We start from the raw sequence: 57,671 nt of genomic DNA, 5'->3' as shown, positions 1-57,671 counted from the left end.
TCTCGGCCATGATCGGGTGCGTGGACGGCAGCTGGTCCTGCCGGTACGCCCAGGTCTTCATCGAGTTCGCGAAGGTCGTCCAGGCGTGCGGCCACCTGGAGCCCGGAGCGTACGCCTGGCAGGCGATCGAGGTGAAGGTCGCGAACGACTCGTTCAGCCAGAGGTCGTTCCACCACTCCATGGTGACCAGATCGCCGAACCACATATGGGCCAGCTCGTGCAGGATGGTCTCCGCGCGCACCTCGTACGCCGCGTCCGTCACCTTCGAGCGGAAGACATACTGGTCGCGGATGGTCACCGCGCCCGCGTTCTCCATCGCGCCCGCGTTGAACTCCGGCACGAAGAGCTGGTCGTACTTGGCGAACGGGTACGGATAGTCGAACTTCTCCTGGAACCAGTCGAAGCCCTGCCGGGTGACCTCGAAGATCGCGTCCGCGTCCAGGAACTCCGCCAGCGACGGCCGGCAGTACACCCCGAGCGGCACGACCTGGCCGTCCTTCTCATAGGTGCTGTGCACCGAGTGGTACGGACCCACGATCAGCGCCGTGACATACGTGGACATCCGGGGCGTCGGCTCAAACCGCCAGATGGCGTCCTCGGGCTTGGGCGTCGGGGAGTTCGAGATCACCGTCCAGCCCTCCGGGGCCTTCACGGTGAACTGGAACGTCGCCTTCAGATCCGGCTGCTCAAAGCTGGCGAACACCCGACGCGCGTCCGGCACCTCGAACTGCGTATACAGATACGCCTGCCCGTCCACCGGATCGACAAAGCGGTGCAGCCCCTCACCGGTGTTGGTGTACGCGCAGTCGGCGACGACCTTCAGCTCATTGCGGCCCGCGCGCAGGTGCTTCAGCGAGATCCGGGAGTCCCGGAAGACGGCGGCCACATCCAGCGCCTTGCCGTTCAGCTCCACCTGGTGCACCGCCGGGGCCACCAGATCGATGAAGGTCTCCGCGCCGTCCTCGGCGGAGTCAAAGCGCACCCAGGTCACGGACCGGTAGGTGCCTTCCCCTCGCTCCGCTGGGGAGACCCCACTCTCCTGCGCGCCGCTGAGATCCAGGTCGATCTCGTACGAGTCGACGGTGAGCAGCTCCGCCCGCCGCTGCGCCTCTTCACGGGTCAGATTTGTGCCAGGCACCCGGTCATCTCCTCGTTCTGTGACGTTTGGGTCATCCTTCCATGGCACGCCCGTGCTCGGTTCGCCCCGGAGGCGAACCGAGCCACAGAAAACTCAGCCCAGCTCCTGGGCGACCAGTTCCGCGATCTGGACCGCGTTCAGCGCCGCGCCCTTGCGGAGGTTGTCGCTGGAGACGAACAGCGCCAGGCCGTTCTCCACCGTCTCGTCCACCCGGACGCGGCCCACGTACGAGGCGTCCTTGCCGGCCGCCTGCAGCGGGGTCGGGATCTCCGAGAGCTCCACGCCGTCGGCGGCCTTCAGCAGCTCATAGGCGCGCTCGACGCTGATCGGACGCTCGAAGCGGGCGTTGACCTGGAGCGAGTGGCCGGAGAAGACCGGGACGCGGACACAGGTGCCGGAGACCTTGAGGTCCGGGATCTCCAGGATCTTGCGGGACTCGTGGCGGAGCTTCTGCTCCTCGTCCGTCTCGAAGGAGCCGTCGTCGACGATGCTGCCCGCGAGCGGCAGCACATTGAAGGCGATCGGACGCTTGTAGACGGCTGGCTCCGGGAAGGAGACCGCCTCGCCGTCGAACGTGAGCCGGTCCGCCTCGGCGATGACCTCCGACGCCTGCTTGTGCAGCTCGGCGACGCCCGCAAGACCGGAGCCGGACACGGCCTGGTAGGTGGTGGCGACCAGGGCGGTCAGCCCGGCTTCGGCGTGCAGCGGCCGCAGCACGGGCATCGCGGCCATCGTGGTGCAGTTCGGGTTGGCGATGATCCCCTTGGGGCGCTCCTTCACCGCGTGCGGGTTGACCTCGGAGACCACGAGGGGGACCTCGGGGTGCCGCCGCCAGGCGGAGGAGTTGTCGATCACGACCGCGCCCTGGGCGGCGACCTTCTCTGCGAGCGCACGGGAGGTCGCGCCGCCGGCCGAGAACAGCACGATGTCCAGGCCCGAGTAGTCGGCCGCGGCCGCGTCCTCGATGGTGATCTGCCGCCCCTGCCAGTCGAGGGCGGCGCCGGCCGACCGGGCCGAGGCGAACAGCCGCAGCTCCTCGACCGGGAACTTCCGCTCGGCGAGGATGCTCCGCATGACTCCGCCCACCTGACCGGTGGCTCCGACGATTCCGACCCTCACGGACGACTCCTTAGTGCTGGTTCCGGCGCTGGATCACTGCCGCTGCGCCTGCCCGGACGTTGTTCCATGATGCGTATGTCCGGGTCGGGCTTGTCCAATCCATTGTCCGAGGGGCGGGACGTGTGACACATCCCATGCGGTTCCGGCGCGGAAGGGCCGGGCGCTGCCCGCAGCGCCCGGCCCCTTGTGCGACACCTCGGTGTGAGGTGTGTCACTTCTATGAGGTGATGACCTTCTCGATCACCACGCTGCCCGCGCCCGCGACCGTGCCGCGGCCGTTCAGCAGCTTCACCTCACCGAAGAACTGCCGTCCCTCGGGCGCCTCGCCAACCACCAGCACCTCGGCGCTGACCTGCGCCGACTCACCGTTGGCGAGCTTCACGGGGACGCTGGAGTCGACCAGTACGTCGCCGAGGGCCGAGGAGAAGAACACATCGCGGTAGTCGTACTCGGTGGTCCCGGCCGGAACCGAGTAACCGTCGATCACGATCGTGTACGTGCCGGCGGCGGGGTTGGTCAGGCTGACCGACTCCTCCGAGTCTCCGTCGGCGGACTGGCCGACGCGCACGCCGTCCTTGTAGACCGTGAGGTCCAGGTCCGCGCCGTTGTCGGAGGGCGAGCCGATGGCCACGTCCAGGCGCTCCACGCCCTCGCCGATGGTGACCGTGGATTCCTTGGACTCTCCGTCCGCGATCGTGGGCCGCGCCACCTTCGCAGAGCCGAGCGAGCCGCCCGCCAGCCTCCCGTCGATCGCCGCGAAGCCGTTGGTCACCTCCCACTCGACGGCGGCCGGGGTGCCGAGCCGCGCCTCGGGCAGCGTCTTGACCGCCGGGTCGAAGTCCGCGCCGAGCACCGTGACGTCCAGCTCGTACGGGTTGTTCAGCAGCGGGGACGTACGGCGCGACTCGACCTCGATCTCCCAGACGCCCGGCAGCGGCTCGCTGTAGGAGCGCAGGTCGGGGCGGCACTCATTGGCCGGGTTCGGGTAGTTCGGGTAGCAGAAGATCGTCGAGGTGCGGTCGACCGGCACACCGTAGGGGTGGATGCCGATGAACCGGGTCTGGCTGCCCTCGGCGAGTCCGCCCAGCGCGACCTCCAGGTTCTTCGCGCCCTCGGGCACGGTCACAAAGTACGACTCGGTGCTGTTGCGCTGCACGGAGCCGGAGGCGGAGAAGGAGTGGTCCGGCTTCGCCAGGTCGTGTGCGACGACGACCGTGGCCAGGATCTGCTTGTCCACGCCCTGGGTGCGGCGGTCGTCGACCTCCAGGATGGCGCTGTGCACGCCGGCGGTCTTGGGCCGCGCCTCCACGGTCACGGTCACCGGCTGGTTCAGCGGCAGCGTGACCTTGCCGCCGCCCGTCAGCCGGAAAACGCCGTCGTTGTTCTTCCACTTCAGCCGGTGCGCCACGGCCGTGTCGGGGCCGGTGGTGCGGGTGACGGCAATGTCGTACGTACGGCTCTGACCTGCCTGCAGCCCGCCCTCGCGGTCGTACAGCCCGGTGCCGAAGCCCGGGGTCTCCAGCGCGAAGTCGATCGAGGTGTCCACCGGGGCCTTGACGGTGTACGCGTGGGCGTCCGCGTTCTTCTTGGCGGTCTTCTGGATGACCTTCCAGGCGCCCACGACATTGATCAGGCCCGCGCCCTGCTCATGCGCCTGCACCCCGCGGATGTGCTTGGCGGTGCTGGTCAGCGCGGTGCGCAGCCGGGCGGGTGACAGATCGATGTGCTTCTGCTTCGCGGCCGACAGCAGCAGCGCGCTTGCGCCCGCGGCCTGCGGCGAGGCCATCGAGGTGCCCTGGAGCATCGAGTAGCCGGGCGGGAGGTCATAGCCCGCCTCCTTGACCGGGCCGCCGGGGGTCCAGGTCTGGGTGGTGTTGATCGCCGCGCCGGGCGCGCTCAGCGTCGGGGTGAAGCCGCCGTCCTCGCGCGGTCCGCGGGAGGAGAAGGGCAGCATGGCGTACTTCTTCTGCACCCCGGAGCCGTAGTTGGCGGCCCAGGTCTCCTTGGAGATGGACGCGCCGACCGAGATCACCTTGTCGGCTACCGCCGGGTCGCCGATGGTGTTGACGCCCGGCCCGGAGTTGCCCGCGGAGATCACGATCTGGACGCCGTAGAGCTCGATCAGCCGGTTGTAGAGCTCGGCGCGGGCGTTGTTGCCGTCGTTCAGCGCGGGCAGCCCGCCGATGGACATATTGACGATGTCCACGCCGCGGTCGATGACCAGATCGGCCATGCCCTCGGTGAGGGCGACATTGGTGCAGCCGCCGCTCCAGGTGCAGGCGCGCGAGGAGACGATCTTCGCGCCGGGGGCCGCGCCGTTCATCCTGCCGCCGAAGAGGCCGTTGGCGGCGGCGATTCCGGCCACATGCGTGCCGTGTGAGCCCTCGATGACGCCGATGTTGACATAGTCGGCCGTCGCGCCCGCCGCGTTGTAGACGACGTCCTTGCGGACCTCGATGACGAACGGGATGCGCTCGGCGATCTCGGTGGCCGGGTCGTCCTCGCCGAAGTAGCCGATCTGGAAGCCGTTCTTGTACGGCTTCATCACGGCGTCGTCGGTGAAGTCCGCGTTGTCGTTGAGGTCCACGCGGACGGTGCGGGTGCCCGGGTCGTACAGCATGCCCCACACATCCGTGGTGTCGCCGTCGCGGTTGAGGTCGCCCGCCATGTCGCCGCCCTTGGTGGCGGCCTCGGCGAAGAGGTTGAACTTGTACTGCCCCGCCGGGGCTTTGTACGTGCGCCCGTTGACGCTGAACGCCGGCCCGCTGACGTCCTGGCGCATCTGCCGCCAGGTGCCGTCCCCGTCGGTCACGGGGTCGGTCGCGGTCACCCAGTCGACGATCTTCCGCTCGCCCGTCGTCGTCTTCTGCAGCGCCGGGTGACCCAGGTCCACGCCCGAGTCCAGGATGCCGATGGTCACGCCGCGGCCGTCGGCCTTCGGGTTCTTCTTGACGAAGTCCACCGCGCCGGTCTCGAAGGACGGGTTGTACGGGTTCTTCGCGGGGGTCTTCTCGTCCGGCGCCGGGTACTTCCCGCCCTGCGCCCCGGCCGTGCCCGCGCCGTGGGCCGTGTCCGCCGCGGGCGTCGGGTCGTCCAGCCTGATCTCGTGCTTGAGGTCGATGCCATGGACGCTGGAGAGCTTGGCGGCCGCCTTGAGCGCCGCGTCCGCCTTCCCGGTCGGCAGCGTGGCCCGCACATAGCCGAGCCTGTCGTACGTCCTGCCGACCGAGGCTCCCTCGACGGCGTCGAGCTGCTCGGCGACCTGCTCCGTCTGCCCGGGCGCGGTGGCCACCATCACGGTGACGCTCTTCTCGCCCTTGGCCTCGGCCTGCGCCAGCAGCTCCTCATCGGCCGCGCCGAGCTTCTCCGCGGCCGACGCGGCCGGTTTGGCGGCCTTCGCGCCGCCGTTCCCCACGGGATCGTCCGCGACCCCTGCGGCGTACACGGGCCCGCCGCCCGCGGCGACCAGAGCGGTCACCACCGCCGCGGCGCCCGCGATCCGGGCCGCACGTCTGCGGCCGCGGCGTCTCTGGCCTGGTATGGAACGCTCCGAAGAGGAGCTCTGGGATTGGGGGGTGGTCATCTGCATCCCTGTTTTGTGAGGTTTGACAGAGCTGGAGTCCGGATTCCGGTGCCGGACGACCGCTCACCCTTTCGCAAGTGACAGGGGTTTGTGGAGGGTTGACGGAGATGCCAGTGCGTCATTGGCGTACATCCGCCACCGTGGGCGATGCGCCACACGGAACAAAACGGAATGACCGGAGCCGGGTTGTCGGTCCGTGCTTCTAACCTCTGCGCATGAGGGTCACCAGAAGGAGGCTGCGCATCGCCGCCTATGCCGTGTGTGTGCGCGACGGGGAGATGCTGCTCGCCCGCTGGGTGGCGCGGGACGGGAGCAGGCGGTGGACGCTGCCCGGCGGCGGGATGGACGCGGGGGAGGATCCGCTGGACACGGTCGTGCGCGAGGTGGGGGAGGAGACCGGCTACCGGGTTGAGATGACCGCGCTGCTGGGGGTGCACACGAATCTCGTCCGCCATCGCCGCCGCTTCGGGCGGTACCGGGACTTCCAGGCGCTGCGCCTGGTGTACGAGGGAAGGATCGCCGGCGGCGAGCTGCGTCCGGAGACGGGCGGGTCCACGGATCTCGCCGCCTGGCATCCGCTGGACCGGGTGCCGGAGCTGGCACGGGTCGAGGTGGTGGACGTCGGACTGGAGCTGTGGCGCTCCCGGCCGCCGACGGGCCGGATCTGAGGCGCGGTCAGCGGGGGAGCACCACCACATAGGAGGCCGGGTCGCGGTCGGAGGAGGCCATCAGCGCCGTACGCACCACGGTCGCCTGCTGCTCCAGCGACTCGCGCAGCTTCCTGGGGGTGATATGGACGACGGTGATGCCGAGCCGCTCCAGATGTTCCCGCTTGCGGGCGTACTCCGACCACATCGTGTCCTCGTCGAGCCGGGGCGCACGGGTGTCCAGTTCGACGGCGACCGCGTGTTCGGGCCAGTAAGCGTCCACACCGCCCAGATGAGGGCCGCCCGGCAGCCGGAGGTCCACGTTCCACACCGGGTCGGGAAGGCGGAAGGAGCGGACCATCTCATACAGCCTGTCCTCCGCCAGCGCCCGCCCCTCGGCGAGCAGCGAGTCGACGGCGTCCACCACATGCGGCCGGGTGAGCAGCCGGGCGCGGGTCAGCTCCTTGACGACGGCGGCCGGTTCGCAGTGGCCGCCGCGCACCGCCTCGGTGAGCAGTCGGCGCACCGAGTCGCCGTCGGCGAGCTGCGCCACCGCGTCCGCCAGCGCCCGCGGCACCGGCGCCACCGGCACGCCGGTGATCTCCTGTGGTCTGGGCAGCGCATGCGCCCGCACCAGCCGGGCGCATCCGGCCGACCGCAGCCGCCGCGTCCGCGGCACCAGCACATCGATCCGGTCCAGCGACAGCAGCGGCGGCGCGGCCGAGAACCGGTGCAGCGCCAGCGCGGCCAGCCCCGTGATCATCACCTCGCGGTAGGGGCCCGCGCCCTCCTGCGGACGCGCCGCGTACAACAGCGCCCCGTGCAGCCGCTCTTCACTGGTCGGGGGGCCGGGGTGCAGCAGATACACACCGGGCAGCAGCTGCTGCCACGGCCCGCCGTCGCGGCACTGGGCGGCGGCCCGGGCGGCGGAGACACCATGCTCCCGCAACTGCACGGCCGACAGCACGCGCCGCTGTACGTCGGAGAGATGGCTCAGGGGGAGGGGGGAGAGAGGGGTGTTGTGGTTCATGCGTCGGGGATTCCCGCGTGGGGCCACGGGGCTAACCGCTGTTACACGCCCGTCGACATTTAGGGACAACCCTGCCCTAAAGTACGCACGTTCGACGTCCGATCACCCACCCTGCCGAACGGGTGACCGTCCTCCCTGACCAGCGCCGCCGCGCCCGTCCCTCCCCACGGCGCGTCGCCCGGCACGCCGTGCGTGCGGGCCGCCGGGCGCATGGGCCCGCGGCACGGGACTGGCTGTGGCGCCTGTCGGGGGGCGTGGCGGCGGGCTCCGCCGCCGCCCGGCGGTCCGCCGGCCAAGCCCCTCAGGCGGCCTGCGCAAGCGAGGGGCCCCGCTGCCGGGCCCGCAGGTGCGGTCGTTCCGGGTCCGGTCGTCTCGCTCGGGTCGCGCCGGGTTCCTGCGGTGGCCGCAGCTCTCTCCCGGGCGCGGCCGCACGGCGGCCGCGGCCCGGCGGCCGCCTGGTCGCTTGCCACGCCCGCCGGTGGCCCGGTGTGCGGGGTGGCGGGCCGTCGGCCGAACCCCATGTGCGCCGACCCCGAGCGTGGTCGGCGGTCATCCCCGCCGGGCCGGGTGCGACGGCGGGCCGCCGGTCCATTACGGCGGCGGGCCGCAGGTCCGTTCCGGCGGCGGGGGAGAACGCCGGATCAGGCCACCGCGCCGGCGCCGACTCGCTTCGCCGCCTGGCGCTTCGGCGCTTCCCTCTCGCCAGGCCGCGGCCCCCCCGCGGGGCGTCCCGCCGCATACGACGCGACTGTCCAAGCCCGCCCGCAGGGCGTCAGGCAGCCGCCCGGGACGCCGCCTCGTCGCACGCCTGCGCCAGCCGCGCGCGGGCCAGGTCGTCGCGTGCCTCCAGGACCAGGCGGCGCAGGGCCGGCGGGGCGGAGGCATGGGCCGTCAGCCAGGCGTCCGTCGCCGTGAGCGTCGGCTCGTCGTCCTGCAGGCCCGGATACAGCCCCCGGACCACATCCATCCCGATCTGGATGGACCGCTCCGCCCACACCCGTTCGATCGCCTCGAAGTACTTCGGCGCGAAGGGCGCGAGAAGCTCCCGCTGCCCGGTCTGCACAAAGCCCGAAATCGTCGCCTCGACCAGGGCGTTGGAGAGCTTTTCGGACTCCACGACCTGCGCCCAGGCCTGCTCCTTGACGGCCGCGGACGGGCGGGCGGCCAGACAGCGGACCTGGTGCCGCTTGCCCGAGGCCGTGTCGTCACGGGCCAGCTCCGCGGCGATGGCCTGCTCGTCGGCGACGCCGTGCGCGGCCAGCGGCTCCAGGAACGCCCACCGCAGCTCCTGGTCCACATCCAGTCCGTCGATCTTCGCCATGCCCTCCAGAAGCCCCTGGAGCAGCTGCAGATCCGCCGCCGACCCGGCCGCCGAGGCGAAGAACCGCGCCCAGGTGAGCTGGTGCTGGCTGCCCGGCTCGGCGTCCCGCAGCTCCCGCAGCGCGCCCTCGGCGAGCAGCCGCCCGCCCTCCTCGCGCCAGCCGGGCGCGGCATAGTGGTGCAGCGCGGTCCGCGCCCATGCGTGCAGCATCTGCAGGACGCCGATGTCGGATTCCCGCCCCGCGAACCGCAGCACCATCTCGATGAAGTCCCGCGCCGGCATCAGCGCGTCACGGGTCATATTCCACAGCGCCGACCAGCACAGCGCCCGCGCCAGCGGGTCCGTGAGGTCGCCCAGATGCTGCCGCAGCGCCGCCAGCGACCCCTCATCGAAGCGGATCTTGCAGTAGGTCAGATCGTCGTCGTTGACGAGGATCAGCGCGGGCCGTTCGACCCCCGTCAACTCGCTGATCATCGTGCGCGCACCGGTGATGTCCGCCTCGGCGCGCGCGTACCGCACCAGCTCTGTGCCCTGCGTCCGGTACAGCCCGACGGCCACCCGGTGCGGCCGCAGCTCTTCGCCGTCCTGGCCGACGGCCAGCTCGGCGATCCGGCCGTCCTCGTCGTAGGTGACGAAAGGCGTCAGGGAGTTGACGCCTGAGGTCTCCAGCCAGGACCGGGACCAGGCCTTCATATCGCGCCCGGAGGTCTCCTCCAGCACGGAGAGCAGATCGCCGAGCCGGGTGTTGCCGTAGGCGTGCCGCTTGAAGTAGCGCCGTGCGCCCTCCAGGAAGGCGTCCCGCCCCGCGTACGCCACAAGCTGCTTGAGCACGGACGCGCCCTTGGCGTAGGTGATCCCGTCGAAGTTCAGCTTGGCGTCCTCCAGATCGCGGATGTCGGCCGTGATCGGGTGTGTGGACGGCAGCTGGTCGGCGCGGTACGCCCACGCCTTGCGGTTGTTGGCGAAGGTCACCCACGCATTGCCGAAGCGGGTCGCTTCCGCCTGTGAGAACGACCCCATGAAGTCCGCGAACGACTCCTTCAGCCACAGGTCGTCCCACCACTGCATGGTGACCAGATCGCCGAACCACATATGGGCCATCTCATGCAGGATGACGTTGGCCCGCCGCTCGTACGACGCCTGCGTCACTTTGCCCCGGAAGACGAACTCCTCCCGGAAGGTCACACAGCCCGGGTTCTCCATCGCGCCGAGGTTGTACTCGGGCACGAACGCCTGGTCGTACTTGCCGAAGGGGTACGGATAGTCGAAGTGGTCGTGGAAGAAGTCCAGGCCCTGCTTGGTGACCAGGAAGATGTCGGCCGCGTCGAAGTGCCGGGCCAGTCCCTTGCGGCACATCGCGCCCAGCGGGATCTCCAGCGTGGAGCCGTCGCCCAGCTCACGCCGGTAGACATCCGTCTCATAGTGATAGGGACCGGCCACCACCGCGGTGATGTAGGTGGAGATCGGCGCTGTCTCGGCGAACCGCCAGGTCAGGCCGTCCCGCCCTTCCTCCGCACCATTGCTCCACACCGTCCATCCGTCCGGCGCCGTCACCCGGAAGCGGAAGGGGGCCTTCAGGTCCGGCTGCTCGAAGTTGGCGAACACCCGGCGGGCGTCGGCCGGCTCGTACTGCGTATAGAGGTAGACCTCGCCGTCCTCCGGGTCCACAAAGCGGTGCAGCCCCTCGCCCGTCCTGCTGTATGCGCACTGGGCGTCCACGACCAGCACATTCTCCTCGGCGAGGCCCTCCAGGGCGATCCGCGCGCCGTCGAAGACCTTGGCCGGGTCCAGCGCGCGGCCGTTCAGCGTCACGGAGGTGACGGATGGGGCGACGAGGTCCGCGAAGGCGGCCGCACCCGGCCGGGCGGCCCGGAAGCGGATCGTGGTCACCGAGCGGAACGTACGCGGCCCCGTGTCCTGAGGCGACGCCTCCCCGACCGCCGACCGCACGTCGAGGGCCACCTCATACCCCTCGACGGACAGCAGCTCAGCCCGCTCGCGGGCTTCGTCGCGGGACAGATTCTCACCGGGCACGGGCACTCCTTCGTGGCTCGTCGTGAACAGCACCGATCCTCCCATGCGGTCCTGGCAGCCGGTATCGGGGAATCCCCTGGCGTCCCCCTGACGTTCCCCTGCACGACGACGCCCGAAGAGGCCCCGAAGAGACCGCGAAGAGACCCCGAAGGCCCCTACGGGGTTCCGAAGAGGAGAGACATGTCCGACAACGCCACACCCGGCACGACGCCCGTCGACTTCTGGTTCGACCCTCTGTGCCCCTGGGCCTGGATGACCTCGCGCTGGATGCTGGAGGTGGAGAAGGTCCGGGACGTCGAGGTCCGCTGGCATGTGATGAGCCTGGCGGTGCTGAACGAGAACAAGCTCGACGAGCTCCCCGAGGAGTACCGCGAGATGCTCGCCACCCAGGCGTGGGGCCCGGTGCGCGTGGTGACGGCCGCCTGGCAGAAGTACGGCGACGAAGTGCTCGGCCGCCTCTACACGGCGATGGGCGTCCGCTTCCACAACCGCGGCGAGGGCGCGACCCGCGAGGCGATCGTCGCCGCCCTCGGGGACGCGGGCCTGCCGGCCGAGCTGATCGACTACGCGGACTCCGACGCGTACGACGCCGAACTGCGCGCCTCCCACAAGGAGGGCATCGACAAGGTCGGCCAGGACGTCGGCACCCCGGTCATCGCGGTGCCCGGCCCGGACGGCGAGCAGATCGCGTTCTTCGGGCCCGTCGTCACCCCCGCCCCTAAGGGCGAGGAGGCGGCCAGGCTCTGGGACGGCACGCTGATGGTCGCCTCCATCCCCGGCTTCTACGAGATCAAGCGGACCCGGACGGCTCCGCCGAACTTCGACTGAACCCCCGCCGGCGCGGGAAACGCCGGCGCAAACGAGGTCGCCGCAACGAGAACGGCCCCCTGCGAGTCACGTCCTCGCGGGGGGCCGTTCTTCTTTCCGCCTGCCGCGTGAAGGGTGAGAAGACGATCACGAGCAGGACGACTGAGCCGCGCCCCCGTTCCGGGGCGCGCCGGTCACGGGGCGATCAGCGGGGTGCGCTCCTTGGCCTGGGCGTAGCGCTTGGCGACGTCCTGCCAGTTGACGACCTGCCACATGGCCTCGATGAAGTCCACCTTCTGGTTCTTGTACTGCAGATAGAAGGCGTGCTCCCAGGCGTCGAAGACCAGGATCGGCACCGAGCCCTGGCCGACGTTGCCCTGGTGGTCATAGACCTGCTCGACGATCAGGCGGCCGCTGACCGGCTCATAGGCCAGTACGCCCCAGCCCGAGCCCTGCGTGGTGGCCGACGCCTTGGTCAGCTGGGCCTTGAACTTGGCGAAGGAGCCGAACGACTCGGCGATGGCGTCGGCCAGCTCGCCCACGCCGTCCTTCTCCAGCGGCTCGCCGCCGCCGTCGCCTGTCATGTTGTTCCAGTAGATGGAGTGGAGGATGTGGCCGGAGAGGTGGAACGCAAGATTCTTCTCCAGTCCGTTGATCGCCCCCCATGCCTCCTTGTCGCGGGCTTCCGCAAGCTGTTCGAGCGTGTCGTTGGCGCCTTTGACATAGGCGGCGTGGTGCTTGTCGTGGTGCAGCTCGACGATCTGGGGGTCGATGACCGGCTCCAGCGCCGTGTAGTCGTACGGAAGTTCAGGAAGCGTGTAAACAGCCATGTCGTCGGTCCCTCCGGCTCATGCGCGCCACTGCTTATTGCAAGCTATGTGCAGATGCACCGTAGCAGCAGAAAGAGGGAGATGTTGATCAGGCATTGGTCCTAGGTCCGGCGTCCTGCGAGGCGCATACATGCGAAACCCCCGGGCCGCTCGGCCCGGGGGTTTCGTCACGGTGTGTGCCGTCGTCGGCTCAGTCCGCCGGTGTGCCGGCCGCGACGGACTCCCGCTCCGGCTGCCGGGACTCACGCGCCTTCTGCCAGGCATAGCCCGCGATCGCCAGCGCCAGCGTCAGCACGCCGGTCCCCAGCAGCTGCGTCCGGGTGTCGGCCTCGCGCGCCATCAGAACGAACACCACGCCCATGCCGATCAGCGCCAGCACGGTGAGATAGGGGTACGCCCACATCTTCACGACCAGCTTCTCCGGGGCCTCCCGCTCCATCCGGCGGCGCAGCAGCAGCTGCGAGACGGCGATGAAGATCCAGACGACCAGGATCACCGCGCCGATCATGTTGAGCAGCCAGCGGAAGACGTCGTCGGGACGCCAGTAGCTCAGCAGCACACAGCCGAAGCCGAAGACGGACGAGAACAGCACCGCGGTACGGGGCACACCGCCCGAGACCCTGCCCAGCGCCTGCGGCCCCTGGCCGCGGGCGACCAGCGAGCAGGCCATCCGGGACGCGCCGTAGATATTGGCGTTCATCGCCGACAGCAGCGCGATCAGCACGACCACATTCATGATCTGGCCGGCCGCGGGGATGCCCAGATGGTCGAGCGTGGCGACATAGGGGCCCTTGTTGACGATCGCGGGGTCGTTCCACGGCACGAGCGCGACGATCACCGCCATGGAGCCGATGTAGAAGACGGCGATGCGCCACATCGCCGTACGCACAGCCTTGGCCACGCCCTGGACCGGGTGCTCGGACTCCGCCGCGGCGATGGTGACCGTCTCCAGGCCGCCGTAGGCGAAGATGGAGGCGAGCAGACCGACGATCAGGCCCTCCGAGCCGTTCGGGAGGAAGCCGCCCGCACCGCTGAGGTTGGCCGCGCCGGGGGCGTCCGTGCCCGGCAGCACGCCGGCGATCGCCAGCGCGCCGATGCCGAGGAACAGGGTGATCGCGCCGACCTTGAGGGCCGCGAACCAGAACTCGAACTCGCCGAAGTTCTTCACCGCGGCCAGGTTCGTGCCGCAGAACGCCAGCATGAACAGCGCCACCCAGGCCCACTCAGGGGTTCCCGGCAGCCAGCCCGTCATGATCTTGGCGGCGCCGATGCCCTCCAGGCCCACGGCCACACAGAGCAGAAACCAGAACGCCCAGCCGGAGGTGAACCCCGCCCATGGGCCGATCGCCCGCTCGGCGTGCACCGAGAAGGAGCCGGAGGCCGGGTTTGCCGCGGACATCTCGCCGAGCATGCGCATCACCAGCATGACCAGCAGGCCGGAGAGCGCATAGGCGATGACGATGGACGGCCCGGCGGCGGCGATGCCCGCGCCGGAGCCGACGAAGAGGCCCGCGCCGATGACGCCGCCCAGGGCGATCATCGACAGATGGCGTTGTTTGAGTCCATGCGAGAGCGTGGCGTCGGCCTGCGGCTTCTTCTGCTGCTGGTCGACGGACGCGGGCGCAGGGGTCGGAGACATGGACGTGCCCTGTTCAGTCGCTGAGACGGGGGAGCGGACCAGTCTGAGCATGCGCCCCGCTTATGGGGAACACATGTCCGCTATGCGGGCAAGATGCTTACACAAGGTGAAGCGATCCGTACAGGGCTTACTTTCGGCCACGGTCGCGTACGTCCCTGACCACCGCGACCAGCAGCACCAGCGCCGTCGCCGCGCCCGACCACAGCAGCTGCGGCCGCGCCCCGTCGTCGTTGAGCATCAGCACCACCACCGCGCCGATGGCCGCCAGGGTCGCCCGGGTCAGCCACGGGAAGGCCCACATCTTCAACGGGAGCCCGCCCTGTGGTGCGGAACGCTCCAGCCGGCGCCGCAGCCTCAGCTGCGACAGCGCGATCAGCGCCCATACGAAGAGCAGCACCGCGCCCACCGAGTTGAGGAGATACGCGAACACCGTCTCCGGCCACCTCAGGTTCAGCAGCACAGAGACGAACCCGAACGCGACGGAGGCGAGCACCGCACGCCGCGGCACCCCGCCCGGAGCGACCCGGAGCAGCCCCCGCGGGGCCTCGCCTCGCTCCGCGAGCGAGAAGACCATGCGCGAGGAGCCGTACAGATTGGCGTTCAGGGCGGACAGCAGCGCCACAAAGACCACGACGTTCATGATCTGCCCGGCGCTGGGCACGCCGAGCGAGTCCAGCACGGTGACATACGGGCTCAGACCGGCCCGCTGCGCCGTCCACGGCAGCAGCGTCACGATCACCAGCATCGAGCCGACATAGAAGAAGAGGATGCGGAAGAGCGCGCTGCGCACGGCGCGGCCCACCGCGCGCGCCGGGTCGTCCGTCTCCGCCGCGGCGATGGTCACCACCTCCAGGCCGCCGAAGGCGAAGACGACCGCGAGGACCCCGGAGACGACGCCCGCCCAGCCGTTCGGCAGAAAGCCGCCGTCGCCGGTGAGATGGCTGAGACCGACGGGGTCCGTGTCGGGCAGCAGCCCGAAGACCGCCAGCGTGCCCAGGAGCAGAAAGAGCACGATCGCGCCGACCTTGAGGGCCGCGAACCAGAACTCGAACTCTCCGAAGTTCTTCACGGCCGCGAGATTGGCGGCGGTGAAGACCACCATGAAGGTCAGCACCCAGCCCCACTGCGGCACCGCGCCCACCCAGCCGTGCGCGATCTGCGCGGCGGCCGTCGCCTCCACGGCGAGCACGACCACGAGCAGCAGCCAGTACAGCCAGCCCGCGCTGAAGCCCGCCCAGCGGCCCAGCGCCCGCTCGGCGTGCACCGAGAAGGAGCCGGAGGCGGGCAGGGCGGCGGACATCTCGCCGAGCATCCGCATCACCAGCATGGCGATCGCGCCCGCGATCAGATACGAGAGCACGATGCCGGGCCCCGCGACGGCGATGCCCGCGCCCGAGCCGACGAAGAGCCCCGCGCCGATCACCCCGCCCAGACCGAGCATCGTCAGATGGCGCTGCTTGAGTCCGGGGGACAGGGGCTCGCCCCCGGCGGTTTGAGGCCCCCCGGCCTGAGTCTCGTCGGCGCGGGGCCCATCGGCCAGGGGCGTGCGCGGCGCAGGGTGCATGGTGCTCACAAGTCTTTGATCATTGGGGAGAATCTACAGTTTCCCCGAGCCGGGCGAGATCCGCCAAAACGGCCGAGGCACGCCCTCACCTCAGTGACGAGCATCACCCGGAGGCCGTGCTGTGGCGACGGCTTTGTGTGAAGTCAACCAAGTGCCCAACAGGCCCTTTGTCGGCGGCTGATGGTGTCCGCGCGAATCCCGGTGGGCTACGGTCGCCGTGTTCCACCCCCATCCCTGCCACCCTCACCCCCTGCGGAGTCTTCCCGATGAGCACTGCTGCCGCCGCCGTCCCCGTCCGCCCCGGAGCCGTCCTCGCCGACCTGCTGCCGGCCTCCCGCGTCCGGGACGCCGCCCTCGTCGTCGGCGGCGCGGCGCTGACCGGCCTCGCGGCCCAGCTCGCCGTCCAGCCTCCCGGCTTCGCGGTGCCGATCACCGGGCAGACGTTCGCGGCCCTGCTGGTCGGCACGGCGCTCGGCGCCCGGCGCGGCTTCCTCTCCCTCGGGCTGTATCTGCTGGCCGGCATCGCCGGAGCGCCGTGGTTCGCCGGCGGGGCGTCCGGGTTCGCCGTCCCGTCGCTCGGCTATGTCATCGGCATGGTCCTCGCCGCCGCGGCCGTCGGCGCGCTGGCCCGCCGCGGCGCGGACCGCTCGGTGCTGCGCATGGCGGGCGCGATGGCGCTCGGCTCCGCGCTCATCTACGCGGTCGGCGTCCCCTATCTGGCGCTGGCCACCGGCATGTCCCTGACCGAGGCGGTCGCCGCGGGCATGGTCCCCTTCCTTATCGGCGACGCGGTCAAGGCGGGGCTTGCGATGGGGGCGGTGCCGGCGGCCTGGAAGCTTCTGAACCGCCGCGGCTGATCCCCGGGGGCTTAAGCCCCCGAACCCCCGCGCCTCAAGCGCCGCCGGGGCTGGAAAATCAAGCCCGTCCGGCGCTTGAGGACACGGCCTTCAGGCCGTACGGGGGTCTGGGGGCGGAGCCCCCGGTTACGGGAAGGGGCGGGGTGGGGGAAGCGCGCCGCAGGCCCCCGTCAGCCGCGCCGCCGCCCCCAGACCTCCCGCCCCACCGCGACCGCCACCACCAGCGCCGCCACCAGCAGGGACAGCAGCACCTGCGTGCGCCCCGTCTCGTCGTAGACCATGTACACCAGCACAAACAAGATCATGCCGATGGTCGCCCAGGTCAGCCCTGGGAACAGCCACATCCGCACGACCAGCTTCTCGGGCGACTCGCGCAGGATGATGCCCCGCATCCGCAGCTGCGTGCAGCAGATCACCAGCCAGACGAACAGCGCCACCGCCCCCGACGAGTTGAGCAGGAACGCGAACACCGTGTCCGGCCACTTGTAGTTGAAGAAGACGGCGACGAAGCCGAAGAGGACGGAGGCGAGGACCGCCACCCTCGGCACGCCCCGCGCGCTCGTCCGCGCGAACGAGGCCGGCGCGTCCCCGCGCTGCCCCAGTGAGAACGCCATCCGCGAGGCCGTGTAGAGCCCGGAGTTCAGACAGGACAGCACCGCGGTGAGCACGATGACCTTCATGACCTCCCCGGCGTGCGGGATGCCGATGGACTTCAGCGCCGCGACATATGAGCCGTCGTGGACGATGGACGGGTCGTTCCATGGCAGCAGCGTCAGCACCACGAAGATCGAGCCGAGGTAGAAGACGGCGATGCGCCAGATCACGCTGTTGACCGCCTTGGTGACGGCACGCTGCGGATCGGCGGACTCGCCCGCCGCCAGCGTCACGATCTCGCTGCCCATGAAGGAGAAGACGACCATCAGCACACCGGTGAGGACCGCGCCGTACCCGTTGGGGAAGAAGCCCCCGGCGTCGGTGAGATGGGCGAGGCCCGCGCCGGGGTTGTCGGAGCCGGGCAGCAGCCCGAAGACCGCGAGCAGGCCCACGCCGACGAACGCCGCGATCGCCACGACCTTGATCCCGGCGAACCAGAACTCGAACTCCCCGTACGACGACACGGACGCGAGGTTCGTCGCCGTCAGCACGATCATCACCAGCAGCGCCCACGCCCACTGCGGCACCGCCGGAACCCAGCTCTCAAGGATCTCCGCGCCCGCCGTCGCCTCCACCGCGAGCACCACGACCCAGAAGAACCAGTACAGCCAGCCGATCGAGAACCCGGCCCAGCGGCCCAGCGCCCGGTCCGCATAGGCCGAGAAGGAGCCGGAGGCGGGATTGGCGGCGGCCATCTCGCCGAGCATCCGCATCACGAAGACGACCATCGTGCCGACGAGGGCGTACGAGACGAGGATGGCCGGACCGGCGGCGGCGATGCCGGAGCCGGAGCCGACGAAGAGCCCGGCGCCGATCACTCCGGCAATGGCGATCATGGACAGATGCCGGTTTTTGAGACCGGCCTGAAGACCGTTGGAGGGCTGCGGCTTCCCGGGATCGCCGGTCGATCCGCCTTCCTTCGCAAGGGTCTGCTGGGTGGTCATGCGCAAATCCTTAGGTTTGATGATGCTCGGGTCACGAGCCCGAGCATTCAAACCCCGGGGGACTCCGGGAGGGAAGATCTCTCCATGGATTGTTGCCTATTACACCTTTAATGGCCGGATGTCGTCGGGATTGGTCCGGACCTTGCCGGAGGGGGCGGTCCGCGCTTCGGCCGAACCCCGTGCCACACTCGGACCATGCGCGTGTACCTCGGCTCGGACCATGCCGGCTTTGAACTCAAGAACCATCTCGTCGAGTGGCTCAGGGCCCATGGCCACGAGCCCGTCGACTGCGGCCCCCATATCTACGACGCCCAGGACGACTACCCGCCGTTCTGCCTGCGCGCCGCGGAGAAGACCGCCGCGGACCCGGAGAGCCTCGGCATCGTGATCGGCGGCTCCGGCAACGGCGAGCAGATCGCCGCGAACAAGGTCAAGGGGGTGCGTGCGGCGCTCGCCTGGAGCGAGCAGACCGCCGCGCTCGGCCGGGAGCACAACAACGCCAACGTCATCGCCGTCGGCGCCCGGATGCACTCGCTCGACGAGTCCACGAAGTTCGTGGAGACCTTCCTCAACACCCCGTACTCGGGCGAGGAACGCCACACCCGGCGCATCGAGATGCTCTCCGCGTACGAGACGAAGGGCGAACTGCCCCCGATCCCCGCGCACCACCCGCAGCAGCCCTGATGCCCGAAGGGCACACCATCCACCGGCTGGCCGCCGACTACCGGGAACGGTTCGGCGGCCGCCCTGTGCGGGCGAGCAGCCCACAGGGGAAGTTCGCCGACGCCGCGGCCCTGCTCGACGGGGCGGTCCTGGAGGGCGCCGAAGCCCACGGCAAGCATCTGTTCCTCGGCTTCGGCGGCGAATGGGTCCATATCCATCTGGGCCTCTTCGGCAAGGTGAACTTCGGCGACGCGCCCGCCCCGCCGCCCGCCGACACGGTGCGGCTCCGGCTGGCCAACCCGCGGTCGTACGTCGACCTGCGCGGGCCCACCTCCTGCGCGCTGCTCACCGACGGCGAGAAGCAGGCGATACACGACCGCCTCGGCCCCGACCCGCTGCGCCCCGGCGACGACCCGGACCGCGCCTGGAAACGGATCTCCCGCTCCCGTACGACGATCGCCGCCCTGCTGCTGGACCAGAAGATCATCGCGGGCGTCGGCAACGTCTACCGCGCCGAAGTCCTCTTCCGGCACGGCGTCGACCCCTACCGCGCGGGCAAGGACCTCACCCGCGCCGAGTGGACGGCGATCTGGACGGACCTCGCGGCGCTGATGCGCGAGGGCGTACGCGACAACCGCATCGACACGGTGCGCCCCGAGCACACCCCGGAGGCGATGGGCCGCCCGCCCCGCGTCGACGACCACGGCGGCGAGGTCTACGTCTACCGCCGGGCGAACCTCCCCTGCCATATCTGCACCACCCCGGTGCGCACGGCCGAACTGGCCGCCCGCAACCTCTTCTGGTGCCCGTCCTGCCAACGCCGCTGACGCGTACGGCGCCGGGCCCGCCGCCGGACCCGTCCCGGTGCGGGACGAGCCCCGAACCACCCCTGCGCCGCCGACGGTCACCCGCCGACCCGCTGTCACGGGCAGCCCCTGTCGCCGCGGGCGGCAGGCCGGGCAGGGCACGTCCCCGGCCCGGTTGCCCGGGCAGAGGACACGCAGGCGGCCGGGCACACCGCCCGGCCGGCCGGCGGCGGTCCGGTCGTCAGAAGCCGTGCGGCAGCCAGGGAGCCACGTCGCTGCCGAACGCCGACGACGCCTCCGCAAGCGCCCCCTCCCGCAGCTCCCGCACCCGGCCCGCGGCCGCCAGCGACGTCAGCGGAACCCCGCCCAGATACGCCGCACCCAGCTCACGAACCGTCAGGGACAACTCCGCGGGATCCTCCGTGCGTTCGCACGACGCGCCCTTCGCATCGCCCGTCAGCCGCCAGCGCCCCGCGTTCCACGGGCAGAAGTCGTCCGCCACCTCGAACACCACATCCACCGGCGTCCGGTAGGTCCGCGCGCTCAGCGCCGCGCCCACCTCCACCAGCCGCAGATGCAGCGAGTCCTGCAGCCGCACCCGGCAGCGCCGGATGTCCGACACCAGATGCTGCCAGGCGTCGTCCACAGGGCGGTTGCGGACATGGACCGTCGATGTGAGGTCGACGCCGCACAGGAACCGCCACAGAGCGGCGTACGCGGCCGGGTCCAGCGCCCCCAGATGCTCCAGTGCCACCGTGCCGTCGGGGCCCGCCTCATCCGACGACGGCTTGATGCGGAACAGCGCGTACCCGGCCGTCCGCCCGTCGCGGCCGGCCAGCACACACTGCAGCGGAGACGCCCCGCCGCGGTCCTCCGGAGGGTCCAGGAACGGCAGCCGCTCCCAGCCCGGCCGGCGGGCCAGCATGCCAGGACGCCCGGCGACCTCCGCCGCGTACACCGCCTCGCACTCCGCCCGCACCGCCGGGTCCGCCGGCTGCGCCAGCCGCAGCCGCAGCTCCCCGGCCCCCGGGACCTCGGCCAGCCGCACCCGGTCCGTGTCGATGTCCGCGGACAGCTGCCAGGTCGCGATCCCGTACCCGAACCGTCCGTAGATCGCAGGCTCGGAGGCCGTCAGCACGGCCAGCGGCTCGCCCCACGCCCGTACGTCGTCGAGCTGCCGCCGCATCATCGAGGTCAGCACCCCGCGTCGGCGGTGGGTCGACGCCACGCTCACCATCGTCACGCCCGCGGCGGGGACCAGCGCCCCGCCGGGCGTCGACAGCCGGAACGAGAACGCCCCCGCCGTCCCGACGCAGTCGTCCCCCTCCCACACTCCCAGCGATCGCTCGTGCTCCGTGAGCGCCTGCCACAGCTCGCGTTCCGCGGGCGCCGCGGGCACCCCGCCGAACGCCAGCTCCAGTACGCCGAACCACCGGTCCCACTCGGCCGGGCGCAGTACCCGAAGGTCTCCAGTCATATGCCATGGCTATCAGTCCGCCCGTCCCGACGCGACCCGATTTCGAACGCATTGTCATAGGGGTCCCCCTGCACGTGAGCGGGGCGGGTGGATAGGGTCCACGTCAATGGCACGTGGCCCCGCAGCAGACTCGTACACGGCCCGGACGCGCAGAGCAGTGCACCGGGCCCGCATCGCGCTGCGCAAATCCGGAGTCGACTACTTCAGGGGAGACGGCTCGGACTGGATAGCCCTGGCCGGGCTGCTCCTGACCATCCCCGTCCTCACCTGGGCGACCGTCGAGGCGCCGGTGTGGTGGTCCCCGGCGGCGCTGGTCCTGCCCATCGTGGCGGGCGGACTGCTGCTGCGCCCGGCGAGCCTGCTGAGCCTGTACGCGGCCGCCGCCGGCGCGCTGATCGTGGAGTCCGCGATCCTCGGGCCGTACACGGAAGGCCCGGCGCGGGTCACCCCCGGCACCGTCCTGGTGGTCGCGGCCTGTGGCTTCTTCGGACTGCTCATCGCGCAGTTCCGGGCCAGGGTCGGAGTGCCCTGGCGGCGCGGCGGCACCATGCTCTTCGACCTGCGCGAACGCATCCGGGTGCAGAGCGCGCTGCCCCGGCTGCCCAAGGGCTGGCACCGAGAGATGGCCCTGCGCCCGGCCGGCGGGCAGTCCTTCTCCGGCGACTTCGTGGTCGCCGCCCGCACCAACGGCGGCCGCACCCTGGAGGTCGTCCTCACCGACGTCTCCGGAAAGGGCATGGACGCCGCCTCCCGCGCCCTGCTGCTGTCCGGCGCGTTCGGCGGACTGCTCGGCTCGCTGCCGCCGCACGGCTTTCTGCCCGCCGCCAACGGCTACCTCCTGCGGCAGGACTGGGACGAGGGGTTCGCGACCTCTGTCCATCTCGTCCTCGACCTCGACTCCGGCGACTACGAGCTGCTCTCGGCCGGCCACCTGCCCGCGCTCCAGCTGCACGCCGGCAGCGGGCGCTGGGAGGAGAAGACCGCGGAGGGCCCGTTGCTCGGCGTCTACGACGGCGCGCAGTTCGACCCGGTCAAGGGCTCCCTGCGCCCGGGCGATGTGCTGATGCTCTTCACGGACGGCCTGGTGGAGGCGAACGACCGGGACATCAGCGAGGGCATGGACCGTCTCACCGGAGAGGCGGACCGCTATGTCGCCGCCAGCTTCCAGGGCGCGGCCTGGCATCTGATCGAGGCGGTCGCCAAGGACGTCAACGACGACCGCGCGCTGCTGCTGATCTGCCGCGAGGGGTGACCGGCGGGGGAGCCCCGTTGCGTGAACTCCCCGACGGGAGCGGCCGCTGGGAGCGGCTGTCAGCAGCGGCGTGGACAGCGGTGTGGGCAGGAGCGGGGCGGGCAGGAGTGGCGTGGACCACGCGTCGACGGCATGTCAGCGGGCAGCATGTACGGGGCCGTTGATGGCACGATGGTCCCGGCGGGGGCGTGCTGGGCCGAATGCCCCCAGGCCGGCAAGGCGGACCGACCGAGGGTGTGATCAGTTGTGGCCATTTCGTTCTCTGTGGTGCTGCTGTTGGCGATCGTCCTCGTGGTGTTGATCCGCGGCGGCTCACTCAAGGCCGGTCCGGCCATCGTCGCGGCCCTCTTCGGCTTCTTCCTCGCCTCGACGGGCATGGCCCCGTCCATCCAGCGGTTTCTCGACTCGATAGCGGCCACGATCAACGGGATCAGCTTCTGAGAAGCCGCTGATCTGAGAGGCACGCTGATCTGTGAGGCCTCCGAAACGACTCCGCCCGGGCCCGCGAGCTGCGGACCCGGGCCGGAAGCCTCGGCAGAGCGGGCGACGGGAATCGAACCCGCGTAGCTAGTTTGGAAGACTAGGGCTCTACCATTGAGCTACGCCCGCACACGCCACACCACGGCGCACGTCGCGTGAGGTCACGCGGGCCGCGGCGAGCAAGAGCATCGTAGCGGGTCCCGGGCCGTGGGTGCACACCCCGTTAAACGAGCAGGACAACCGCCGTCGGGCATGTACCCTACGTTCGCACCAACGGGGTGTGGCGCAGCTTGGCAGCGCGTCCGCTTTGGGAGCGGAAGGCCGTGGGTTCAAATCCCGCCACCCCGACCACTCGCCTCAGGCGCTGACAAGATCACGTTGTGGGGGCCGTCCTGCTTGCGGTTACTATGCAAGCTGCGTGCCCGTGTGTCTCATAAGGTCTCTCAGACCGGGTGTACCGGGCCGACCGGCTGGACCGCCGACCAAGCGGGACCAGCGGAATCTCAGAGAATCAGCCACCAAGGAGACCGAACCGTGAAGAGCGCCGTGGAGACCCTGAACCCGACTCGGGTTCGGCTCACTGTCGAGGTGCCCTTCGAGGAGCTCAAGGCCAGCCTCGACGCGGCGTACAAGAAGATCAACCAGCAGGTCACGGTCAAGGGCTTCCGCAAGGGCAAGGTCCCGGCCCGTGTGATCGACCAGCGGTTCGGACGCGGCGCCGTCCTGGAAGAGGCCGTCAACGACGCGCTGCCGAAGTTCTACACCGAGGCCGTCAACGAGGCCGAGGTGAACCCGCTCGGCCAGCCCGAGGTCGACATCACCGAGCTGAAGGACGGCGAGCTGCTGGCCTTCACCGCCGAGGTCGACATCCGCCCGGCCATCGAGATCCCGGACTACTCCGGCATCGAGGTCACCGTGGACGCCGTCGAGGTCACCGACGAGGACGTCGAGAAGTCCGTGGAGCAGCTGCGCGAGCGCTTCGCCTCCACCACCCCGGTCGAGCGCGCCGCCGCCGAGGGCGACGTCGTCACCCTTGACCTGGAGGCCAAGGTCGACGGCGAGGTGCTCGCCGACGGCAAGGCCGACGGCGTGCAGTACACCATCGGCTCCGGCGAGCTGCTCGACGGCATCGACGAGGCCGTGACCGGTCTGGAGGCCGGCGGCGAGGCCACCTTCACCTCCACCCTCAAGGGCGGCTCCGCCGAGGGCAAGGAGGCGGAGGTCACCGTCAAGGTCACTGCCGTCGCCGCCCGCGAGCTGCCCGAGCTGGACGACGACTTCGCCCAGATGGCGAGCGAGTTCGACACTCTCGAAGAGCTCAAGGCCGACAGCCGCAAGCGCCTGGCGAACATGAAGCAGTACGACCAGGCCACCCAGGCCCAGGAGCGCGTCCTGGACGAGCTGCTGAAGCTGGCCGAGGTGCCGATCCCCGAGAAGCTGCTCGAGGACGAGGTGCGCACCCGCAAGCACAACCTGGAGCACCACCAGCTCGGCCAGATGGGCCTCGACCTCGCCAAGTACCTGGAGATCCAGGGCAAGACCGAGGAGGAGTTCGACGCCGAGACCCGCGAGCAGGCGATCAAGGGCATCAAGACCCAGTTCATCCTCGACGAGCTGGTCAACAAGGAGAAGCTGAACGTCAACCAGGAGGAGCTCACCGAGCACCTCATGCGGCGTGCGGCCTCCTCCGGCATGAGCCCCGACCAGTTCGCCCAGGCCGTCGTCGAGAACAACCAGGTGCCGGTGCTCGTCGGCGAGGTCGCCCGCGGCAAGGCGCTGGCCGTGGTCGTGGAGGCCGCCAAGGTCCTCGACACCAACGGCGAGGTCGTCGACCTTGAGGACGAGGACGAGACCGAGGCCGCCGCCGAGACGGTCGAGGCCGTCGTCGAGGGCGAGTCCGCCGACGCCGAGCAGGCCGAGGAGAAGAAGGCCGAAAAGGCCGAGAAGGCTGACAAGCCGGAGGCCTGATCCTCCGCGGGCCCTCCCCGGGCCTGCCGTGGACCCCTGTGCGGGCCCCGGGCGCACTCCGCTGCGCCCGGGGCCCGCGCGCATCCGGACACCGCGCGCATCCGGGCACCATGCGCACCTCGTATCCCGCGCACACCATGGTTCCCGCACGTACCTTGCGCTCCGAGCGAACAGTTCGGGAACCGGGATGGCGTTGTCCTACCTGCGCGTTAGGGTCCATGAATACGAGGGCAGGTCAGTGGCCGCCCCCAGTGCCAAGACGTGTAAGACGGCCGCAGCCGTCAGAGACGAGCAGGTGGATACGTGACGAATCTGATGCCTTTCGCCGCCGGTGAGCCGTCCATCGGTGGCGGCCTCGGCGACCATGTGTACAACCGGCTGCTCGGCGAGCGGATCATCTTCCTCGGCCAGCAGGTCGACGACGAGATCGCCAACAAGATCACCGCTCAGATGCTGCTCCTTGCCGCCGACCCGGACAAGGACATCTACCTCTACATCAACAGCCCCGGCGGCTCGGTGACCGCGGGCATGGCGATCTACGACACCATGCAGTACATCCCGAACGACGTGGTGACGATCGGCATGGGCATGGCCGCCTCCATGGGCCAGTTCCTGCTGACGGGCGGCGCCGCGGGCAAGCGCTTCGCACTGCCGAACACCGACATCCTGATGCACCAGGGTTCCGCCGGCATCGGCGGCACCGCCTCGGACATCAAGATCCAGGCCGAGTATCTGCTGCGCACCAAGAAGCGCATGGCCGAGATCACCGCCCACCACTCCGGCCAGACCGTGGAGACGATCATCCGCGACGGCGACCGGGACCGCTGGTTCACGTCCGAGGAGGCCAAGGAGTACGGCCTCATCGACGAGATCATCTCTGCCGCGTCGGGCGTTCCTGGCGGCGGCGGCACCGGCGCCTGAGCCCGAGCCTGACGGACGGCCCCGGCGTCCCCGCCCCTCCCTCTGAGCCCCACCAGGATGGTGAACACCCACATGACTGACTTCTCCGCGAGCGGCCTCTACACCGGCCCCCAGGTGGACAACCGCTATGTCGTCCCGCGCTTCGTCGAGCGCACCTCGCAGGGCGTGCGCGAGTACGACCCGTACGCCAAGCTCTTCGAGGAGCGCGTGATCTTCCTCGGCGTGCAGATCGACGACGCCTCCGCCAACGACGTCATGGCGCAGCTGCTGTGCCTGGAGTCGATGGACCCGGACCGCGACATCTCCGTCTACATCAACAGCCCCGGCGGTTCCTTCACGGCGCTCACCGCGATCTACGACACGATGCAGTTCGTGAAGCCGGACATCCAGACGGTCTGCATGGGCCAGGCGGCCTCCGCCGCGGCCGTGCTGCTGGCCGCCGGCACGCCCGGCAAGCGCATGGCCCTGCCGCACGCGCGCGTGCTGATCCACCAGCCGTCCTCGCAGACCGGCCGCGAGCAGCTCTCCGACCTGGAGATCGCCGCCAACGAGATCCTGCGGATGCGCACCCAGCTTGAGGAGATGCTGGCCAAGCACTCCTCCACCCCGCTGGAGAAGATCCGCGACGACATCGAGCGTGACAAGATCCTCACCGCTGAGGACGCGCTCGAGTACGGCCTGATCGACCAGATCGTCTCCACTCGCAAGAGCGCGGCGGCAGCGGCCGCCTGACGAAACCCGCATCCTTGGCGCGGTACACGACAATGTGAACCGCGCCAAGGGGGGCCCGAACGGGGGGCCCGGCAAGGTACCGTCGGATATGAGGCACCAGGAGCCGGCTGCACCAAGCCGCTCCCAGGCGAAGGGGAAGCACCTCGTGGCACGCATCGGTGATGGCGGCGATCTGCTCAAGTGCTCGTTCTGCGGGAAGAGCCAGAAGCAGGTGAAGAAGCTCATCGCAGGCCCCGGTGTGTATATCTGCGACGAGTGCATCGACCTCTGCAACGAGATCATCGAGGAGGAGCTCGCCGAGACCTCGGAAGTGCGCTGGGAGGAACTCCCCAAGCCGCGCGAGATCTACGAGTTCCTTGAGGGGTACGTCGTCGGGCAGGAGCCCGCGAAGAAGGCCCTCTCGGTCGCGGTCTACAACCACTACAAGCGTGTCCAGGCCGGTGAGAACGGCGGCCCGCAGGGCAGGGACGACGGCATCGAACTCGCCAAATCCAACATCCTGCTGCTCGGCCCCACGGGCTCCGGCAAGACGCTCCTCGCGCAGACCCTGGCCCGTATGCTGAACGTCCCCTTCGCCATCGCGGACGCCACCGCGCTCACCGAGGCGGGCTATGTCGGCGAGGACGTCGAGAACATTCTGCTGAAGCTGATCCAGGCCGCCGACTACGACGTCAAGAAGGCCGAGACGGGGATCATCTACATCGACGAGATCGACAAGGTCGCCCGTAAGAGCGAAAATCCGTCGATCACCCGGGATGTCTCCGGCGAGGGCGTGCAGCAGGCCCTGCTGAAGATCCTGGAGGGCACCACCGCCTCCGTGCCCCCGCAGGGCGGGCGCAAGCACCCGCACCAGGAGTTCATCCAGATCGACACGACGAACGTCCTGTTCATCGTGGGCGGCGCCTTCGCCGGCCTGGAGAAGATCATCGAATCCCGGGCGGGCGCCAAGGGCATCGGCTTCGGCGCGACGATCCGCTCCAAGCGCGAGATCGAGGCCAGCGACCAGTTCCAGGAAGTCATGCCGGAGGACCTGGTCAAGTTCGGCATGATCCCGGAGTTCATCGGCCGCCTCCCGGTCATCACCTCCGTCCACAACCTCGACCGCGAGGCCCTCCTCAAGATCCTCGTCGAGCCGCGCAACGCGCTGGTCAAGCAGTACCAGCGCCTCTTCGAACTCGACGGCGTGGAACTCGACTTCGACCGCCCCGCCCTCGAAGCCATCGCCGACCAGGCCATCCTCCGCGGCACGGGCGCGCGCGGCCTGCGCGCCATCATGGAGGAGGTCCTGATGTCCGTGATGTACGAGGTGCCCTCCCGCAAGGACGTCGCCCGGGTGGTCATCACGGCGGATGTGGTCCACAACAACGTCAACCCGACGCTGGTCCCCCGGATCGTCAAGAACGACGGCCGCCACGAGAAGAGCGCGTAGCGCGATCCTGTGCACAGAAGGGCGCCCGGTCACCTCAGGTGACCGGGCGCCCTTCGCCTATGGCGCTTCCTACAGCTTGACGCGCACGTCGTTGCGCAGCTTGGCGGTCAGGCCGGCGGCCTCCTCGGCGCTGCCCGCCTTGCCGGTGATGGCCGCGGCCATGTCGATGGGCATCGCCAAGCCCACCGTGCTGTGGTCGGCCCAAGCGCACACCGTCATCGTGAACTCGCTCGGACCACCGCTCGAAGCGCCCGCGTCGGGCGTCGACTTGATGTCCTGGCACTTGAGGACCGCGCCCTTGAGCTCGGCGGGCGTGTACTCCTTCGGGCTGCCCACCAGCTCGGCCTCTTCGCGCTTGTCCTTCTCGGCCTCGGACCTCATATGGGCGAAGAGGCTGTCGAGGACCGCCTCCGGGTCCTCGATCTCGCCGTACACGCCGCTGAAGTGCAGCAGCTTGCCGGCCAGCGGGTTGTTCTCGTCCCCGGACTGATATCCGGCGCTGACCTTCTTGGCGTTCTTGACGCCCCAGGACTCGGCCTTCTTCATGTTCTTGTCGCCGGAGCCGCTGTTGGTCTCGTCCTTTTTGTACTCACTGCCGATCACCGTCTCCGGAGTGATCAGCTTGTGCGGCCCGTCATCCGCGACCGAGGAGCTGCTGCCGCCGCCCATCAGGTAGTACACCCCCGCGCCGAGCACCGCGAGCGCCACTGCCGCCGAGGCGACGATCAGGCCCGTCTTCTTCTTCGGGGCCGGCGGCGGGGGCGGGACCGGGGCGCCGGGGTAGCCGGGCTGCTGGGGGAAGGGCGGCTGCTGGCCGTACGGAGCGGGCTGGGGCGGCTGTCCGTACGGGCCCGGCTGCTGCTGCTGGGGGTAGCCATAGCCGGGCTGGGGCTGCTGGGGCTGCTGGGGGTACCCGTAGCCGGGCTGCGGCGGCTGCTGGCCGTACGGCCCGGGGTGCTGCGGGGGCTGGCCGCCGTACGGGCCCGGCTGGTTGTAGCTCATGGTCTGGGTTCCCCTCCAGATGCTTATGTGGTGCGAACATCCTGGCGGAAGCCGCGGCCCCGCGCGTCGGCGGGGCCCACTCCGTTACCGAACATTCCCGTTTCAGTACGAGCCTGTGACACCTCTAAACTGTGCCCGTGACCGAGAACTCATCGCAGCAGCCGCCAGCATCCGCCCCCGAACTGCCGACCCAGTACGCGCCGGCCGAGGTAGAGGGAGAGCTGTACGAGCGCTGGGTAGAGCGCGGTTACTTTGAGGCGGACGCCAAGAGCGACAAGCCCCCGTACACCATCGTCATCCCGCCGCCGAACGTCACCGGCAGCCTGCATCTGGGGCATGCCTTCGAGCACACGCTGATCGACGCCCTCACCCGCCGCAAGCGGATGCAGGGCTTCGAGGCGCTGTGGCAGCCCGGCATGGACCACGCCGGCATCGCCACGCAGAACGTCGTCGAGCGGGAACTCGCCAAGGAGGGCAAGTCCCGCCATGACCTCGGCCGGGAGGCGTTCATCGAGCGCGTCTGGCAGTGGAAGGGCGAGTCCGGCGGGCAGATCTCCGGGCAGATGAAGCGCCTGGGCGACGGCGTCGCCTGGTCGCGTGAGCGCTTCACCATGGACGAGGGCCTGTCCAAGGCCGTCCAGACGATCTTCAAGAAGCTCTACGACGACGAGCTGATCTACCGCGCCGAGCGGATCATCAACTGGTGTCCGCGCTGTCTGACGGCCATCTCGGACATCGAGGTGGAGTACCAGGACGACGACGGTGAGCTGGTCTCGATCCGGTACGGCGAGGGCGAGGAGTCCATCGTCGTCGCCACCACCCGCGCTGAGACGATGCTCGGCGACACGGCCGTCGCCGTCCACCCGGACGACGAGCGCTACCGCCACCTCGTCGGCAAGGAGATCGAGCTGCCGCTCACCGGCCGCCGCATCCCCGTCGTCGCCGACGCACACGTCGACCCCGAGTTCGGCACCGGCGCCGTCAAGGTCACCCCGGCCCACGATCCGAATGACTTCGAGATCGGCCAGCGCCATAACCTGCCGAACCTCGCCGTCATGGACGAGCACGCGATCATCACCGCGCATGGGCCGTTCCTGGGCCTTGACCGGCTGGAGGCGCGGAGCGCCATCGTCGGCGCCCTGCGCGCCGAGGGCCGGATCGTCGCCGAGAAGCGGCCGTACACCCACTCCGTCGGCCACTGCTCCCGCTGCAAGACCACCATCGAGCCGCGGCTGTCCATGCAGTGGTGGGTCAAGGTCGGCCCGCTCGCCCAGGCCGCGGGTGACGCCGTCCGCGACGGCAAGGTGAAGATCCATCCGCAGGAGATGGAGAAGCGGTACTTCGACTGGGTCGACAACCTCCACGACTGGTGCATCTCGCGCCAGCTGTGGTGGGGCCACCGCGTCCCCGTCTGGTACGGACCGGACGGCGAGGTCGTCTGCGTCGGCCCGGACGAGGAGCCCCCGTCCGGCGAGGGCTGGACCCAGGAGACCGACGTCCTGGACACCTGGTTCTCCTCCGGTCTGTGGCCGTTCTCCACGCTCGGCTGGCCCGAGCAGACCGAGAGCCTGGCGAAGTTCTACCCGAACTCCGTCCTGGTCACCGGCTACGACATCCTCTTCTTCTGGGTCGCCCGGATGATGATGTTCGGCCTGTACGCGATGGACGGCACCCCGCCGTTCCACACCATCGCCCTGCACGGCATGGTCCGCGACCAGTTCGGCAAGAAGATGTCCAAGTCCTTTGGCAACGCGGTCAATCCGCTGGACTGGATGGACAAGTACGGCTCCGACGCGCTGCGCTTCACCCTCGCCCGCGGCGCCAACCCGGGCGTCGACGTCCCGATCGGCGAGGACTGGGTCCAGGGCTCCCGCAACTTCGCCAACAAGATCTGGAACGCCACCCGCTTCGCGCTGATGAACGGCGCGACCGTCGAGGGCCCGCTGCCCGGCCCGGAGCAGATGTCCGCTGCCGACCGGTGGATCCTCTCCCGGCTCAACTCGGTCGTCGCCGAGGTGGACGCGTACTACGAGGACTACCAGTTCGCCAAGTTGTCCGAGACCCTGTTCCACTTCGCCTGGGACGAGGTCTTCGACTGGTATGTCGAGCTGTCCAAGACCACCTTCTTCGAGGGCGGCGAGCCGGCCCGGGTTTCCGGCCGGGTGCTCGGCGAGGTCCTGGACGTGATGCTGCGGCTGCTGCACCCGGTCGTCCCCTTCGTCACCGAGACGCTGTGGACCACGCTCACCGGGCAGGAGTCGGTCGTCATCGCCGACTGGCCGAAGGACAGCGGCTTTCGCGACCAGGCCGCCGAGCGGGAGATCGAGAACCTCCAGCAGGTGATCACCGAGGTCCGCCGCTTCCGCTCCGACCAGGGGCTGCAGCCCGGCCAGAAGGTCCCGGCCCGCCTGGATCTGTCCGGCGCCGAGCTGGCCGCGCACGAGCCCGCCATCCGGCAGCTGCTGCGTCTCCAGCCCGAGGGCGAGGGCTTCCACGCCACCGCGACCCTGCCGGTCGCCGGTGCGGTCGTCGCCCTCGACCTCTCCGGGGCGATCGACGTCCCGGCGGAGCGCAAGCGGCTGACGAAGGACCTCGGCGCGGCCGAGAAGGAGAAGGCGCAGGCGCAGGCGAAGCTCGGCAACGAAGCCTTCCTGGCCAAGGCCCCGGACCAGGTCGTCGACAAGATCCGTACCCGGCTGGCCAAGGCCGAGGAGGACATCGAGCGCATCACCGCGCAGCTGGCGGCGCTGCCGCAGGCGTAGCGCGCGGGCCCCTCGTCCTCACGCGCGCCGGACGGGCTGATTTTCCAGCCCGTCCGGCGCGTGAGGGCAGAAATCAAGCCGCGCGCAGCAGTCGGTGCAGACCGTCGAAGTCTTCCACGCACTTGCCCGAGCCGAGCGCCACACAGTCCAGCGGCGCCTCCGCCGGGAAGACCGGGATGCCGGTCGCCGAGGCCAGCCGCAGATCCAGGCCGGGGAGCAGCGCGCCGCCGCCGGTGAGGACGATGCCGTGCTCGATGATGTCGCCCGACAGCTCCGGCGGGCACTCCTCCAGCGTCGTGCGGACCGCCGCGACGATCGCCTCCACCGGTTCGTCCAGCGCCGCCCGCACCTCCGCCGCCGTCAGCTCATGGGTCTTGGGCAGCCCGCCGACCTTCTCCCGCCCTCGCACCAGGAACGTCCGCGGCTCGCGCTCCTCCCGGCCCGGCGCCGGCCAGGCGGAGCCGATCGCGACCTTCACATCCTCCGCCGTGCGCTCCCCGATGAGCAGGGCGTGCTCCTTGCGTACATAGTCGCTGATCGCCGTGTCCAGCCGGTCGCCGCCCACCCGCAGGGACTGCGAGGTGACAATGCCGCCCAGCGAGATCACGGCCACCTCTGTGGTGCCGCCGCCGATGTCGACGACCATCGAGCCGCGCGGCTCGGACACCGGCAGGCCCGCGCCGATCGCCGCGGCCATCGGCTCCTCGATCAGGTGCACGGCGCGCGCCCCGGACCGCTGCGCGGCGTGCACGATGGCGCGGCGCTCCACCGGGGTCACTCCGCTCGGCACGCACACGACCATCCGGGTGCGCGGCCTGCGGCCGGGCACCGCCTTGCGGACGAAGTGCCGGATCATCTCCTCGGCGGCCTCGTAGTCGCTGATCACTCCGTCCTTCAGGGGGCGGATCGCGGTGATCGAGCCAGGGGTGCGGCCGATGGTCTCCTTGGCCTCCGTGCCGACCGCGAGTGCCGTGCGCTCGCCCGCGCGGATCGCGACCACGGACGGTTCATTGAGCACGATGCCCTGACCACGGGCGTAGAGCAGGGTGTTGGCGGTGCCGAGGTCGATGCCTATGTCCATGATCGCCAAGTTTGCCCGGGCCCGCCGCGCTTCCGGCGGGTCGAAGGTCCTGAAACGGACAGGGCGAACGTCCTGTCGGCGGCGCTGTCGGCGGTCCTCCGTAGACTGGCCCTGTGAGTGAGCAGCCGGACCCCTTCGACGAGATCGTCGACGCCGAGACAGACCGTGACCCCGACCTGGCGGTGATCGAGGCCGGCAGTCGCACCCTGCGCGCACAGGCCGGTCCGCCCCAGGGCGACCCCGTTCCCGCGCGGCCCGCCGACCTGGAGGTGGACAAGGCGCTGCGCGAGGTCGAGGCGGAGCTGGCCACCCGCTGGGGCGAGACCAAGCTGGAGCCCTCGGTCACCCGGATCAAGGCCCTGATGGATGTGCTGGGCGAGCCCCAGCGCGCGTACCCGTCCATCCACATCACCGGGACGAACGGCAAGACGTCCACAGCCCGGATGATCGAGGCGCTGCTGGGGGCGTTCGAGCTGCGCACCGGCCGCTACACTTCGCCGCACGTCCAGTCGATCACCGAGCGGATCAGCCTGGACGGCGCGCCGATCGACGCCGAGCGTTTCATCGAGACCTACCGCGACGTCAAGCCGTATGTGGAGATGGTCGACTCCTCCCAGGACTACCGGCTCTCCTTCTTCGAGGTCCTCACCGGAATGGCGTATGCGGCCTTCGCCGACGCGCCCGTCGACGCGGCGGTCGTCGAGGTCGGCATGGGCGGCAGCTGGGACGCCACGAATGTGATCGACGCGGCGGTCGCGGTCATCACGCCGATCGACCTGGACCACACCGACCGGCTCGGCGAGACACCGGCCGAGATCGCCGGTGAGAAGGCGGGCGTCATCAAGGAAGGCGCGACGGTCATCCTGGCGCAGCAGCCGGTGGACGCCGCGCAGGTGCTGCTGAAGAAGGCAGTGGAGGCGGATGCGACCGTCGCCCGCGAGGGCATGGAGTTCGGGGTGCTCTCCCGTGAGGTCGCCGTCGGCGGACAGCTGCTGACGCTGCGCGGGCTCGGCGGGGAGTACACGGACATCTTCCTGCCGCTGTACGGGGCCCACCAGGCGCACAACGCGGCGGTGGCGCTGGCCGCGGTCGAGGCGTTCTTCGGCATCGGCGCGGGTCAGGCGCGGGCGCTGGACGTGGACGTCATCCGGCGGGCGTTCGCCTCGGTGGCCTCGCCTGGGCGGCTTGAGGTCGTCCGCCGCAGCCCGACCGTCGTCCTGGACGCGGCGCACAACCCGGCCGGGGCGCGGGCCACTGCGGCGGGCATCCAGGAGTCGTTCGGCTTCTCCCGGCTGATCGGCGTGGTGGGCGCCAGCGGCGACAAGGATGTGAAGGGGCTGCTCGAAGCATTCGAGCCGATCCTCGCGGAGGTCGTCATCACACAGAACTCCACCCATCGCGCGATGGACGCGGACGCGCTGGCGGCGATCGCGGTGGAGGTCTTCGGAGATGAGCGGGTCGTCGTCGAGCCGCGGCTCGACGACGCGCTGGAGGCGGCGATCACCCTCGCGGAGGAGGAGTCGGAGTTCGCCGGCGCGGGCGTCCTGGTGACCGGCTCGGTGATCACGGTCGGCGAGGCGCGGCTGCTGCTGGGGAAGGGCTGAGATCCAGTGCGTACGCTCTGTGCATCCACGCTGATCGGCGAATTCTTTGTGATCGGGTTCGCCGGTCTGGTGGCGATGAAGTCCGACGACCTGACGATGACCGCCGTGTGGACGGTCTGCGGCGTCGGGATGCTGTTCTCCCTGCTCCTGTGCGGCATGATCACCCGCCCGGGTGGGGTGCAGCTGGGCTGGGCGCTGCAGATCGCGCTGATCGTCAGCGGCTTCGTCATCCCCGCGATGTTCTTTCTCGGGGCGGTCTTCGCGGGGCTGTGGTGGGCGTCGATCCACTACGGCCGCGAGATCGACGCGGCCAAGTCCCGCTGGGCGTCCCAGCGGCCCGAGCCGCGGTAGCCCGCGGGGTCTTTTTCCTACTGGGGGCTCCGCCCCCAGACCCCCTCCGGGGGACGGCCTGCGGGGCGGCAGCTGGGCGAGATTGAGGCGCGGGGGCCGGAAACTCAGCCTCGCCGGCGATTGAGGCGCGGGGGTTCGGGGGCGGAGCCCCCGGGGGCGGGGTCCGGGGCGGAGCCCCGGTCACGGTGTGCCCGACACCCCCTGTAACCTCAGGACACCGCACCCGCACGCCTGCTAGGAGCCGTCCATGACCCAGCGCACCCTCGTCCTCCTCAAGCCCGACGCCGTGCGGCGGCGGCTCATCGGTGAGATCATCGGGCGTATCGAGGCCAAGGCGGGCTGGGCCATCACCGCGCTGGAGATGCGTGAGCTGGACCAGGGGACGCTGGAGCTGCACTACGGCGAGCACAAGGGGAAGCCCTTCTACGAGCCGCTCGTGGAGTTCATGGCCTCCGGACCCGTTGTGGCGCTGGTCGTCGAGGGTGAGCGGGTCGTCGAGGGCCTGCGCCGGCTCGCCGGGCCGACCGACCCGATCGCGGCCGAGCCGGGCTCCATCCGCGGCGACTTCGGCACGATCGTCCGGGAGAACCTGATCCACGCCTCGGACTCGGAGGAGTCCGCCATTCGGGAGCTGAAAATTTTCTTCCCCGGCCTTTCCTGATCAGCCGTCAGCCATACAGCGCTCAGAACCTGGGGCGACCGAAGGAATTCGGTCGCCCCCTGGCATATGAAACGCAATTTCGGGAACGGTTCGGCAAGACACCTCGTCACCTATACAGAGGTGGACCACCGAGCAGTGTCCGTGCAGGCGGCACTACGATGTAAGCCTCACACCACTGCAGCCACCTCGCCGTCCTAAAAAGCCATCAACGCTCGATTTGGGAAGGCCAGACGCATCCTCATGGGGAACAACATGTCGTTCATCGGCCGTGACATGGCTGTCGACCTCGGGACCGCCAACACGCTGGTGTACGTCAGGGGCCGGGGGATCGTCCTCAACGAGCCGTCCGTCGTCGCCATCAACACCAACACGGGCGGCATCCTCGCGGTCGGCGCCGAGGCGAAGAAGATGATCGGCCGGACACCGGGCAACATTGTTGCCGTCCGGCCGCTGAAGGACGGCGTCATCGCCGACTTCGAGATCACCGAGCGGATGCTCCGCTACTTCATCCTGAAGATCCACAAGCGCCGGTATCTCGCCCGGCCGCGTGTCGTCGTCTGTGTGCCCTCCGGCATCACCGGCGTCGAGCGCCGCGCGGTCATCGAGGCGTCGACGCAGGCGGGCGCCAGACAGGTGCACATCATCGAGGAGCCGATGGCGGCCGCCATCGGCTCCGGACTCCCGGTCCATGAGGCCACCGGCAATATGGTCGTCGACATCGGCGGCGGCACCACGGAAGTCGCCGTCATCTCGCTCGGCGGAATCGTCACAGCACAGTCCATCCGCGTCGCCGGCGATGAGCTGGACAACGCGATCATCCAGCACATCAAGAAGGAGTACTCCCTCCTGCTCGGCGAGAGGACGGCCGAGAGCATCAAGATCACCATCGGCTCGGCCTATGACATGGACCAGGACGAACACACCGAGATCCGCGGTCGGGACCTTGTCTCCGGTCTCCCCAAGACCGTCGTCATCTCGGCCGCCGAGGTCCGCAAGGCCATCGAGGAACCGGTCAACGCGATCGTCGACGCCGTGAAGACCACCCTCGACAAGTGCCCGCCGGAGCTCTCCGGCGACGTCATGGACCGCGGCATCGTCCTCACCGGCGGCGGTGCGCTGCTGCGCGGACTGGACGAACGGCTCCGCCGTGAGACCGGGATGCCCATCCATATCGCCGAAGACCCGCTCGACTCCGTGGCCCTCGGCTCGGGCAAGTGCGTCGAGGAGTTCGAGGCGCTGCAGCAGGTGCTGGACGCCCAGCCCCGCCGCTGACCGTCCCCCGAACGGCCGCATAAGGTTCCCCCTGGGTCTCAAGGACCCGGGGGGACCCCCCGTATGGGGGTCTGCCGACCCATACGGCCCATCGTTGACATAGAGACACCGATATTCCTACGAGGAAGGCACGGCCGCCGCACGTGAGGGACACACGAGAGAGCCGGCTGCTCCTGGTTCTGCTGGTCGCCACCGCGTTCGCACTGATCACGGTGGACATCCGCGGCGGCGAGGAGTCACCCGTCGACGGCGCCCGGCAGGCCGCCGCCGCAGTCTTCGGCCCCGTAGAGAAGGGCGTCGCGGCCGCGGTCGATCCCGTCGGCAACGCCATCGGGGCCGTACGGGACTCCGGCGAGCGGCACGACCGCATCAGCGAACTGGAGCGGGAGAACACTCTGCTGAGACAGAGGCTCGGCAGTGACGACCGCACCAAGAGCCGGGTGCAGCAGCTCGACAAGCTCCTCAGGACGGCCGGAGCCGGCCAGTACGGCATCAAGGGCGCCCAAGTCATCGCCATAGGCGCCGCCCAGGGCTTCTCCTGGACCGTCACCATCGACGCCGGCTCCCGCGACGGCGTCGAACGCGATATGACCGTGCTCAACGGCGACGGGCTCGTCGGACGGGTCACCACCGTCGGCCCCGACACCGCCACCGTGCTGCTCGCCAGCGACCCGGACTTCACCGTCGGCACCCGGATGGAGAAGACCGACGAACTCGGCTTCGCCACCGGCCAGGGCGACCGCCCCCTCTCCGTCCAGCTGCTCAACGGCAAGGCCAAGGTCAAGAAGGGCGACCGGCTCGTCACCTTCGGCTCCCAGGCGGGCAAGCCCTTTGTGCCCGGGGTGCCGGTGGGTGAGGTCGTCCGCGTCGATCCTTCCGGCGGAGACCTCACCCGAAACATCTACGTCCGCCCATTCGCCGCCTTCACCAAGCTCGACATCGTCGGCGTCGTCGTCCAGGCGCCGCGCAGCGACCCGCGGGACACGGTCCTGCCGCCCAAGCCCGCCAAGCCCAAGCCGACGCCCACCGTCACGGTCACCGTCACCGCCGACCCGGACAGCCCGGACGGCGCGGAAGGCCAGTTCGAAGGCCGCCGCGACGGCCAGTTCGACGACACGCAGCAGTAGGAGCTGATCCGCCATGCGCTTCAACCGGATGCTGCTCTCCACGACCCTCGTCGTGGTCGCCCTCGTCATCCAGGTCTCGGTCCTCGCCCGCCTCCAGCTCCCCGGCGCGGTCCCCGACCTGCTGCTGCTGACCGTCCTCGGACTCGCCTTCGTCTATGGACATCTGGCGGGCGCGTTCATCGGCTTCGGCGCCGGACTGCTCGCCGATCTGGCCCCGCCCGCCGACCATGCCGCCGGCCGCTATGCGCTCGTGCTGTGCGTCATCGGATATCTCGCCGGACTGGTGCGCCCCGAGAACGGCCAGCTCAAGTCGGCCGCCGCGCCCATGGCCGCCGTCGTCGCCGCCGCGATCGGCTCCACCCTCCTCTACTCCGGCGTGGGCGCGCTCGTCGGCGACACCGCGGCCCGCCAGGTCGGTCTGGGGAGCCTGCTGCTCACCGCCGCGATCTACGATCTGCTGCTCGCGCCGTTCACCGTGCCGCTGATCATGGCCCTCGCCAGGCGCGCGGACAACGACCCGCTCGCCGAGTCCCAGACCGGCGGCGCCCAGGACGTCTCCAAGGGCTGGCTCCCCGCCTCCGGCACCGGGCTGCGCATCGGCAGCCAGCGAGGACTGCGCCTCAAGGCGGCCCGCGCGCGCGCCACCCGAGCCACCCGCGGCGCGCGCATCAAGGGAATCAGACGGCTGTGACCGCGCAGACGGAGCAGACCACGCAGACGGAGCAGGCCGCGCAGGCCGCGCAGGCCGCGCAGATCGAGAAGACCGACCCGCCCGTGATCGAGCGAACACACCGAACACCAAGGTGACCGAGGGGGCAGCGTGAGCAATATTCCCGAGACCGGGCGGACCCCCCGAGTCCAGATCCGGCTCGTCATCATCCAGGTACTCGTCTTCTCTCTCCTCTTCACCCTCGGCGGCCGGCTCTGGTATCTCCAGATCCGCAATGGCGACGAATTCACCGACGAGGCGAAGAGCAACCACGTCCAGCGGGTCGTCCAGCCGGCTGTCCGCGGCTCCATCCTCGACGCCCGCGGCGTGCCCCTCGCCGACAACGAGACCCGGCTCGTCGTCTCGGCCTCCCGCACCGAGCTGATGAAGATGAAGGACGACGGCAAGGCCGTCCTCACCCGGCTGGCCGGAGTCCTCGGGATGACGCCGAAAGAGGTCATGGACAAGGTCCGCCTCTGCAACAACGAGACCCCGCAGCCCTGCTGGAACGGCTCCCCGTACCAGCCCATCCCGGTCACCGACGAGGCCACCACCCAGCAGGCCCTGCAGATCCGCGAACGCGCCGAGGACTTCCCCGGCATCACCGCGGAACCCACCGCCGTACGCCGCTACCCCGCGCCCGGCAAGGCCAACACCGCACAGGTCCTCGGCTATCTGTCGCCGGTCACCGACGAGGAGATCGCCAAGGCCAAGGACACCGACTCCCCCTTCCTCCGCTCCGACCAGGTCGGCCGCTCCGGCCTTGAGCGCACCTACGACAAGGAGCTGCGCGGCAAGGCCGGGGTGACCTCGTACGAGGTCGACAAGCTCGGCCGCGTCATGGGGCAGACCCAGGCCGAACCGGCCCAGCCCGGCTCCAACGTCATCACCAGTATCGACGCCCATGTGCAGCGCGTGGCCGAATACGAGCTGAACGAGGCGATGAAGGCCGCCCGCAAGGAGACCGACAAGGTCACCGGCCGTAAGTACGAGGCCGACTCCGGCGCCGTCGTGGTACTGGAATCCAAGACCGGCCGGGTCATCGCCATGGCCTCCAACCCCACCTACGACCCCAATGCCTGGGTCGGCGGCATCTCCGGCAAGGACTACGCCAAACTCACCGGCGACGGCTCCAACTACCCGCTCCTCAACCGCGCCATCCAGGGCCAGGCGGCCCCCGGCTCCATCTTCAAGGTGGTCTCCGCGAGCGCCGCCGTCCGGGCCGGCTACGACTTCGACGGCAACTACAACTGCTCCAGCTCCTACAGCCTCGGCGGCCAGGTCTTCCGGAACTTCGAATCCCGCGGCTATGGGCCCATCAGCCTCGGCCGGGCGCTGGAGGTCTCCTGCAACACCGTCTTCTACGCGCTGGGCCACAAGGAGTGGCAGCGCGACGGCGGCAACAAGCCCAAGAAGAACCCCGGCGACTGGTTCTACAAGACCGCCCATGACTTCGGCCTCGGCGCGAAGACCGGCATCGACCTGCCCAACGAGGTCAGCGGCCGCATCCCGGACCGCCAGTGGAAGAAGGACTTCTGGAAGGCCAACAAGGACATCTGGTGCAAGACCGGGAAGAAGGACGGCAGCTACGCCGAGAAGATCGCCTATGAGAACTGCCTCGAAGGCAACCGGCTGAAGGCGGGCGACAGCATCAACTACGCCATCGGCCAGGGCGACATCCTCGTCACCCCCCTCCAGATGGCCGTCATCTACTCGTCCATCAGCAACGGCGGCACCCTCTACGACCCCACCGTCGGCAAGGCCGTCATCAGCCCCGACGGCAAGCACATCAAAGAGATCAAGCCCAAGTCCCACGGCAGGCTGCCGATAGACGCCAAGACCATCGGCAAGCTGGACAATGCGCTCCGCTCCGTCGTGGAGAGCGGCACCGCCTCCTGGCGCTTCCAGGGCTGGCCGCAGGACAAGATCCCGATGCACGCCAAGACCGGCACCGCCCAGGTTTACGGCAAGCAGACCACCTCGTGGTTCGCCACCTACACCGACGACTACACCATCGTGATGACGATCTCCCAGGGCGGCACCGGCTCCGGTGCGTCAGGACCGGCCGTGCGCAATATCTACGAGGCGATGTACGGGCTCGACGAGGAAGGCAACCAGGACCTGAGCAAGGCCCTGCTGCCCAAGCCCCAGACGGCTCTGCCCAAGATCCAGCCCGATGGGACGATCGACGCCCCGAAGGTCAGGCCGTACGAGCCCGGGAAGGCCGAGGACGGCGAACAGGCGGAGGACCCGGACGGCGGCGAACAGCGGCCGGACGCCCCCGACGCCGACCCCGACGCCGGAGAACAGCAACCGGGCGACGACCTGCTGGCCGGCCCGCCGGGACGGAGGCAGCCCTGATGCCCCCCGCCGCCAAGAGCTTCTCCGTCTCCGGCTACGGGCCCGACCGGGCCGGAATGTGGCACCGCATCACCGCGCGCGACTCGGTGATGCGCCGCCTCGACTGGCCGCTGCTGCTGTCCTCGCTCGTGCTGTCGTTCATCGGCGCCCTGCTGGTCTGGTCCGCGACCCGCAATCGCACGGAGCTCAACCAGGGAGATCCGTACTACTTCCTCTTCCGGCACGCCCTCAACACCGGCATCGGCGTGGCGCTGATGATCGCCACCGTCTGGCTGGGCCACCGCACCCTGCGCGGCGCGGTCCCCGTGCTGTACGGGATCTCTGTCATCCTCGTCCTGCTGGTCCTCACCCCCCTGGGCGCGACGATCAACGGCGCGCACGCATGGATCGTCATCGGCGGCGGCTTCTCCCTCCAGCCGTCGGAGTTCGTCAAGATCACCATCATTCTGGGGATGGCGATGCTGCTGGCCGCACGCGTGGACGCGGGCGACCACCTGTACCCCGACCACCGTGTGGTCGCCAAGTCCCTGGGCGTGGCGGCCATCCCGATGGCCATCGTGATGCTGATGCCGGACCTTGGCTCCGTAATGGTGATGGCCGTGATCGTCCTCGGGGTGCTGCTGGCCTCCGGGGCGTCCAACCGCTGGATCCTCGGCCTGCTGGGCGCGGGCGTCTTCGGAGCCGTACTGGTCGCCGTGCTCGGCCTGCTCGACGAGTACCAGATCAACCGCTTCGCCGCCTTCGCCAACCCCGAACTCGACCCGTCCGGCGTCGGCTACAACACCAACCAGGCGCGGATCGCCATCGGCTCCGGCGGGCTGCTGGGCACCGGGCTGTTCAAGGGCTCCCAGACCACCGGCCAGTTCGTGCCGGAGCAGCAGACCGACTTCGTCTTCACCGTGGCCGGCGAGGAGCTCGGTTTCGTCGGGGCGGGCTTCATCCTGTTCCTGCTCGGCGTGGTGCTGTGGCGCGCCTGCCGTATCGCCCGCGAGACCACCGAGCTGTACGGCACGATCGTCGCCGCCGGGATCATCGCCTGGTTCGCGTTCCAGTCGTTCGAGAACATCGGGATGACGCTGGGGATCATGCCGGTGGCCGGGCTGCCGCTGCCGTTCGTGTCCTACGGAGGCTCGTCGATGTTCGCGGTCTGGGTGGCGATCGGACTCCTGCAGTCGATCAGAGTGCAGAGGCCGATAACGGCATAGCCCGGCCCAGCCCGCCGCAGCGTGGCGCGGAACTGCCCCTGCCGCGATCCGCCCGGGCGAACTAGATTCGGTTCATGGCGGACACAAAGCGCGAGATCGAGCGGAAGTACGAGGCCACCCCCCGGACAGCACTGCCCGACCTGACGAAGGTCAGCGGCGTGGCGGAGGTCGTCGACAAGGGCGTCGCAGAGCTGGACGCCGTCTACTACGACACCCAGGACCTGCGGCTCGCCGCCGCCTCCATCACGCTGCGCCGCAGAACCGGCGGCGACGACGCCGGCTGGCACCTCAAGCTGCCCGTCGCACCCGGAGTCCGGGACGAGATCACCGCCCCCCTGTCGGACTCCCTCCCCAGAAGTCTCGCCGCCCTCGTCCGCGCCCGCGTCAGAGACGCCCCGACCGTGCCGGTGATGCGGCTGCTCTCCCGGCGCGAGCTGCGGCAGCTCACTGGCGCCGACGGCGCCCTGCTCGCCGAGCTGAGCCGGGACGCGGTGCGCGCGGAACGGCTCACCGACGGCGGACGCGTGGCCGAGTGGGACGAGATCGAGGTCGAACTCGCCGACGGCACACAGCCCGCCTTCCTCGACGCCGTCGACAAGAAGCTGCGCAAGGCGGGGATCGAGCAGGCCACATCCCCGTCGAAACTGGCACGGGCGCTCGCCGAGACCGCCCCGGAGGGCGAGCGGCCCCCGGCGCCGCGGCAGCCGTCCCGGCCGCGGACCGCCGGCGACCACATCCTCGTCTATCTGCGCGAACAGGTCGACGCGCTCCTCGCCTACGACCCCGCCGTACGCCGGGACCTGCCCGACTCCGTCCATCAGATGCGGGTCGCCAGCCGCCGCCTGCGCAGCGCCTTCCGGAGCTACCGGAAGATCATCGACCGGGCGGCCACCGACCCCATAGGGGACGAGCTGCGCTGGCTCGCCGCTGAGCTGGGCTTCGCCCGCGACCAGGAGGTCCTCACCGAGCGGCTGCGCGCCCGCATCGACGAGCTGCCCCGGACGCTGCTGCTCGGGCCCGTCCGCGGCCGGCTGCGCATCTGGTCCGCCGCCCGCGGCTCCGGCACCCGCCGCCGGGCCGTGGCGGTCCTCGACAGCAAGCGCTATCTCGCACTGCTGGACTCCCTGGAGGCGCTGCTCGCCGATCCGCCGCTGCTGAAGGCCGCGGCCGGCCCGGCGGAGAAGGCGCTGCCCACGGCGGTCCTCAAGGACTACGACCGCCTCGCCCAGCGCGTCGAGACCGCTCTCTCCCTGCCCGAAGGCGAGGAGCGCGACCTCGCCATGCACGACGCCCGCAAGGCGGCCAAGCGCGCCCGGTACGCGGGGGAGGCGGCCACGGCGGCGCTCGGCAAGCCGGCCAAACGGTTCGCCGGCCGTATGAAGGCCGTCCAGACGGTCCTCGGCGACCACCAGGACAGCGTCGTCGCCCGCGAGGCCCTGCGGAATCTGGCGATCCAGGCCCATGCGGCGGGGGAGTCGGCCTTCACCTGGGGCCTGCTGTACGGCCGCGAGGAGGCCGCGGCGGCCGCACGGGAGCGGGAGCTGCCTCAGGTGTGGGCGAAGGCGGCGGACCCGGGGGTGACGGGGGCGCTGCGGGACGGCTGAGCGGCGCTGCGGGACGGCTGAGCCGATCGCGTACGGGCTGAGCCGATCGCGTACGGGCGTGCCTTCGGACCGCGTTAGTCTTGAGGGTCACCCCTGTCAGCTCACGAAGGTTTCCGGGTATGTCTGCCGAATCGGTCTTCCCGCAGCTCGAAGCTCTGCTCCCGCATGTGCAGAAGCCGATCCAGTACGTCGGCGGAGAGCTCAACTCCACGGTCAAGCCGTGGGAGAGCTGCGACGTCCGCTGGGCGCTTATGTACCCGGACGCGTACGAGGTCGGGCTGCCCAACCAGGGCGTCATGATCCTCTACGAGGTGCTGAACGAGCGCGAGGGCGTCCTGGCCGAGCGCACCTACAGCGTGTGGCCGGACCTTGAGGCGCTGATGCGGGAGCACGGCGTCCCGCAGTTCACCGTCGACAGCCACCGCCCGGTCAGGGCCTTCGACGTGCTGGGCCTCAGCTTCTCCACAGAGCTGGGCTACACCAACATGCTCACCGCCCTGGACCTCGCGGGCATCCCGCTGGAGGCGAAGGACCGCGGCGTCGACGACCCGATCGTCCTGGCCGGCGGTCACGCCGCGTTCAACCCCGAGCCCATCGCGGACTTCATCGACTGCGCGGTCATCGGCGACGGCGAGCAGGCCGTGCTGGAGATCACCGAGATCATCCGCGCCTGGAAGGCGGAGGGCCGCCCCGGCGGCCGCGAGGAGCTGCTCTTCCGCCTCGCCCGCACCGGCGGGGTGTACGTCCCCGGCTTCTACGACGTCGAGTACCTCCCCGACGGCCGCATCGGCCGTGTCGTGCCCAACCGCTCAGGCGTCCCGTGGCGCGTGTCCAAGCACACCGTCATGGACCTGGACGAGTGGCCGTACCCGAAGCAGCCGCTGGTCCCGCTCGCGGAGACCGTCCATGAGCGGATGTCCGTCGAGATCTTCCGCGGCTGCACCCGCGGCTGCCGCTTCTGCCAGGCCGGCATGATCACGCGCCCCGTGCGGGAGCGAAGCATCACCGGCATCGGCGAGATGGTCGACAAGGGTCTGGCGGCCACCGGCTTCGAGGAGGTCGGCCTGCTCTCCCTCTCCTCCGCCGACCACTCCGAGATCGGCGACATCGCCAAGGGTCTCGCGGACCGGTACGAGGACGACAAGATCGGCCTCTCGCTCCCCTCCACACGCGTGGACGCGTTCAACGTCGACCTCGCCAACGAGCTGACCCGCAACGGCCGCCGCTCCGGTCTCACGTTCGCCCCCGAGGGCGGTAGCGAGCGTATGCGCAAGGTCATCAACAAGATGGTCTCGGAAGAGGACCTGATCAGGACCGTGGCCACCGCGTACGGCAACGGCTGGCGTCAGGTGAAGCTGTACTTCATGTGCGGCCTGCCCACGGAGACCGACGAGGACGTGCTCCAGATCGCGGACATGGCGATGAACGTCATCGCCAAGGGCCGCGAGGTGTCGAAGTCCAACGACATCCGCTGCACGGTGTCGATCGGCGGCTTCGTGCCCAAGCCGCACACCCCCTTCCAGTGGGCCCCGCAGCTCTCCGCCGAGGAGACCGACGCCCGCCTGGAGAAGCTCCGCGACAAGATCCGCGGCGACAAGAAGTACGGCCGCTCCATCGGCTTCCGCTACCACGACGGCAAGCCCGGCATCGTCGAGGGCCTCCTCTCCCGCGGCGACCGCCGCATCGGCGCGGTCATCCGCGCCGTGTACGAGGACGGCGGCCGCTTCGACGGCTGGCGCGAGCACTTCTCGTACGACCGCTGGATGGACTGCGCGGACAAGACCCTGCCGGAGTTCGGCGTGGACGTCGCCTGGTACACCACGCGGGAGCGCACCTATGAGGAGGTCCTGCCCTGGGACCACCTGGACTCCGGCCTCGACAAGGACTGGCTCTGGGAGGACTGGCAGGACGCGCTGGACGAGACCGAGGTCGAGGACTGCCGCTGGACGCCGTGCTTCGACTGCGGCGTGTGCCCCCAGATGGACACGCATATCCAGATCGGCCCGACCGGCAAGAAGCTGCTGCCGCTCAGCGTGGTGAAGTAGCCGCCCGGAAGTGTTCAACAGCTCGGGGAGAAGGCCCGGCCACTCGGGGACGCAGGTGGCCGGGCCTTCGCATGTCCGCTGTCCTCCTCAGTCCTCCTCTGCCGCCCGTCGGACGGTCCGCCGGGAGGTGTACCGCGAGCCGCGAAATGGGGAGCGCGTACTCTGGGTAGAAGAGCCATTGTTCCCGGCGCGGCGGCCGGGCCCGAGATCTCCCTGTGCGACACGGGGGTGAGCCGGGCGGCCCCCCCAGGGAACACCCCGCACATCCAAGGGCGGCGCCGTACCGCGCCAGCCCAGCACCGAGGAGAAGAACCACTGGGCAAGCGACAGCCCGAAGGCCCGCCGCCCGCACCGGCAGTGCAGCGCATCCGACTGCGCTACACCAAGCGCGGCCGCCTCCGGTTCACCAGCCACCGAGACTTCCAGCGCGCCTTCGAGCGGGCGCTCCGGCGCGCCGAAGTGCCGATGGCGTACTCGGCGGGATTCACCCCGCACCCCAAGGTGTCGTACGCCAATGCCGCACCCACCGGCACGGGCAGCGAGGCCGAGTATCTGGAAATCGCCCTCACCGAGCACCGCGACCCGGAAACGCTGCGCAAGCTGCTGGACGAGTCGCTGCCCGAGGGGCTTGACATCACTGACGCCGTGGAAGCACGGACCTCCGGTCTGGCCGACCGGCTCACCGCCTCCGTGTGGGAGCTGCGGCTGGAGGGGGTCGGGACGGACGCCGCCGAGCGGGCCGTCTCCGCCTTCCTCGCCGCCGGGACCGTCGAGGTGCAGCGCAAGACGAAAAGCGGCATGCGCACCTTCGACGCCCGCGGCGCCGTCGCCGCCCTGGAAGCGGTCGACGGGTCCGGCAATAGGCCGGGGCAGGGGCCCTGTGCGATACTGCGGCTGGTTGTGCGGCACGTGACACCTGCCGTACGGCCCGACGACGTCCTGTCCGGTCTCCGAGCTGTGGCCGACCTGGCGCCGCCGGTCCCCGCAGCGGTGACCAGGCTGGCGCAGGGGCTCTTCGACGAGGAGTCCGGCACGGTGACCGACCCGCTCGCGCCCGACCGCGACGCTGCCCCGGCCGCTCCACCCACGGCCGCCGGGACCGCCGACGCGACGGTGCCGGAAGGTGCCGGTTCCGCTTAGGACGGTCGCCGGAGCGCAGCCCTGGCACTCGGGAGCCACCTGGGTCGGGCCGCGCGCAGACCAGAAGACTTTCGCCAGGCCGTGCGTATCGCGCGTACGGAACCGGCGAGCCATACATCAGCTCCCGTGCGGCGCCCGCGCCCCGGACGGCGGGGCCGCGCACATCACGTGGCCGCGGCCCGGACCGGAACCAGACGCGGCGCCCGGGAGCGCGACGGGAGAACCGCCCGCATGCACGAGCAAAACGGACCCGGCACCGCCGGGAACCACAACAACCACATCGAAGAGAACAACAGCCCGAGCGACACGCTGCCGCCGCGCCGCAAGCGCCGGGTCGCCTCGCGGCCGGCCGGTCCGCCGAGCGGTGCCGCGGAGGCGTCGGAGGCCGTCCAGGCCGTCGCCGCCGCCGAGTTCACCGGGCCGGAGGCCCTTGAGGCCGAGGCCGGGCCGGTGACCGTCGCGGCCGGGGCCTCCGCGCCCCGTGCTGGCCGCCGTGTCACGCGTAAGGTGACGGCTCCAGCGTCAGTGCCGGAGACGGCCGACGCCGAGGCTGCCGCAGCGCCCGAGGCAGTCGAGGCGCAGGCCGCCGCGCCGGAGGCCTCCGCGCCCCGTACGCGGCGTCGCGCCACCCGTAAGGCGACCGCTCCAGAGGCGACGCCGGAGACCGCCGGCGGCGAGGCTGCCGCAGAGCCCGGGGCCGCACCGCAGGAGGCCGTCGTGGCCGGGGCCTCCGCATCCCGTGCTGGCCGCCGTGTCACGCGTAAGGTGACGGCTCCGGCGTCAGTGCCGGAGACGGCCGACGCGGGTGCCGATGCCGAGACCGCCGCAGAGCCCGAGGCCGAAGCCGCCCCCGCTCCGGCGCGTACGCGTCGCCGCGCGACCCGTAAGACGGCCGCGCCCGCCGCGGAGGAGGCCGTCGCCGAGGAGGCCGTCGTGGAGCCGGAGACCGCTCCGGAGCCCGAGGCGGCTCCCGCGGCGCGTACCCGTCGCCGGGCCGTGCGCAAGGCCGCCGCGCCTGCCGCGGAGACGGAGGAGACCGCCGGGACGGCCGAGGCCCCCGCGCCGCGTGGCCGCGCCCGCCGCAGGGCATCTGCCCCCGCTGGCGCCCCCAAGGCCGCCCCGCCGGAGCCCGAGGCCGTGACGGTCGAGGCCGTGGTCGCCGAGCCCGCCGTCGAGGCGGAGACCGCGGAGACCGAGGCCCCGGCTGAGGCGGCCGCGCCTCGTACCCATGCCCGCCGCAGGGCGTCCGCCCCCGCAGGCGCGCCCAAGACGGCCGCCGAGGCCGAGGCGCCCGCCGCGGAGACCCCGGAAACCGCTGAGGCAGCCGAAGCAGCCGAGGCCGCGCCGAAGCGGACCCGCCGCCGGGCCGCGCGCAAGGCCGCCGCACCCGCCGGTGCGCCCCGGGCCGCCGCCGGAGCCGGCGAAGAGGAGACCGCGGCCGCCGAGGCGGGCGAGAGTCTCCCGCAGGGCGCGGTCACCGAGATCACCGCTCACCACGACGAGGTCGCGGCCGCAGAGCAGGCGGCCACCCGCGGCCGTGCGCGCCGCCGTGCCGCCTCGTCCGCCGCCCCGGAGTTCACCGTGCAGGAGCAGCCCGCGGAGCGCGAGGCCCCCGCCTCCGCCCGCCGTGCCGCACGACCCGCGGTCCCGGTCTTCCAGGCCCCCGTCTTCACCGAGCCGATGTTCCAGACCCCGGAGACGGCCGCCGCGGCCGCCGCCGCTGCCGCGCACGAGACCGGGGCGGAGGCGGAGGAGCCCGGCGCGGAAGCCGGGCAGCAGGCCGAAGAGGCCGCGCGTGCCGGCCGTCGTCGCCGCCGTCGCCGCGGTGAGCATGCCCCCGAGCCGGCCGAGACGGCCAAGGCCGTGGAGCCGGCCGAGGCGGAGACAGAGGCCGAGGAGCCCGCCGAGGGCGAGGAGCAGGAGGACTTCGAGGAGCGTCCCTCCCGGCGTCGCCGCCGTGGCGGCCGCCGCCGTCGCCGTGGCGAGGCCGCGGATGCCGAGGAGGCCGCGGAGGAGCGGGCGGAGCAGGCCGAGCCCGCCGGGGAGGCCGACGAGGAGACCGAGGAGCCGGAGGAAGAGGCGGAGGAGACCGAGGCCGTCACTCCGTCCGCCGCCGGGACCAGCAGCAGCCGCCGTCGCCGTCGCCGTCGCCGCCGCAGCGGTGAGAGCGCGGATGACGTGGGCGAGGACGAGCCGGAGCGTACGGTCGTCAAGGTCCGCGAGCCGCGCCCGCGCAAGGCCGAGGAGCCCTCCGACGAGGTGCAGTCCATCAAGGGCTCGACCCGTCTGGAGGCGAAGAAGCAGCGCCGCCGCGAGGGCCGCGAGCAGGGTCGCCGCCGGGTGCCGATCATCACAGAGGCGGAGTTCCTGGCGCGCCGCGAGGCTGTCGAGCGGGTCATGGTCGTCCGCCAGAGCGGCGAGCGCACCCAGATCGGCGTGCTGGAGGACAACGTCCTCGTCGAGCACTACGTCAACAAGGAGCAGGCCACCTCGTACGTGGGCAATGTCTACCTGGGCAAGGTGCAGAACGTTCTGCCGTCCATGGAGGCTGCCTTCGTCGACATCGGCAAGGGCCGCAACGCGGTCCTGTACGCGGGAGAGGTGAACTTCGAGGCGCTGGGCATGGCCAACGGCCCGCGCCGCATCGAGACCGCGCTCAAGTCCGGCCAGTCGGTGCTCGTCCAGGTGACGAAGGACCCGATCGGCCACAAGGGCGCCCGGCTGACCAGCCAGGTCTCCCTCCCGGGCCGCTACCTCGTGTACGTCCCCGAGGGCTCGATGACCGGCATCAGCCGCAAGCTGCCCGACACCGAGCGGGCACGGCTGAAGACCATCCTCAAGAAGATCGTCCCCGAGGACGCCGGCGTCATCGTGCGCACGGCGGCCGAGGGCGCGAGCGAGGAGGAACTGCGCCGGGACGTCGAGCGGCTGCAGGCGCAGTGGGAGGAGATCCGGAAGAAGTCGAAGAACGGCTCCAGCGCGCCCGCCCTGCTGTACGGCGAGCCGGACATGACCGTCCGCGTCGTCCGCGACATCTTCAACGAGGACTTCTCGAAGGTCATCATCAGCGGCGACGAGGCGTGGGAGACCATCCACGGCTATGTCTCGCATGTCGCGCCCGACCTGGTCGACCGGCTGCAGCGGTGGACCAGCGAGGTCGACGTCTTCGCCACCTACCGGATCGACGAGCAGCTGATGAAGGCGCTGGACCGCAAGGTCTGGCTGCCGAGCGGCGGCTCGCTGGTGATCGACAAGACCGAGGCCATGGTCGTGGTCGACGTCAACACCGGGAAGTTCACCGGCCAGGGCGGCAACCTGGAGGAGACCGTCACCAGGAACAACCTGGAGGCGGCCGAGGAGATCGTGCGCCAGCTGCGGCTGCGCGACCTCGGCGGCATCGTCGTCGTCGACTTCATCGACATGGTGCTGGAGTCCAACCGGGATCTGGTCATGCGACGGCTGCTGGAGTGCCTGGGCCGGGACCGGACCAAGCACCAGGTGGCCGAGGTCACCTCGCTCGGCCTGGTGCAGATGACCCGCAAGCGGGTCGGGCAGGGGCTGCTGGAGTCGTTCTCCGAGTCCTGTGTCCACTGCAACGGCCGTGGGCTGATCGTGCACATGGAGCAGCCGTCCGCCGCGGGCGGCGGCGGTGGCGGCAAGCGCTCGAAGAAGCGCGGCCGGGGCGGTGCGGCGGCCGAGCCGTTGGCCGCGCCCGCGGCCGAGGCCGTCACCGAGGCGGCGGCGGAGAGCGAGGCCGAGGTCGCGGCGGAGGCCGCTGCCCCGGCGGCGCTGCCCGAGCCCGCGTTCGCACCGGACGAGGAGCTGTACAGCAGCGCCGCGGAGGCGGAGGCCGCCGCGACGCGCGGCGGCCGGGGTCGCCGTCGGGCGACCCGCAAGGCGACGGCCCCGGCGGGCGCGCCGAAGGCGGCCGCTGAGCCGGTCGAGGCCCCTGCCGCCGCGCCTGCGGCTGCGGAGGCCGAGAAGGCGGCGGAGCAGCCCGTGGAGACGCCGGAGCAGCCCGTGGAGGCGGCCGTGGCGGCTCCTGCGGGCCGCACCCGCCGTCGTGCCACCCGTAAGGCGACCGCTCCGGCCGGGCCTCCGGCCGCCGCCGTGCAGGCGCCCGAGCCGGAGCACCGGCCCGCGCCTGCGGCGGAGCCCGCGCCTGCGGCCGCGCCTTCTGCTGCGGCCGAGCCTGAGCCGGTCCGTCCGGCCGTCGAGGCCGAGGCTTCCGCCGAACCGGCCCCGCCCCGCGCTCGCCGCCGTGTGACCCGCAAGGTCACCGCACCCGCGGGTTCCCCCGCGGGTGGGGAGGACACCGCGGTCGTCGTGGTCGCCTCGGCCCCGTCGCAGCCGCAGGCCGAGGGCGCGCCGGAGCCTGCGACCGCCGAGACGCGGGCCCAGCAGGCCCCGGAGGCCGTCGAGGCTGCCGAGGCCAAGCCGGAGGGCGAGCCGGAGGCCGAGCCCGCGCCCCCGGCCAAGAAGGCGGCCCGCAAGACCGCCAAGAAGGCCACGGCGAAGAAGGCAGCCGTCAAGAAGACGGCGACGGCCAAGACGCCGGCGAAGAAGGCCGCGGCGAAGAAGACGACGGCCAAGAAGGCGACGGCCAAGAAGACAACCGCCAAGAAGGCGGTGAAGAAGACCGCGGCTGCCGAGCAGACGCCGCTTCCGAGCGTGTCGGCCGACGCTTCCGAGGTCTGAGCACGTCGTCAGCGAGCAGCGGGCCCCCTCACGCGAGGGGGCCCGCCGCCGTCGGCGGGTCCATGCGCGACCCCGGTTTGACCCCCTGACCGGCCGCCCGTAACCTTGACCCTCGGCGTGTTTCCTTATGCGCCCGTCCCTGAGCACCTCCCTCCCGGCAGAGCCGGGAGAGGCCGCTCGTCCAATCGGATCACTCCGGGCCCCGGCCCGTGTGAGCGGCTGGCATCAGGGACTCCGTTTCGAGCGAGAGAGAGATCCGCGTGTACGCCATCGTGCGCAGCGGTGGTCGCCAGCACAAGGTTGCGGTCGGCGACATCGTTGAGGTTGACAAGATTTCCACTGCCAAGGTCGGCGACACGGTAGAGCTCTCTACCCTGCTCGTCGTCGACGGCGACGCCGTCACCAGCGACCCGTGGGTGCTGGCCGGCATCAAGGTCCAGGCCGAGGTCGTGGACCACCACAAGGGCGCCAAGATCGACATCCTGCGCTACAAGAACAAGACCGGCTACCGCCGTCGTCAGGGCCACCGCCAGCAGTACACGGCGATCAAGGTCACGGCGATCCCCGCCGCCGCGAAGTAAGGGACTGAGGAGACATGGCACACAAGAAGGGCGCATCGTCCACCCGGAACGGTCGCGACTCCAACGCTCAGCGGCTCGGCGTGAAGCGCTTCGGCGGTCAGGTCGTCAACGCCGGTGAGATCCTGGTCCGCCAGCGCGGCACCCACTTCCACCCGGGCGCGGGCGTGGGCCGCGGCGGCGACGACACGCTGTTCGCGCTGGAGGCCGGCGCGGTGGAGTTCGGCACCCACCGCGGCCGCAAGGTCGTGAACATCGTTCCGGTCGCCTGACCGGACTCTTGGCGAGGGCGGACCTCACTTCCCTTCCGGGAAGCGGGTCCGCCTTTCGCGTGTTAGATCAAGAAACATCCCACACGTCTTTTAACGCATACGCATCGGTACTGGAGGCAGACCACCATGACCACCTTCGTGGACCGCGTCGAGCTGCATGTCGCCGCGGGTAACGGAGGCCACGGCTGCGCCTCCGTACACCGGGAGAAGTTCAAGCCCCTCGGCGGCCCCGACGGGGGCAACGGCGGCCGCGGCGGCGATGTCATCCTCGTCGTCGACCAGTCGGTGACCACGCTGCTGGACTACCACCACAGCCCGCACCGCAAGGCGACCAACGGAAAGCCCGGCGAAGGCGACAACCGCTCCGGCAAGGACGGCCAGGACCTGGTGCTGCCGGTCCCGGACGGCACGGTCGTGCTCGACAGGCAGGGCAATGTCCTCGCGGACCTGGTGGGCCAGGGCACACGGTATGTGGCGGCCGAGGGCGGCCGCGGGGGACTGGGCAACGCCGCGCTCGCCTCCGCCCGCCGCAAGGCCCCCGGCTTCGCCCTGCTGGGCGAGCCCGGCCGAGTGGACGACATCGTCCTGGAGCTCAAGACCGTCGCGGACGTGGCGCTGGTCGGCTACCCGAGCGCCGGCAAGTCCTCGCTGATCTCCGTGCTGTCGGCGGCCAAGCCCAAGATCGCGGACTATCCGTTCACCACCCTGGTGCCGAACCTGGGCGTCGTCACGGCCGGCGCGACGGTTTACACCATCGCGGATGTGCCGGGCCTGATCCCCGGAGCCAGCCAGGGACGGGGCCTCGGCCTGGAGTTTCTGCGCCATGTCGAGCGCTGCTCGGTGCTGGTGCACGTACTGGACACCGCGACGCTGGAGTCGAACCGCGATCCGGTGACCGACCTCGATGTGATCGAGGAGGAGCTGGCGGCATACGGCGGTCTCGGCGACCGTCCGCGCATCGTCGTCCTCAACAAGATCGACATCCCGGACGGCAAGGACCTGGCGGACATGATCCGCCCGGATCTTCAGGAGCGCGGCTACCGAGTCTTCGAGGTGTCGGCCGTGTCGCGTACGGGGCTGAAGGAGCTCTCCTTCGCGCTGGCCGAGATCGTGGCCGCCGCCCGCGCGGCGAAGCCGGCGGAGGAGGCGACCCGGATCGTCATCCGCCCCAAGGCGGTGGACGACGCGGGCTTCACGGTCACCCGGGAGGACGACGGACTGTTCCGGGTGCGCGGCGAGAAGCCCGAGCGCTGGGTGCGGCAGACCGACTTCAACAACGACGAGGCCGTCGGCTATCTGGCGGACCGCCTCAACCGCCTCGGCGTCGAGGAAGAGCTGATGAAGGCCGGCGCCCGGGCGGGCGACGGCGTGGCGATCGGTCCGGAGGAGAACGCGGTCGTCTTCGACTGGGAGCCGACGGTCATGGCGGGCGCGGAGATGCTCGGCCGCCGAGGCGAGGACCACCGCTTCGAGGCCCCGCGACCGGCGGCACAGCGACGCCGCGACCGCCAGGCGGAGCGGGACGAGGCACAGCAGGAGTTCGACGGCTTCGAGCCGTTCTGAGCGGCAGAGGTGTTCGCCGTTCCGGCGGGAGGCCTTTCGCGCGGCCGTCATCTGCACCGACGCCGCGCGGGCCGGATCGCGTTCTCCCAGGCAGGGGCTTGAACGCCGTCCCGTAGGATTTCCGTGTGACCGTCTCCCCGCAGCCCACTGACGCTTCCGAAGGCGTGAGCGTCGTCGTCATCGCCTACAACGACGCCGAACTCGTCGGCGACGCCATTACCTCGGCCCTGGCACAGGGGCCGGCAGTCGCCGAGGTGATCGCGGTCGACGACGCCTCCACGGATGGCACTGGTGCTGTGCTGGACGGGCTGGCCCGGCAGGAACAGCGGCTGCGAGTGATCCACAGGCAGGACAACAGCGGCGGTTGCGGGACACCGCGCAATGACGGCATCGCCGCGGCCATCGCTCCGTACGTCATGTTCCTGGACAGTGACGACGTGCTGCCCCCCGGCGCTGTCGGAGCGCTGCTGGCCGCTGCTGAGGAGCATGGCGCCGAGGTGACTGTGGGGGCCGCCGTACGACGGGAGCTGCCCGAAGGCCGCGAGGTGCGCTGGCAGCCGGGGCTGTACCGGCAGGCCGCTGTCCACGAGGGGGCGGAACAGCACCCCGAACTGCTCCGGGACACGCTGTGCGTCAACAAGCTCTACCGCCGTGACTTTCTGATGGCGAACCAGCTGCGGTTCCCTGAGGGGAAGTTCGTCTACGAAGACTTCGCCTTCACAGCGGGCGTCCTGGCCGTAGCCTCCAGGATCGCGGTCATCCCGGACGTCGTCTACGTCTGGAACGTGCGCCGGGCGGCCAGGCAGGTGTCCATCTCCCTCGCCCGCAAGGGCATTGCGAACTGGGAGTCCCGGATAGCCGCCCATGCGAAGGCGGTCGAGGCGTTCGCCAAGGCCGACCGCAAGACGCTCGCTGCTGCGTGCCGCACCAAGTTTCTCGACTACGACCTGGGCATGTACCTTCGTGAGCTGCCGTCCCGCGATGCGGGATACCAGCGGGACTGGTGGCGTTTGACGCGTGCGTACCTGGCCGGCTTCGAAGCGGGGGAACGTGCGGCGGCGTCTGCTCCTGCCCGCTGGGCGGCCGCTGTGATCCTCGCCTGTGAGGCGCCGCGCGATCTGGACCGGCTCGCTCAGCTGTCCGCTGCGCACCCCCGGCTACTGCCGCCGTATACCGGCCCTGCCGCCGCACCCGTGTGGTCCGACGACCTGCCCGAGGCGGCATTGGACGGCATCGGCGCACTGACCACAGCAGAGTTGCCGCTCACCGCCGACGGTACGGTGCACACCGGTCGCCGGACGACGCTTGAGCTGCGGGTGCACGAGCTGTATGGGCGGATCGAGGCGGCCGGGGGGGTGTGCTCTGCGGCGGTGGACTTCGTGCCGCGTGACGGAGTCGAAGCCGGGGCGACAGTTCCCGTCGCACTGAGCCGGACGGCGGACGCGCAGGGCTGGTGCGGGCGGGCGGAGGTCCCGTTGGAGCAGCTGGCGGCCAGGGGAGGGCGTTCCACGGGGATCTGGGAGGCGCAGGCCCGGCTCGGGTTTGCGGATGGCAGCCAAGCCGTCGTGGCACTGCGGGCCATGGAGGGAAGCCTGGGACGGCGGCTGGCTCGAGGTGGGCGGTACGGTGTTCTGCTGGTGCGCCTGCACCGGACGTCGAGCGGCTCGCTCTCCGTGCGGCTCGCGTCGGGTCCGCATGCATTGGCGGGCATTGTCAGACGCAGGCTGCGCAAGTCCTTCCGACCGCCTCGCTGAGTCACGGATACTTGACCAAACACCTCGAAGAGAGACAGAGCACATGACATACCTGATCACCGGTGGCGCCGGCTATATCGGCGCTCATGTCGTACGGGCGATGACGCAGGCTGGCGAGCGGGCGGTCGTACTCGACGATCTGTCGACGGGAGTGGCGAGCCGAATCCCGCAGGGCGTTCCGCTGGTGATCGGGTCCACGCTTGACCGTGAGCTCCTCGACCGCACCATCGCCGAGCACCGCATCACCGGCGTGGTGCATCTGGCGGCGAAGAAGCAGGTCGGGGAGTCGGTGGAGCAGCCGCTGCACTACTACCGGGAGAATGTGCACGGCTTGACCGTGCTGCTGGAGGCGGTCGCCGCCGCCGGTGTGCGCAACTTCCTGTTCTCGTCATCGGCCGCGGTGTACGGCATGCCGGACGTCGATCTCGTGACCGAGGATACGCCCTGCCTGCCGATGAGCCCCTACGGCGAGACCAAGCTGGCGGGCGAGTGGCTGGTGCGTGCGGCGGGCAAGGCCCATGGCATCTCGACGGCGTGCCTGCGCTACTTCAACGTGGCGGGCGCAGCCGCGCCGGAGCTGGCCGACATCGGCATCTTCAACCTGGTGCCCATGGTCTTCGAGCGGCTCGACGCTGGTGACTCCCCACGGATCTTCGGCGACGACTACGGCACCGCCGACGGCACCTGCGTGCGCGACTACATTCATGTCGAGGACCTGGCTGACGCCCACTTGGTGGCAGCACGCCAGCTGGCCGCCTGGGCCAGGGCGGGGGAGCCGCGCGACCTGACGGTGAACATCGGCCGGGGCGAGGGCGTCTCCGTTTGCGAGATGGTCAACCTGATCAACGAGATCACCGGTCACACCGTCGAGCCTGAGGTCACCCCGCGCCGCCCCGGTGACCCGGCCCGCGTCGTCGCCTCCGCCGACCGCATCGCGGCCGAGCTGGGCTGGAAGGCCCGCCATGACGTCCGCGACATGATCACCTCCGCTTGGGCCGGCTGGACGACCCACCGCCAGCAGACCTGACCCTGCCTCAGGGCGAGCCCCAAGAGGGGCGGGAATACGGGGCTGACGTCCCCCATACTCAAGGGTCTAGCGAGCCAGGGAAAGCATTCGGCGTACCTTAGTGTCGGCGGCGGAGCGTCTCGGCCGCGGACACCTGCAGCAGGGTGCCGTCTGGACCCGGGTGGCTGGGATGTCCTGGCAGAAGCCGTTGTCCCGCAGCCGCAGGGCGTTTTCCCAGGCGCCTGGCGGAACTGCCCGCAGCAGGACCCGAGCAGTGATCCGGCCAGCGGCGTCGACGTCCGCTACGGCCTCCACAGCGAACGGCTCGTGCCCCCCCCGAGCGGTGTACACCAGCTGTACCCCCGCATGCGTGGCCAGCCTCGGCGCGGTCGCGGCCACTTCGACGGTGGCCCGTCCCAGGCGGCCCTGCCGTAGCGAGCCCCGCGCGTCACGCCCCAGCGGGAAGCGGCTCGCACCGATGCCGAGGTTGAGGCGCCCGTGTCTGTCGGAGTGGAAGGCGGTCACAGCCATCGGCCTGGCCGCCCCGCGCCGGATAATCCGTGGCTCGGGCAGCGCCTCGTATGCCGGACCCTCGGGCCGTGGCAGCCAGGCTTCTTTCTGGAGTCTGCCGATTGTGACGGCGAAGCGCATAGTCCAGATGCTCTCGGGGAGAGGCCCGCCGTCCGAGGCGCGTCCGAGGTCGATCGCCGCTGTGTACGTGCCGTCCGTCGACTCTGCCGGGCTGCGGCACGTCCGGCTCTTGCACTGCAGCAGCAGCGCGGCCCGCTGCCCTGCCGGATCCCCTAACGCGTCGAGCCGGGCCTTCCCCTGGAGCTTGAGGACGGTCTGTCCCATTCGTGCGAGGTCAGCTCCTGGCGCAGCAGCACACGTGAGGTGATCCCCAGGATTTCGCCGTGGAAGTGGTGCTCCATCAGCTGGTCGCGGTCCGGCCCCGCCGGCACATGGTCGGCAACCAATCGC

Annotated in this window: 41 protein-coding genes and 2 tRNA genes (1 of these 43 running past the window's edge); 30 read left to right on the top strand and 13 right to left on the bottom strand. The window is 70.4% G+C overall.

The window, feature by feature from the left end; all coding sequences use genetic code 11:
* The 3 genes from pepN (OF819_RS22865) to OF819_RS22855 form a co-directional block, all read right to left on the bottom strand.
* Nucleotides 1–1,138, bottom strand: the 5' portion of a protein-coding gene (gene pepN, locus OF819_RS22865; protein WP_267245486.1) for an aminopeptidase N. The gene continues 1,460 nt to the left of window position 1, outside the view; 1,138 of the gene's 2,598 nt are visible here — the first part of the coding sequence; the start codon lies at nt 1,136–1,138; its stop codon lies off the left edge, out of view.
* Nucleotides 1,139–1,231: 93 nt separating this feature from the next.
* Complete coding sequence (locus tag OF819_RS22860) at nt 1,232–2,257, bottom strand: aspartate-semialdehyde dehydrogenase (protein ID WP_267245485.1); 1,026 nt, start codon at nt 2,255–2,257, stop codon at nt 1,232–1,234.
* A gap of 217 nt (nt 2,258–2,474) precedes the next feature.
* A complete protein-coding gene (locus OF819_RS22855; protein ID WP_267245484.1) occupies nt 2,475–5,840 on the bottom strand; it encodes a S8 family serine peptidase in 3,366 nt (1,121 codons plus the stop codon).
* Between the two features lie 215 nt (nt 5,841–6,055).
* Here OF819_RS22855 and OF819_RS22850 point away from each other — a divergent pair, with 215 nt between their 5' ends.
* Entirely contained in the window at nt 6,056–6,508 is a 453-nt protein-coding gene (locus OF819_RS22850; RefSeq protein WP_267245483.1) for an NUDIX hydrolase, read from the top strand.
* A gap of 7 nt (nt 6,509–6,515) precedes the next feature.
* Here the strand turns inward: OF819_RS22850 and OF819_RS22845 are convergent, their stop codons facing one another.
* On the bottom strand, nt 6,516–7,517 hold the full coding sequence (locus tag OF819_RS22845) for a hypothetical protein (RefSeq protein ID WP_267245482.1): 1,002 nt from the start codon (nt 7,515–7,517) through the stop codon (nt 6,516–6,518).
* A gap of 772 nt (nt 7,518–8,289) precedes the next feature.
* Nucleotides 8,290–10,872, bottom strand: coding sequence for an aminopeptidase N (pepN, locus tag OF819_RS22840; protein WP_267245481.1), 2,583 nt, complete (start codon nt 10,870–10,872; stop codon nt 8,290–8,292).
* Nucleotides 10,873–11,052: 180 nt separating this feature from the next.
* On the opposite strand from pepN (OF819_RS22840), the gene OF819_RS22835 reads away from it, so the two are divergent.
* Nucleotides 11,053–11,700 (top strand): DsbA family protein, encoded by a 648-nt coding sequence (locus OF819_RS22835; protein ID WP_267245480.1) that lies wholly within the window; start codon nt 11,053–11,055, stop codon nt 11,698–11,700.
* Between the two features lie 173 nt (nt 11,701–11,873).
* On the opposite strand, the gene OF819_RS22830 is transcribed toward OF819_RS22835, so the two are convergent.
* The 3 genes from OF819_RS22830 to OF819_RS22820 all read right to left on the bottom strand — a co-directional run bounded on the left by OF819_RS22830 (nt 11,874) and on the right by OF819_RS22820 (nt 15,712).
* Nucleotides 11,874–12,509 (bottom strand): superoxide dismutase, encoded by a 636-nt coding sequence (locus tag OF819_RS22830; protein WP_267245479.1) that lies wholly within the window; start codon nt 12,507–12,509, stop codon nt 11,874–11,876.
* 190 nt (nt 12,510–12,699) lie between these two features.
* Nucleotides 12,700–14,148: an amino acid permease gene (locus OF819_RS22825; protein ID WP_267245478.1), complete on the bottom strand. Its 1,449-nt coding sequence runs from the start codon at nt 14,146–14,148 to the stop codon at nt 12,700–12,702.
* A 127-nt stretch (nt 14,149–14,275) separates the two neighbouring features.
* Nucleotides 14,276–15,712, bottom strand: coding sequence for an amino acid permease (locus tag OF819_RS22820; RefSeq protein WP_416370600.1), 1,437 nt, complete (start codon nt 15,710–15,712; stop codon nt 14,276–14,278).
* Between the two features lie 266 nt (nt 15,713–15,978).
* Here OF819_RS22820 and OF819_RS22815 point away from each other — a divergent pair, with 266 nt between their 5' ends.
* Entirely contained in the window at nt 15,979–16,569 is a 591-nt protein-coding gene (locus OF819_RS22815) for a biotin transporter BioY (protein WP_267245477.1), read from the top strand.
* A gap of 170 nt (nt 16,570–16,739) precedes the next feature.
* Here OF819_RS22815 and OF819_RS22810 read toward each other — a convergent pair whose 3' ends face one another.
* A complete protein-coding gene (locus OF819_RS22810) occupies nt 16,740–18,167 on the bottom strand; it encodes an amino acid permease (RefSeq protein WP_267245476.1) in 1,428 nt (475 codons plus the stop codon).
* A 195-nt stretch (nt 18,168–18,362) separates the two neighbouring features.
* Between OF819_RS22810 and OF819_RS22805 the strand changes: the two genes are divergently transcribed.
* Nucleotides 18,363–18,851 carry a ribose-5-phosphate isomerase gene (locus tag OF819_RS22805; protein ID WP_267245475.1) on the top strand — a complete coding sequence of 163 codons (489 nt, stop codon included), beginning with the start codon at nt 18,363–18,365 and terminating at the stop codon, nt 18,849–18,851.
* Nucleotides 18,851–19,657 (top strand): Fpg/Nei family DNA glycosylase, encoded by an 807-nt coding sequence (locus OF819_RS22800; protein WP_267245474.1) that lies wholly within the window; start codon nt 18,851–18,853, stop codon nt 19,655–19,657. The genes OF819_RS22805 and OF819_RS22800 overlap by 1 nt, the downstream gene beginning before the upstream one ends.
* A 220-nt stretch (nt 19,658–19,877) precedes the next feature.
* On the opposite strand, the gene OF819_RS22795 is transcribed toward OF819_RS22800, so the two are convergent.
* The gene (locus OF819_RS22795) at nt 19,878–21,113 is read right to left on the bottom strand and encodes a GNAT family N-acetyltransferase (protein ID WP_267245473.1); all 1,236 of its coding nucleotides are present in this window, start codon (nt 21,111–21,113) and stop codon (nt 19,878–19,880) included.
* Nucleotides 21,114–21,219: 106 nt separating this feature from the next.
* On the opposite strand from OF819_RS22795, the gene OF819_RS22790 reads away from it, so the two are divergent.
* Together OF819_RS22790 and OF819_RS22785 are read left to right on the top strand one after the other, a co-directional pair.
* Entirely contained in the window at nt 21,220–22,365 is a 1,146-nt protein-coding gene (locus OF819_RS22790; protein ID WP_267245472.1) for a PP2C family protein-serine/threonine phosphatase, read from the top strand.
* A 246-nt stretch (nt 22,366–22,611) separates the two neighbouring features.
* Nucleotides 22,612–22,806 carry a hypothetical protein gene (locus OF819_RS22785; RefSeq protein WP_267245471.1) on the top strand — a complete coding sequence of 65 codons (195 nt, stop codon included), beginning with the start codon at nt 22,612–22,614 and terminating at the stop codon, nt 22,804–22,806.
* Nucleotides 22,807–22,903: 97 nt separating this feature from the next.
* Here the strand turns inward: OF819_RS22785 and OF819_RS22780 are convergent.
* Nucleotides 22,904–22,974 (bottom strand) — tRNA-Gly (locus OF819_RS22780).
* A gap of 145 nt (nt 22,975–23,119) precedes the next feature.
* Here OF819_RS22780 and OF819_RS22775 point away from each other — a divergent pair.
* The 5 genes from OF819_RS22775 to clpX all read left to right on the top strand — a co-directional run bounded on the left by OF819_RS22775 (nt 23,120) and on the right by clpX (nt 27,895).
* Nucleotides 23,120–23,196, top strand: a tRNA-Pro gene (locus tag OF819_RS22775).
* Nucleotides 23,197–23,379: 183 nt separating this feature from the next.
* Nucleotides 23,380–24,813: a trigger factor gene (tig, locus tag OF819_RS22770; protein ID WP_267245470.1), complete on the top strand. Its 1,434-nt coding sequence runs from the start codon at nt 23,380–23,382 to the stop codon at nt 24,811–24,813.
* A gap of 315 nt (nt 24,814–25,128) precedes the next feature.
* Complete coding sequence (locus OF819_RS22765; protein ID WP_267245496.1) at nt 25,129–25,734, top strand: ATP-dependent Clp protease proteolytic subunit; 606 nt, start codon at nt 25,129–25,131, stop codon at nt 25,732–25,734.
* A gap of 57 nt (nt 25,735–25,791) precedes the next feature.
* Entirely contained in the window at nt 25,792–26,466 is a 675-nt protein-coding gene (locus OF819_RS22760; protein WP_323748955.1) for an ATP-dependent Clp protease proteolytic subunit, read from the top strand.
* A 145-nt stretch (nt 26,467–26,611) separates the two neighbouring features.
* Entirely contained in the window at nt 26,612–27,895 is a 1,284-nt protein-coding gene (clpX, locus tag OF819_RS22755) for an ATP-dependent Clp protease ATP-binding subunit ClpX (RefSeq protein WP_240138660.1), read from the top strand.
* Between the two features lie 69 nt (nt 27,896–27,964).
* Here the strand turns inward: clpX and OF819_RS22750 are convergent, their stop codons facing one another.
* Nucleotides 27,965–28,897 carry a hypothetical protein gene (locus OF819_RS22750; RefSeq protein WP_267245468.1) on the bottom strand — a complete coding sequence of 311 codons (933 nt, stop codon included), beginning with the start codon at nt 28,895–28,897 and terminating at the stop codon, nt 27,965–27,967.
* 137 nt (nt 28,898–29,034) lie between these two features.
* On the opposite strand from OF819_RS22750, the gene OF819_RS22745 reads away from it, so the two are divergent.
* A complete protein-coding gene (locus tag OF819_RS22745) occupies nt 29,035–31,659 on the top strand; it encodes a valine--tRNA ligase (RefSeq protein WP_267245467.1) in 2,625 nt (874 codons plus the stop codon).
* Nucleotides 31,660–31,732: 73 nt separating this feature from the next.
* Here the strand turns inward: OF819_RS22745 and OF819_RS22740 are convergent, their stop codons facing one another.
* Nucleotides 31,733–32,740: a rod shape-determining protein gene (locus tag OF819_RS22740; RefSeq protein ID WP_267245466.1), complete on the bottom strand. Its 1,008-nt coding sequence runs from the start codon at nt 32,738–32,740 to the stop codon at nt 31,733–31,735.
* Between the two features lie 113 nt (nt 32,741–32,853).
* Here OF819_RS22740 and folC point away from each other — a divergent pair, with 113 nt between their 5' ends.
* The 17 genes from folC to galE all read left to right on the top strand — a co-directional run bounded on the left by folC (nt 32,854) and on the right by galE (nt 56,711).
* Nucleotides 32,854–34,344, top strand: a complete 1,491-nt coding sequence (gene folC / locus OF819_RS22735; protein ID WP_267245465.1) for a bifunctional tetrahydrofolate synthase/dihydrofolate synthase — start codon at nt 32,854–32,856, stop codon at nt 34,342–34,344.
* Between the two features lie 6 nt (nt 34,345–34,350).
* Nucleotides 34,351–34,695, top strand: coding sequence for a DUF4233 domain-containing protein (locus OF819_RS22730; RefSeq protein WP_267245464.1), 345 nt, complete (start codon nt 34,351–34,353; stop codon nt 34,693–34,695).
* 247 nt (nt 34,696–34,942) lie between these two features.
* Nucleotides 34,943–35,356, top strand: a complete 414-nt coding sequence (ndk, locus tag OF819_RS22725; protein ID WP_267245463.1) for a nucleoside-diphosphate kinase — start codon at nt 34,943–34,945, stop codon at nt 35,354–35,356.
* Between the two features lie 252 nt (nt 35,357–35,608).
* Nucleotides 35,609–36,628 carry a rod shape-determining protein gene (locus tag OF819_RS22720; RefSeq protein ID WP_240138698.1) on the top strand — a complete coding sequence of 340 codons (1,020 nt, stop codon included), beginning with the start codon at nt 35,609–35,611 and terminating at the stop codon, nt 36,626–36,628.
* Nucleotides 36,629–36,771: 143 nt separating this feature from the next.
* Entirely contained in the window at nt 36,772–37,755 is a 984-nt protein-coding gene (mreC, locus tag OF819_RS22715) for a rod shape-determining protein MreC (RefSeq protein WP_267245462.1), read from the top strand.
* Between the two features lie 13 nt (nt 37,756–37,768).
* Nucleotides 37,769–38,446: a rod shape-determining protein MreD gene (gene mreD, locus OF819_RS22710; RefSeq protein ID WP_267245461.1), complete on the top strand. Its 678-nt coding sequence runs from the start codon at nt 37,769–37,771 to the stop codon at nt 38,444–38,446.
* A gap of 129 nt (nt 38,447–38,575) precedes the next feature.
* Complete coding sequence (mrdA, locus tag OF819_RS22705; RefSeq protein WP_267245460.1) at nt 38,576–40,825, top strand: penicillin-binding protein 2; 2,250 nt, start codon at nt 38,576–38,578, stop codon at nt 40,823–40,825.
* Nucleotides 40,825–42,030 (top strand): rod shape-determining protein RodA, encoded by a 1,206-nt coding sequence (rodA, locus tag OF819_RS22700; protein ID WP_267245459.1) that lies wholly within the window; start codon nt 40,825–40,827, stop codon nt 42,028–42,030. The genes mrdA and rodA overlap by 1 nt, the downstream gene beginning before the upstream one ends.
* A gap of 74 nt (nt 42,031–42,104) precedes the next feature.
* On the top strand, nt 42,105–43,634 hold the full coding sequence (locus OF819_RS22695) for a CYTH and CHAD domain-containing protein (RefSeq protein WP_267245458.1): 1,530 nt from the start codon (nt 42,105–42,107) through the stop codon (nt 43,632–43,634).
* Between the two features lie 119 nt (nt 43,635–43,753).
* Nucleotides 43,754–45,679: a TIGR03960 family B12-binding radical SAM protein gene (locus OF819_RS22690; protein ID WP_267245457.1), complete on the top strand. Its 1,926-nt coding sequence runs from the start codon at nt 43,754–43,756 to the stop codon at nt 45,677–45,679.
* Nucleotides 45,680–46,036: 357 nt separating this feature from the next.
* A complete protein-coding gene (locus tag OF819_RS22685) occupies nt 46,037–46,819 on the top strand; it encodes a TIGR03936 family radical SAM-associated protein (protein WP_267245456.1) in 783 nt (260 codons plus the stop codon).
* A 231-nt stretch (nt 46,820–47,050) separates the two neighbouring features.
* Nucleotides 47,051–51,517 carry an Rne/Rng family ribonuclease gene (locus tag OF819_RS22680; RefSeq protein ID WP_267245455.1) on the top strand — a complete coding sequence of 1,489 codons (4,467 nt, stop codon included), beginning with the start codon at nt 47,051–47,053 and terminating at the stop codon, nt 51,515–51,517.
* Nucleotides 51,518–51,777: 260 nt separating this feature from the next.
* The gene (gene rplU / locus OF819_RS22675; RefSeq protein ID WP_240138577.1) at nt 51,778–52,098 is read left to right on the top strand and encodes a 50S ribosomal protein L21; all 321 of its coding nucleotides are present in this window, start codon (nt 51,778–51,780) and stop codon (nt 52,096–52,098) included.
* A 14-nt stretch (nt 52,099–52,112) separates the two neighbouring features.
* The gene (gene rpmA, locus OF819_RS22670) at nt 52,113–52,367 is read left to right on the top strand and encodes a 50S ribosomal protein L27 (RefSeq protein WP_071384751.1); all 255 of its coding nucleotides are present in this window, start codon (nt 52,113–52,115) and stop codon (nt 52,365–52,367) included.
* A 126-nt stretch (nt 52,368–52,493) separates the two neighbouring features.
* Nucleotides 52,494–53,930 carry a GTPase ObgE gene (gene obgE / locus OF819_RS22665; protein WP_267245454.1) on the top strand — a complete coding sequence of 479 codons (1,437 nt, stop codon included), beginning with the start codon at nt 52,494–52,496 and terminating at the stop codon, nt 53,928–53,930.
* 125 nt (nt 53,931–54,055) lie between these two features.
* Nucleotides 54,056–55,684 carry a glycosyltransferase family 2 protein gene (locus tag OF819_RS22660; RefSeq protein ID WP_267245453.1) on the top strand — a complete coding sequence of 543 codons (1,629 nt, stop codon included), beginning with the start codon at nt 54,056–54,058 and terminating at the stop codon, nt 55,682–55,684.
* A gap of 43 nt (nt 55,685–55,727) precedes the next feature.
* Entirely contained in the window at nt 55,728–56,711 is a 984-nt protein-coding gene (galE, locus tag OF819_RS22655; RefSeq protein ID WP_267245452.1) for a UDP-glucose 4-epimerase GalE, read from the top strand.
* The last annotated feature ends 960 nt before the right edge of the window (nt 56,712–57,671 follow it).

This window comes from Streptomyces sp. PR69 (assembly GCF_026420845.1).
Lineage (GTDB): Bacteria > Actinomycetota > Actinomycetes > Streptomycetales > Streptomycetaceae > Streptomyces.
This window is presented reverse-complemented; position numbering and strand designations above follow the sequence as displayed.

What these genes read in the sequence shown, in the direction of transcription:
- mreD (WP_267245461.1), top strand. Translation starts at nt 37,769, where the DNA reads ATGCGCTTCAACCGGATGCTGCTCTCCACGACCCTCGTCGTGGTCGCC.
- OF819_RS22790 (WP_267245472.1), top strand. Translation starts at nt 21,220, where the DNA reads ATGGCACGTGGCCCCGCAGCAGACTCGTACACGGCCCGGACGCGCAGA.
- OF819_RS22690 (WP_267245457.1), top strand. Translation starts at nt 43,754, where the DNA reads ATGTCTGCCGAATCGGTCTTCCCGCAGCTCGAAGCTCTGCTCCCGCAT.
- rpmA (WP_071384751.1), top strand. Translation starts at nt 52,113, where the DNA reads ATGGCACACAAGAAGGGCGCATCGTCCACCCGGAACGGTCGCGACTCC.
- OF819_RS22765 (WP_267245496.1), top strand. Translation starts at nt 25,129, where the DNA reads ATGCCTTTCGCCGCCGGTGAGCCGTCCATCGGTGGCGGCCTCGGCGAC.
- OF819_RS22850 (WP_267245483.1), top strand. Translation starts at nt 6,056, where the DNA reads ATGAGGGTCACCAGAAGGAGGCTGCGCATCGCCGCCTATGCCGTGTGT.
- OF819_RS22800 (WP_267245474.1), top strand. Translation starts at nt 18,851, where the DNA reads ATGCCCGAAGGGCACACCATCCACCGGCTGGCCGCCGACTACCGGGAA.
- OF819_RS22695 (WP_267245458.1), top strand. Translation starts at nt 42,105, where the DNA reads ATGGCGGACACAAAGCGCGAGATCGAGCGGAAGTACGAGGCCACCCCC.
- OF819_RS22810 (WP_267245476.1), bottom strand. Translation starts at nt 18,167, where the DNA reads ATGACCACCCAGCAGACCCTTGCGAAGGAAGGCGGATCGACCGGCGAT.
- rodA (WP_267245459.1), top strand. Translation starts at nt 40,825, where the DNA reads ATGCCCCCCGCCGCCAAGAGCTTCTCCGTCTCCGGCTACGGGCCCGAC.
- OF819_RS22750 (WP_267245468.1), bottom strand. Translation starts at nt 28,897, where the DNA reads ATGAGCTACAACCAGCCGGGCCCGTACGGCGGCCAGCCCCCGCAGCAC.
- obgE (WP_267245454.1), top strand. Translation starts at nt 52,494, where the DNA reads ATGACCACCTTCGTGGACCGCGTCGAGCTGCATGTCGCCGCGGGTAAC.
- OF819_RS22815 (WP_267245477.1), top strand. Translation starts at nt 15,979, where the DNA reads ATGAGCACTGCTGCCGCCGCCGTCCCCGTCCGCCCCGGAGCCGTCCTC.
- OF819_RS22805 (WP_267245475.1), top strand. Translation starts at nt 18,363, where the DNA reads ATGCGCGTGTACCTCGGCTCGGACCATGCCGGCTTTGAACTCAAGAAC.
- OF819_RS22835 (WP_267245480.1), top strand. Translation starts at nt 11,053, where the DNA reads ATGTCCGACAACGCCACACCCGGCACGACGCCCGTCGACTTCTGGTTC.
- OF819_RS22820 (WP_416370600.1), bottom strand. Translation starts at nt 15,712, where the DNA reads ATGCACCCTGCGCCGCGCACGCCCCTGGCCGATGGGCCCCGCGCCGAC.
- OF819_RS22760 (WP_323748955.1), top strand. Translation starts at nt 25,792, where the DNA reads ATGGTGAACACCCACATGACTGACTTCTCCGCGAGCGGCCTCTACACC.
- OF819_RS22740 (WP_267245466.1), bottom strand. Translation starts at nt 32,740, where the DNA reads ATGGACATAGGCATCGACCTCGGCACCGCCAACACCCTGCTCTACGCC.
- OF819_RS22680 (WP_267245455.1), top strand. Translation starts at nt 47,051, where the DNA reads ATGCACGAGCAAAACGGACCCGGCACCGCCGGGAACCACAACAACCAC.
- OF819_RS22845 (WP_267245482.1), bottom strand. Translation starts at nt 7,517, where the DNA reads ATGAACCACAACACCCCTCTCTCCCCCCTCCCCCTGAGCCATCTCTCC.
- OF819_RS22855 (WP_267245484.1), bottom strand. Translation starts at nt 5,840, where the DNA reads ATGACCACCCCCCAATCCCAGAGCTCCTCTTCGGAGCGTTCCATACCA.
- ndk (WP_267245463.1), top strand. Translation starts at nt 34,943, where the DNA reads ATGACCCAGCGCACCCTCGTCCTCCTCAAGCCCGACGCCGTGCGGCGG.
- OF819_RS22720 (WP_240138698.1), top strand. Translation starts at nt 35,609, where the DNA reads ATGTCGTTCATCGGCCGTGACATGGCTGTCGACCTCGGGACCGCCAAC.
- OF819_RS22825 (WP_267245478.1), bottom strand. Translation starts at nt 14,148, where the DNA reads ATGTCTCCGACCCCTGCGCCCGCGTCCGTCGACCAGCAGCAGAAGAAG.
- galE (WP_267245452.1), top strand. Translation starts at nt 55,728, where the DNA reads ATGACATACCTGATCACCGGTGGCGCCGGCTATATCGGCGCTCATGTC.
- OF819_RS22830 (WP_267245479.1), bottom strand. Translation starts at nt 12,509, where the DNA reads ATGGCTGTTTACACGCTTCCTGAACTTCCGTACGACTACACGGCGCTG.
- OF819_RS22795 (WP_267245473.1), bottom strand. Translation starts at nt 21,113, where the DNA reads ATGACTGGAGACCTTCGGGTACTGCGCCCGGCCGAGTGGGACCGGTGG.